This is a genomic window from Streptococcus sp. SN-1 (assembly GCF_041154385.1).
Classification (GTDB): Bacteria; Bacillota; Bacilli; order Lactobacillales; family Streptococcaceae; genus Streptococcus; species Streptococcus mitis_CT.
The window spans coordinates 1,872,501-1,930,004 of record NZ_AP028929.1 but is presented as its reverse complement, the minus strand read 5'-3'; the positions used below and the strand labels follow the sequence as shown (position 1 = coordinate 1,930,004).

Annotated in this window: 53 protein-coding genes, 13 tRNA genes and 4 rRNA genes (2 of these 70 running past the window's edge); 67 read left to right on the top strand and 3 right to left on the bottom strand. The window is 41.0% G+C overall.

Annotated features, from left to right (window positions below):
• From ACAM22_RS09010 to pcp, 21 genes are all read left to right on the top strand, one after another.
• Positions 1–2,101 (top strand): 23S ribosomal RNA (locus ACAM22_RS09010); it begins 800 nt to the left of the window's first position.
• Between the two features lie 76 nt (positions 2,102–2,177).
• Positions 2,178–2,293, top strand: a 5S ribosomal RNA gene (rrf, locus tag ACAM22_RS09005).
• A gap of 4 nt (positions 2,294–2,297) precedes the next feature.
• Positions 2,298–2,370: transfer RNA gene (locus ACAM22_RS09000), tRNA-Val, on the top strand.
• Positions 2,371–2,375: 5 nt separating this feature from the next.
• Positions 2,376–2,446: transfer RNA gene (locus ACAM22_RS08995), tRNA-Gly, on the top strand.
• A gap of 34 nt (positions 2,447–2,480) precedes the next feature.
• Positions 2,481–2,554, top strand: a tRNA-Ile gene (locus ACAM22_RS08990).
• Between the two features lie 82 nt (positions 2,555–2,636).
• Positions 2,637–2,726 (top strand) — tRNA-Ser (locus tag ACAM22_RS08985).
• A 10-nt stretch (positions 2,727–2,736) separates the two neighbouring features.
• A tRNA-Met gene (locus ACAM22_RS08980) sits at positions 2,737–2,810 on the top strand.
• Between the two features lie 3 nt (positions 2,811–2,813).
• Positions 2,814–2,886: transfer RNA gene (locus tag ACAM22_RS08975), tRNA-Phe, on the top strand.
• Between the two features lie 12 nt (positions 2,887–2,898).
• Positions 2,899–2,979 (top strand) — tRNA-Tyr (locus ACAM22_RS08970).
• A gap of 4 nt (positions 2,980–2,983) precedes the next feature.
• Positions 2,984–3,054: transfer RNA gene (locus tag ACAM22_RS08965), tRNA-Trp, on the top strand.
• A gap of 14 nt (positions 3,055–3,068) precedes the next feature.
• A tRNA-His gene (locus ACAM22_RS08960) sits at positions 3,069–3,141 on the top strand.
• 13 nt (positions 3,142–3,154) lie between these two features.
• Positions 3,155–3,226, top strand: a tRNA-Gln gene (locus ACAM22_RS08955).
• 9 nt (positions 3,227–3,235) lie between these two features.
• Positions 3,236–3,319: transfer RNA gene (locus tag ACAM22_RS08950), tRNA-Leu, on the top strand.
• 107 nt (positions 3,320–3,426) lie between these two features.
• Positions 3,427–4,704 (top strand): gamma-glutamylcysteine synthetase, encoded by a 1,278-nt coding sequence (locus ACAM22_RS08945; RefSeq protein WP_369606706.1) that lies wholly within the window; start codon positions 3,427–3,429, stop codon positions 4,702–4,704.
• Positions 4,705–4,779: 75 nt separating this feature from the next.
• Entirely contained in the window at positions 4,780–6,264 is a 1,485-nt protein-coding gene (gene thrC, locus ACAM22_RS08940) for a threonine synthase (protein WP_261053189.1), read from the top strand.
• Between the two features lie 60 nt (positions 6,265–6,324).
• Positions 6,325–7,605 (top strand): MATE family efflux transporter, encoded by a 1,281-nt coding sequence (locus ACAM22_RS08935; RefSeq protein ID WP_261053188.1) that lies wholly within the window; start codon positions 6,325–6,327, stop codon positions 7,603–7,605.
• Between the two features lie 3 nt (positions 7,606–7,608).
• Positions 7,609–8,229 (top strand): HAD family hydrolase, encoded by a 621-nt coding sequence (locus ACAM22_RS08930; protein ID WP_261053187.1) that lies wholly within the window; start codon positions 7,609–7,611, stop codon positions 8,227–8,229.
• Positions 8,230–8,394: 165 nt separating this feature from the next.
• Positions 8,395–9,600 (top strand): LysM peptidoglycan-binding domain-containing protein, encoded by a 1,206-nt coding sequence (locus ACAM22_RS08925; RefSeq protein ID WP_261053184.1) that lies wholly within the window; start codon positions 8,395–8,397, stop codon positions 9,598–9,600.
• A gap of 209 nt (positions 9,601–9,809) precedes the next feature.
• Positions 9,810–10,235, top strand: coding sequence for a MarR family winged helix-turn-helix transcriptional regulator (locus tag ACAM22_RS08920; protein WP_369606705.1), 426 nt, complete (start codon positions 9,810–9,812; stop codon positions 10,233–10,235).
• A gap of 10 nt (positions 10,236–10,245) precedes the next feature.
• Positions 10,246–10,608: a DUF1304 domain-containing protein gene (locus ACAM22_RS08915; protein ID WP_061087522.1), complete on the top strand. Its 363-nt coding sequence runs from the start codon at positions 10,246–10,248 to the stop codon at positions 10,606–10,608.
• 112 nt (positions 10,609–10,720) lie between these two features.
• A complete protein-coding gene (gene pcp / locus ACAM22_RS08910) occupies positions 10,721–11,365 on the top strand; it encodes a pyroglutamyl-peptidase I (RefSeq protein ID WP_000866923.1) in 645 nt (214 codons plus the stop codon).
• A gap of 25 nt (positions 11,366–11,390) precedes the next feature.
• On the opposite strand, the gene ACAM22_RS08905 is transcribed toward pcp, so the two are convergent.
• Complete coding sequence (locus ACAM22_RS08905) at positions 11,391–12,248, bottom strand: DUF975 family protein (RefSeq protein WP_369606704.1); 858 nt, start codon at positions 12,246–12,248, stop codon at positions 11,391–11,393.
• Between the two features lie 116 nt (positions 12,249–12,364).
• Here ACAM22_RS08905 and tgt point away from each other — a divergent pair, with 116 nt between their 5' ends.
• From tgt to gap, 37 genes are all read left to right on the top strand, one after another.
• Positions 12,365–13,507 (top strand): tRNA guanosine(34) transglycosylase Tgt, encoded by a 1,143-nt coding sequence (tgt, locus tag ACAM22_RS08900; protein WP_001285237.1) that lies wholly within the window; start codon positions 12,365–12,367, stop codon positions 13,505–13,507.
• Between the two features lie 100 nt (positions 13,508–13,607).
• Complete coding sequence (locus ACAM22_RS08895; RefSeq protein ID WP_369606703.1) at positions 13,608–15,425, top strand: acyltransferase family protein; 1,818 nt, start codon at positions 13,608–13,610, stop codon at positions 15,423–15,425.
• A gap of 151 nt (positions 15,426–15,576) precedes the next feature.
• Positions 15,577–16,728, top strand: a complete 1,152-nt coding sequence (gene nagA / locus ACAM22_RS08890) for an N-acetylglucosamine-6-phosphate deacetylase (protein WP_101786331.1) — start codon at positions 15,577–15,579, stop codon at positions 16,726–16,728.
• A 160-nt stretch (positions 16,729–16,888) separates the two neighbouring features.
• On the top strand, positions 16,889–17,947 hold the full coding sequence (locus ACAM22_RS08885) for a zinc-dependent alcohol dehydrogenase family protein (RefSeq protein ID WP_369606702.1): 1,059 nt from the start codon (positions 16,889–16,891) through the stop codon (positions 17,945–17,947).
• A gap of 151 nt (positions 17,948–18,098) precedes the next feature.
• Positions 18,099–18,464 (top strand): DUF1033 family protein, encoded by a 366-nt coding sequence (locus ACAM22_RS08880; protein ID WP_045606653.1) that lies wholly within the window; start codon positions 18,099–18,101, stop codon positions 18,462–18,464.
• A gap of 78 nt (positions 18,465–18,542) precedes the next feature.
• Positions 18,543–19,484 carry a competence type IV pilus ATPase ComGA gene (gene comGA, locus ACAM22_RS08875; protein ID WP_265529564.1) on the top strand — a complete coding sequence of 314 codons (942 nt, stop codon included), beginning with the start codon at positions 18,543–18,545 and terminating at the stop codon, positions 19,482–19,484.
• Complete coding sequence (gene comGB, locus ACAM22_RS08870; protein ID WP_265529580.1) at positions 19,432–20,448, top strand: competence type IV pilus assembly protein ComGB; 1,017 nt, start codon at positions 19,432–19,434, stop codon at positions 20,446–20,448. The genes comGA and comGB overlap by 53 nt, the downstream gene beginning before the upstream one ends.
• A gap of 1 nt (position 20,449) precedes the next feature.
• Positions 20,450–20,773: a comG operon protein ComGC gene (gene comGC, locus ACAM22_RS08865; RefSeq protein WP_000738640.1), complete on the top strand. Its 324-nt coding sequence runs from the start codon at positions 20,450–20,452 to the stop codon at positions 20,771–20,773.
• Complete coding sequence (comGD, locus tag ACAM22_RS08860; RefSeq protein WP_369606701.1) at positions 20,736–21,170, top strand: competence type IV pilus minor pilin ComGD; 435 nt, start codon at positions 20,736–20,738, stop codon at positions 21,168–21,170. Before comGC ends, comGD begins: the two co-directional genes overlap by 38 nt.
• A complete protein-coding gene (comGE, locus tag ACAM22_RS08855; RefSeq protein WP_369606700.1) occupies positions 21,133–21,435 on the top strand; it encodes a competence type IV pilus minor pilin ComGE in 303 nt (100 codons plus the stop codon). The genes comGD and comGE overlap by 38 nt, the downstream gene beginning before the upstream one ends.
• Positions 21,398–21,859 (top strand): competence type IV pilus minor pilin ComGF, encoded by a 462-nt coding sequence (gene comGF / locus ACAM22_RS08850; RefSeq protein WP_369606699.1) that lies wholly within the window; start codon positions 21,398–21,400, stop codon positions 21,857–21,859. Before comGE ends, comGF begins: the two co-directional genes overlap by 38 nt.
• Positions 21,837–22,250: a competence type IV pilus minor pilin ComGG gene (comGG, locus tag ACAM22_RS08845; RefSeq protein ID WP_173267826.1), complete on the top strand. Its 414-nt coding sequence runs from the start codon at positions 21,837–21,839 to the stop codon at positions 22,248–22,250. Before comGF ends, comGG begins: the two co-directional genes overlap by 23 nt.
• 32 nt (positions 22,251–22,282) lie before the next feature.
• The gene (locus ACAM22_RS08840) at positions 22,283–22,870 is read left to right on the top strand and encodes a class I SAM-dependent methyltransferase (protein ID WP_261059675.1); all 588 of its coding nucleotides are present in this window, start codon (positions 22,283–22,285) and stop codon (positions 22,868–22,870) included.
• A gap of 60 nt (positions 22,871–22,930) precedes the next feature.
• Positions 22,931–23,884, top strand: a complete 954-nt coding sequence (locus ACAM22_RS08835) for a class I SAM-dependent methyltransferase (protein ID WP_369606698.1) — start codon at positions 22,931–22,933, stop codon at positions 23,882–23,884.
• A gap of 50 nt (positions 23,885–23,934) precedes the next feature.
• Entirely contained in the window at positions 23,935–25,125 is a 1,191-nt protein-coding gene (locus ACAM22_RS08830) for an acetate kinase (RefSeq protein WP_369606697.1), read from the top strand.
• A gap of 149 nt (positions 25,126–25,274) precedes the next feature.
• Positions 25,275–25,646, top strand: a complete 372-nt coding sequence (rnpA, locus tag ACAM22_RS08825) for a ribonuclease P protein component (protein WP_369606696.1) — start codon at positions 25,275–25,277, stop codon at positions 25,644–25,646.
• On the top strand, positions 25,621–26,445 hold the full coding sequence (locus ACAM22_RS08820) for a membrane protein insertase YidC (protein WP_261059677.1): 825 nt from the start codon (positions 25,621–25,623) through the stop codon (positions 26,443–26,445). The genes rnpA and ACAM22_RS08820 overlap by 26 nt, the downstream gene beginning before the upstream one ends.
• Positions 26,446–26,462: 17 nt before the next feature.
• Positions 26,463–27,452 (top strand): RNA-binding cell elongation regulator Jag/EloR, encoded by a 990-nt coding sequence (gene jag, locus ACAM22_RS08815; protein ID WP_261012396.1) that lies wholly within the window; start codon positions 26,463–26,465, stop codon positions 27,450–27,452.
• 50 nt (positions 27,453–27,502) lie between these two features.
• Complete coding sequence (locus tag ACAM22_RS08810; RefSeq protein ID WP_261012397.1) at positions 27,503–28,126, top strand: ribonuclease P; 624 nt, start codon at positions 27,503–27,505, stop codon at positions 28,124–28,126.
• A gap of 130 nt (positions 28,127–28,256) precedes the next feature.
• On the top strand, positions 28,257–29,714 hold the full coding sequence (locus ACAM22_RS08805) for a PTS ascorbate transporter subunit IIC (RefSeq protein ID WP_000452074.1): 1,458 nt from the start codon (positions 28,257–28,259) through the stop codon (positions 29,712–29,714).
• A 22-nt stretch (positions 29,715–29,736) separates the two neighbouring features.
• A complete protein-coding gene (locus ACAM22_RS08800) occupies positions 29,737–30,018 on the top strand; it encodes a PTS sugar transporter subunit IIB (protein WP_000241466.1) in 282 nt (93 codons plus the stop codon).
• Between the two features lie 76 nt (positions 30,019–30,094).
• Positions 30,095–30,580 (top strand): PTS sugar transporter subunit IIA, encoded by a 486-nt coding sequence (locus ACAM22_RS08795; RefSeq protein WP_033679597.1) that lies wholly within the window; start codon positions 30,095–30,097, stop codon positions 30,578–30,580.
• 16 nt (positions 30,581–30,596) lie between these two features.
• Positions 30,597–31,262 (top strand): 3-keto-L-gulonate-6-phosphate decarboxylase UlaD, encoded by a 666-nt coding sequence (locus ACAM22_RS08790; RefSeq protein WP_219967498.1) that lies wholly within the window; start codon positions 30,597–30,599, stop codon positions 31,260–31,262.
• Positions 31,263–31,265: 3 nt separating this feature from the next.
• The gene (locus ACAM22_RS08785; protein WP_000113590.1) at positions 31,266–32,129 is read left to right on the top strand and encodes an L-ribulose-5-phosphate 3-epimerase; all 864 of its coding nucleotides are present in this window, start codon (positions 31,266–31,268) and stop codon (positions 32,127–32,129) included.
• Between the two features lies 1 nt (position 32,130).
• Positions 32,131–32,838: an L-ribulose-5-phosphate 4-epimerase gene (locus ACAM22_RS08780; protein WP_247949636.1), complete on the top strand. Its 708-nt coding sequence runs from the start codon at positions 32,131–32,133 to the stop codon at positions 32,836–32,838.
• 166 nt (positions 32,839–33,004) lie between these two features.
• Positions 33,005–34,678 (top strand): transcription antiterminator, encoded by a 1,674-nt coding sequence (locus tag ACAM22_RS08775; RefSeq protein ID WP_238096592.1) that lies wholly within the window; start codon positions 33,005–33,007, stop codon positions 34,676–34,678.
• A 111-nt stretch (positions 34,679–34,789) separates the two neighbouring features.
• Entirely contained in the window at positions 34,790–35,881 is a 1,092-nt protein-coding gene (gene ulaG, locus ACAM22_RS08770; RefSeq protein WP_001134226.1) for an L-ascorbate 6-phosphate lactonase, read from the top strand.
• A gap of 113 nt (positions 35,882–35,994) precedes the next feature.
• Positions 35,995–37,971 carry a transketolase gene (gene tkt, locus ACAM22_RS08765; protein WP_084925442.1) on the top strand — a complete coding sequence of 659 codons (1,977 nt, stop codon included), beginning with the start codon at positions 35,995–35,997 and terminating at the stop codon, positions 37,969–37,971.
• Positions 37,972–38,087: 116 nt separating this feature from the next.
• Entirely contained in the window at positions 38,088–38,387 is a 300-nt protein-coding gene (gene yajC / locus ACAM22_RS08760; protein WP_084925440.1) for a preprotein translocase subunit YajC, read from the top strand.
• A 46-nt stretch (positions 38,388–38,433) separates the two neighbouring features.
• Positions 38,434–38,877: a low molecular weight protein-tyrosine-phosphatase gene (locus ACAM22_RS08755; protein WP_369606695.1), complete on the top strand. Its 444-nt coding sequence runs from the start codon at positions 38,434–38,436 to the stop codon at positions 38,875–38,877.
• Complete coding sequence (locus ACAM22_RS08750; protein ID WP_369606694.1) at positions 38,864–39,274, top strand: hypothetical protein; 411 nt, start codon at positions 38,864–38,866, stop codon at positions 39,272–39,274. The genes ACAM22_RS08755 and ACAM22_RS08750 overlap by 14 nt, the downstream gene beginning before the upstream one ends.
• A gap of 300 nt (positions 39,275–39,574) precedes the next feature.
• Entirely contained in the window at positions 39,575–42,226 is a 2,652-nt protein-coding gene (gene adhE, locus ACAM22_RS08745; protein ID WP_265531168.1) for a bifunctional acetaldehyde-CoA/alcohol dehydrogenase, read from the top strand.
• Positions 42,227–42,349: 123 nt separating this feature from the next.
• Complete coding sequence (locus tag ACAM22_RS08740; RefSeq protein ID WP_369606693.1) at positions 42,350–43,270, top strand: XRE family transcriptional regulator; 921 nt, start codon at positions 42,350–42,352, stop codon at positions 43,268–43,270.
• Between the two features lie 134 nt (positions 43,271–43,404).
• Positions 43,405–44,316 (top strand): XRE family transcriptional regulator, encoded by a 912-nt coding sequence (locus ACAM22_RS08735; protein ID WP_369606692.1) that lies wholly within the window; start codon positions 43,405–43,407, stop codon positions 44,314–44,316.
• Between the two features lie 313 nt (positions 44,317–44,629).
• Positions 44,630–45,313, top strand: a complete 684-nt coding sequence (locus ACAM22_RS08730) for an ABC transporter ATP-binding protein (RefSeq protein ID WP_369606691.1) — start codon at positions 44,630–44,632, stop codon at positions 45,311–45,313.
• Positions 45,282–46,583, top strand: a complete 1,302-nt coding sequence (locus tag ACAM22_RS08725; protein ID WP_369606690.1) for an ABC transporter permease — start codon at positions 45,282–45,284, stop codon at positions 46,581–46,583. Before ACAM22_RS08730 ends, ACAM22_RS08725 begins: the two co-directional genes overlap by 32 nt.
• Before the next feature lie 176 nt (positions 46,584–46,759).
• A complete protein-coding gene (gene gap, locus ACAM22_RS08720; protein WP_033687386.1) occupies positions 46,760–47,770 on the top strand; it encodes a type I glyceraldehyde-3-phosphate dehydrogenase in 1,011 nt (336 codons plus the stop codon).
• Between the two features lie 71 nt (positions 47,771–47,841).
• On the opposite strand, the gene ACAM22_RS08715 is transcribed toward gap, so the two are convergent.
• Positions 47,842–48,717, bottom strand: coding sequence for an RluA family pseudouridine synthase (locus tag ACAM22_RS08715; RefSeq protein WP_369606689.1), 876 nt, complete (start codon positions 48,715–48,717; stop codon positions 47,842–47,844).
• 86 nt (positions 48,718–48,803) lie between these two features.
• Between ACAM22_RS08715 and pbp2a the strand changes: the two genes are divergently transcribed.
• From pbp2a to ACAM22_RS08690, 5 genes are all read left to right on the top strand, one after another.
• The gene (gene pbp2a / locus ACAM22_RS08710) at positions 48,804–50,999 is read left to right on the top strand and encodes a penicillin-binding protein PBP2A (RefSeq protein ID WP_369606688.1); all 2,196 of its coding nucleotides are present in this window, start codon (positions 48,804–48,806) and stop codon (positions 50,997–50,999) included.
• 52 nt (positions 51,000–51,051) lie between these two features.
• Entirely contained in the window at positions 51,052–51,204 is a 153-nt protein-coding gene (gene rpmG, locus ACAM22_RS08705) for a 50S ribosomal protein L33 (protein ID WP_001809375.1), read from the top strand.
• Positions 51,205–51,213: 9 nt separating this feature from the next.
• Positions 51,214–51,390: a preprotein translocase subunit SecE gene (gene secE / locus ACAM22_RS08700; protein ID WP_001210991.1), complete on the top strand. Its 177-nt coding sequence runs from the start codon at positions 51,214–51,216 to the stop codon at positions 51,388–51,390.
• A 54-nt stretch (positions 51,391–51,444) separates the two neighbouring features.
• Complete coding sequence (gene nusG / locus ACAM22_RS08695) at positions 51,445–51,981, top strand: transcription termination/antitermination protein NusG (protein WP_000376740.1); 537 nt, start codon at positions 51,445–51,447, stop codon at positions 51,979–51,981.
• Between the two features lie 120 nt (positions 51,982–52,101).
• Positions 52,102–52,581, top strand: a complete 480-nt coding sequence (locus ACAM22_RS08690) for a sigma-70 family RNA polymerase sigma factor (protein ID WP_261053121.1) — start codon at positions 52,102–52,104, stop codon at positions 52,579–52,581.
• A gap of 284 nt (positions 52,582–52,865) precedes the next feature.
• Here the strand turns inward: ACAM22_RS08690 and ACAM22_RS08685 are convergent, their stop codons facing one another.
• The gene (locus tag ACAM22_RS08685; RefSeq protein ID WP_369606687.1) at positions 52,866–54,032 is read right to left on the bottom strand and encodes an IS30 family transposase; all 1,167 of its coding nucleotides are present in this window, start codon (positions 54,030–54,032) and stop codon (positions 52,866–52,868) included.
• Between the two features lie 197 nt (positions 54,033–54,229).
• Between ACAM22_RS08685 and ACAM22_RS08680 the strand changes: the two genes are divergently transcribed.
• The 4 genes from ACAM22_RS08680 to ACAM22_RS08665 form a co-directional block, all read left to right on the top strand.
• Positions 54,230–54,301, top strand: a tRNA-Glu gene (locus ACAM22_RS08680).
• A gap of 241 nt (positions 54,302–54,542) precedes the next feature.
• Positions 54,543–56,088, top strand: a 16S ribosomal RNA gene (locus ACAM22_RS08675).
• A gap of 51 nt (positions 56,089–56,139) precedes the next feature.
• Positions 56,140–56,212 (top strand) — tRNA-Ala (locus tag ACAM22_RS08670).
• A 124-nt stretch (positions 56,213–56,336) separates the two neighbouring features.
• A 23S ribosomal RNA gene (locus ACAM22_RS08665) occupies positions 56,337–57,504 on the top strand (it continues 1,733 nt past the right edge of the window).
• Together the 16S and 23S rRNA genes with 2 tRNA genes alongside form the textbook arrangement of a ribosomal RNA operon.

The window sequence follows — 57,504 nt, the reverse complement described above, 5'->3', positions numbered from 1 at the left end:
TGGGTAGCGGAGAAATTCCAAACGAACTTGGAGATAGCTGGTTCTCTCCGAAATAGCTTTAGGGCTAGCGTCGACATTAAGATTCTTGGAGGTAGAGCACTGTTTGGGTGAGGGGTCCATCCCGGATTACCAATCTCAGATAAACTCCGAATGCCAATGAATTATGGTCGGCAGTCAGACTGCGAGTGCTAAGATCCGTAGTCGAAAGGGAAACAGCCCAGACCACCAGCTAAGGTCCCAAAATAATTGTTAAGTGGAAAAGGATGTGGGGTTGCACAGACAACTAGGATGTTAGCTTAGAAGCAGCTATTCATTCAAAGAGTGCGTAATAGCTCACTAGTCGAGTGACCCTGCGCCGAAAATGTACCGGGGCTAAAACAATTTACCGAAGCTGTGGATACCTTTATAGGTATGGTAGGAGAGCGTTCTATGTGTGAAGAAGGTGTACCGTGAGGAGTGCTGGAACGCATAGAAGTGAGAATGCCGGTATGAGTAGCGAAAGACAGGTGAGAATCCTGTCCACCGTAAGACTAAGGTTTCCAGGGGAAGGCTCGTCCGCCCTGGGTTAGTCGGGACCTAAGGAGAGACCGAAAGGTGTATCCGATGGACAACAGGTTGATATTCCTGTACTAGAGTATGTAGTGATGGAGGGACGCAGTAGGCTAACTAAAGCAGACGATTGGAAGTGTCTGTCTAAGCAGTGAGGTGTGATATGAGTCAAATGCTTATATCTGTAACATTGAGCTGTGATGGGGAGCGAAGTTTAGTAGCGAAGTTAGTGACGTCACACTGCCAAGAAAAGCTTCTAGCGTTTAAACATACTCTACCCGTACCGCAAACCGACACAGGTAGTCGAGGCGAGTAGCCTCAGGTGAGCGAGAGAACTCTCGTTAAGGAACTCGGCAAAATGACCCCGTAACTTCGGGAGAAGGGGTGCTGATTTTAAGTCAGCCGCAGTGAATAGGCCCAAGCAACTGTTTATCAAAAACACAGCTCTCTGCTAAATCGTAAGATGATGTATAGGGGGTGACGCCTGCCCGGTGCTGGAAGGTTAAGAGGAGTGCTTAGCGTAAGCGAAGGTATGAATTGAAGCCCCAGTAAACGGCGGCCGTAACTATAACGGTCCTAAGGTAGCGAAATTCCTTGTCGGGTAAGTTCCGACCCGCACGAAAGGCGTAATGATTTGGGCACTGTCTCAACGAGAGACTCGGTGAAATTTTAGTACCTGTGAAGATGCAGGTTACCCGCGACAGGACGGAAAGACCCCATGGAGCTTTACTGCAGTTTGATATTGAGTGTCTGTACCACATGTACAGGATAGGTAGGAGTCTAAGAGATCGGGACGCCAGTTTCGAAGGAGACGTTGTTGGGATACTACCCTTGTGTTATGGCCACTCTAACCCGGATAGGTGATCCCTATCGGAGACAGTGTCTGACGGGCAGTTTGACTGGGGCGGTCGCCTCCTAAAAGGTAACGGAGGCGCCCAAAGGTTCCCTCAGAATGGTTGGAAATCATTCGCAGAGTGTAAAGGTATAAGGGAGCTTGACTGCGAGAGCTACAACTCGAGCAGGGACGAAAGTCGGGCTTAGTGATCCGGTGGTTCCGTATGGAAGGGCCATCGCTCAACGGATAAAAGCTACCCTGGGGATAACAGGCTTATCTCCCCCAAGAGTTCACATCGACGGGGAGGTTTGGCACCTCGATGTCGGCTCGTCGCATCCTGGGGCTGTAGTCGGTCCCAAGGGTTGGGCTGTTCGCCCATTAAAGCGGCACGCGAGCTGGGTTCAGAACGTCGTGAGACAGTTCGGTCCCTATCCGTCGCGGGCGTAGGAAATTTGAGAGGATCTGCTCCTAGTACGAGAGGACCAGAGTGGACTTACCGCTGGTGTACCAGTTGTCTTGCCAAAGGCATCGCTGGGTAGCTATGTAGGGAAGGGATAAACGCTGAAAGCATCTAAGTGTGAAACCCACCTCAAGATGAGATTTCCCATGATTTTATATCAGTAAGAGCCCTGAGAGATGATCAGGTAGATAGGTTAGAAGTGGAAGTGTGGCGACACATGTAGCGGACTAATACTAATAGCTCGAGGACTTATCCAAAGTAACTGAGAATATGAAAGCGTAGTGTTTTCTTGATTTGAATAGATATTCAATTTTGAGTAGGTATTACTCAGAGTTAAGTGACGATAGCCTAGGAGATACACCTGTACCCATGCCGAACACAGTAGTTAAGCCCTAGAACGCCGGAAGTAGTTGGGGGTTGCCCCCTGTGAGATATGGAAGTCGCTTAGCTCTAGGGAGTTTAGCTCAGCTGGGAGAGCATCTGCCTTACAAGCAGAGGGTCAGCGGTTCGATCCCGTTAACTCCCATTTAAGCGGGTGTAGTTTAGTGGTAAAACTACAGCCTTCCAAGCTGTTGTCGCGAGTTCGATTCTCGTCACCCGCTTTGAACTTTGTTCTTTGTACCAAGTTTTTAACTTGGGCGCGTAGCTCAGGTGGTTAGAGCGCACGCCTGATAAGCGTGAGGTCGGTGGTTCGAGTCCACTCGTGCCCATAGTGTTTAGTCCATTACTAGAGGATTGAAATATTATCTTTTTGCTAAGAGGACACGGGTTTATTCCCGTATAAACTATTTTGGAGGATTACCCAAGTCCGGCTGAAGGGAACGGTCTTGAAAACCGTCAGGCGTGTAAAAGCGTGCGTGGGTTCGAATCCCACATCCTCCTTTTGTATTAACGCGGGATGGAGCAGCTCGGTAGCTCGTCGGGCTCATAACCCGAAGGTCGTAGGTTCAAATCCTGCTCCCGCAATAAGGCTCGGTAGCTCAGTTGGTAGAGCAATGGATTGAAGCTCCATGTGTCGGCGGTTCGATTCCGTCTCGCGCCATTTATATATTTTGGAAGGGTAGCGAAGAGGCTAAACGCGGCGGACTGTAAATCCGCTCCTTCGGGTTCGGGGGTTCGAATCCCTCCCCTTCCATTTTACGGGCATAGTTTAAAGGTAGAACTAAGGTCTCCAAAACCTTCAGTGTGGGTTCAATTCCTACTGCCCGTGTTAATAGAATTATGGCGGGTGTGGTGAAGTGGTTAACACACCAGATTGTGGCTCTGGCATGCGTGGGTTCGATCCCCATCACTCGCCTATTTTATATTATTGGGGTATAGCCAAGCGGTAAGGCAAGGGACTTTGACTCCCTCATGCGTTGGTTCGAATCCAGCTACCCCAGTTACTATTTGCCGGCGTGGCGGAATTGGCAGACGCGCTGGACTCAAAATCCAGTGTCCGCAAGGACGTGCCGGTTCGACCCCGGCCGCCGGTATAGTATAGAGTTAAGGAACGTTGTAAATCTTCGTTCCTTTTTTGTATTATTTTTGCTATAATAGTAGTTATTCAAATTTTATTTAGATTATGAAAGTGTAGGAAAGTATGTCTCGTTCTATCGATTTATTAAAACATCGGTATTTGAAAAATATTAAAGAAAATCCTGAATTGTTTGTCGGGATTGAGCTGGAATATCCTGTTACAAATTTAGAAGGGGATGCTACAGATACTGAAGTTATCAAAGGATTATTCCGATATTTAGTTTCTGCTTTGAATTTAGCTGTAGAAAAGGTAGATGATTTTGGGACTCCTATTCAGTTAGTGGAGCCAGTAAGTCAGGATGCTATTTTATTTGAAGTTTCCTATACCACGATAGAGTTTGCATTTGGTAAGGCTGAAACGATTCAAGAGGTAGAAAATCGTTTCAACAATTATATGGATGTAATTCAGAAAAAGTTAGCTGAATCAAATCATGCTATTGTTGGCTGTGGTATTCATCCCAACTGGGATAAAAATGAGAATTGTCCAGTGGCTTATCCACGGTATCGCATGTTGATGGACTATTTGAATTTGAGTAGCAACGTGACTGACTCATACTTACATCAATTCCCTGAATATGGTGCTTTTATCTGTGGGAGCCAGGTTCAGTTGGATGTTTCAAAGTCTAACTACTTACGAGTGATTAATGCTTTTACCCAAATTGAAGGGGCTAAGGCTTATTTATTTGCAAATTCTGAGTTTACAGGTACGGATTGGGATACGAAAATTTCAAGGGATATTTTCTGGGAAGAATCCATGCATGGTATCTATACAGAGAATGTTGGGGTTAATGCTAGACTCTTTAATGATGAAGCTGATTTTTTTGACTATCTAGATCATTCTGCAATTTTTACTGCGGAACGTGATGGACAAACCTATTATTTTTATCCGATTCAGGCTAGGGACTATTTGGCTACATCTGAAATCCAAGCATATGCTCTTAATGGGGATGAGGTTCTTATTTACCCTCAAGAGAAAGACTTTGAAACTCATCGTAGTTATCAGTACCAAGACTTAACGACTCGAGGAACAGTTGAGTTTCGTAGTGTGTGTACACAGCCACTTGATAGGACTTTTGCTTCTGCTGCCTTTCACTTGGGATTGTTGTGTAATTTAGACAAGTTAGAAGCTTACTTAGAAACAGCACCTTTCTTTAAAGAATTTGGTCGTGATTACAAGTTTTTAAGACGACAATTTTCTAAGAAAAAGCTAGCATATGAGGAGAAAACTGCGATTATAGAGTTTTCCAAAGACTTACTACTACTAGCTGAGGAAGGACTGGAGATGAGAAATAAGCAAGAAATGACCTATTTACAGCCTTTGAAAGAAGAATTGAGCATATAATTTCTCTTATAAAGGGAGAATTTTCTGAAAAATCATGATATAATGGAAGAGACTATAGATAAAGGATAGAGAGTAATGACATTAGTTTATCAATCAACGCGTGATGCCAACAATACAGTAACTGCTAGCCAAGCTATTTTGCAAGGTTTGGCGACGGACGGCGGTTTGTTTACACCGCTTACTTATCCAAAGATAGATTTGGACTTTGACAAATTGAAAGATGCTTCTTACCAAGAAGTAGCTAAGTTAGTTTTGTCAGCATTTTTAGATGACTTTACAGCTGAGGAGTTGGACTACTGTATCAACAATGCCTACGATAGCAAATTTGATACTCCAGCTATCGCGCCATTAGTGAAATTAGACGGGCAATATAACTTGGAACTTTTCCATGGTTCAACAATTGCTTTTAAGGATATGGCCTTGTCTATTTTGCCATACTTTATGACAACAGCTGCTAAGAAGCATGGTTTGGAGAACAAGATTGTCATCTTAACAGCAACATCTGGTGATACTGGGAAAGCTGCTATGGCAGGATTTGCAGATGTACCTGGTACTGAGATTATCGTCTTTTATCCAAAGGATGGTGTCAGCAAGGTTCAAGAGTTGCAAATGACCACTCAGACTGGTGATAATACTCATGTTATCGCTATTGATGGTAACTTTGACGATGCGCAAACAAATGTGAAGCATATGTTTAACGATGTGGTTCTTCGTGAAAGATTAGCGGCCAACAAGTTGCAATTTTCATCTGCAAACTCTATGAATATCGGTCGTTTGGTGCCACAGATTGTTTATTATGTTTATGCCTATGCTAAGTTGATTAAGTCTGGTGAGATTGTGGCTGGTGATAAGGTCAACTTCACAGTACCAACTGGAAACTTTGGAAATATCTTGGCTGCCTTTTATGCTAAGCAAATTGGTCTACCAGTTGGCAAATTAATCTGTGCTTCAAATGACAACAATGTTTTGACAGACTTCTTCAAGACACGTGTTTACGACAAGAAGCGTGAGTTTAAGGTAACAACTAGTCCATCTATGGATATTTTGGTATCTTCAAACTTGGAGCGCTTGATTTTCCATCTTTTGGATAATAATGCGGTTAAGACAGCTGAACTTATGAATGCCTTGAACACGCAAGGTCAATATGAGTTGACAGACTTTGATGCAGTGATTTTGGACCTCTTTGCAGCTGAATATGCGACTGAGGAAGAGACGGCAGCAGAAATCAAGCGCGTTTATGAGTCAGATTCTTATATCGAGGATCCACATACGGCGGTTGCCTCAGCAGTTTATAAAAAATACCAAGCTGCTACTGGAGATGTAACTAAGACAGTGATTGCTTCAACAGCTAGTCCATACAAGTTCCCGGTAGTTGCTGTAGAAGCGGTAACAGGGGAATCAGGCTTGACAGACTTTGAAGCCTTGGCTCAATTACATGAAATCTCAGGAGTAGTTGTGCCACCTGCAGTTGATGGGCTTGAGACAGCTCCTGTTCGTCACAAGACAACAGTAGCAGCTGCTGACATGCAAGCAGCGGTTGAGTCTTATCTAGGACTTTAAGACAGAGGGAGTAAACTCGGTTGGGAAACCAACTGAGTTTCTTTTCATCAGGAGGAAGGTTTGTTTAAGAAAAATAAAGACATTCTTAATATTGCCTTGCCAGCTATGGGCGAAAACTTTTTGCAGATGCTCATGGGTATGGTGGACAGTTATCTGGTTGCTCACTTGGGTTTGATAGCTATTTCGGGTGTATCAGTAGCTGGCAATATTATCACGATTTATCAGGCGATTTTCATTGCTCTGGGAGCTGCTATTTCCAGTGTTATTTCAAAAAGTTTAGGGCAGAAGGATCAGTCGAAGTTGGCTTATCACGTGACAGAGGCTCTCAAGATAACCCTATTGCTGAGTACACTGTTAGGCGCCTTATCGCTCTTTGCTGGGCAAGAGATGATAGGACTTTTGGGAACTGAGAAGGAGGTAGCTGAGAGTGGTGGGCTCTACCTATCTTTGGTAGGCGGATCGATTGTTCTCTTGGGCTTGATGACCAGTCTAGGTGCCTTGATTCGTGCAACGCATAATCCGCGTCTACCCCTCTATATTAGTTTTTTATCCAATGCCTTGAATATTCTTTTTTCCAGTCTAGCTATTTTTGTTCTGGATATGGGGATAGCTGGTGTTGCTTGGGGGACTATTCTGTCTCGTTTGGTTGGTCTTGTGATTTTGTGGTTACAATTAAAACTTCCTTATGCGAAGCCAACTTTTGGACTGGATAAAGACTTACTGACTTTGGCAATACCAGCAGCTGGAGAGCGACTCATGATGCGGGCTGGAGATGTCGTGATCATTGCCTTGGTTGTTTCTTTTGGGACGGAGGCAGTTGCTGGGAATGCAGTCGGAGAAGTCTTGACCCAGTTTAACTACATGCCTGCCTTTGGCGTCGCTACGGCAACAGTCATGCAAGTGGCACGAGCGGTTGGAGAAGATGATTGGAAAAGAGTCGCTAGTTTGAGCAAACAAACCTTTTGGCTTTCTCTGGTACTCATGTTACCCTTGACCTTCAGTATCTATGCTTTGGGTATACCACTAACTCATCTCTATACGACTGATTCTCTAGCGGTTGAAGCTAGTGTTTTGGTGGCACTTTTCTCTCTACTAGGAACTCCTATGACGATAGGAACAGTCATCTATACGGCAGTTTGGCAGGGATTGGGAAATGCTCGGCTTCCCTTTTATGCGACAAGTATAGGAATGTGGTGTATCCGCATTGGAACAGGATATCTGATGGGGATTGTGCTTGGTTGGGGCTTGCCTGGTATTTGGGCAGGAACTCTCTTGGATAATGGTTTTCGCTGGTTATTTCTACGCTATCGTTACCAGCGCTATATGAGCTTGAAAGGATAGGAAATGCAAAAAACAGCTTTTATTTGGGATTTAGACGGGACTTTATTGGACTCTTATGAAGCGATTTTATCAGGGATTGAGGAGACTTTTGGTGAGTTTGCTATTCCTTATGATAAGGAGAAGGTGAGAGAGTTTATCCTCAAGTATTCTGTGCAGGATTTGCTTGTGCAGGTGGCAGAAGCGCGAAAGCTGGATGTGGCAGTGTTAAATCAGGTGCGTGCCCAGAGTTTGGCTGAGAAGAATGCCCAGGTAGTTTTGATGCCAGGTGCGCGTGATGTGCTAGCTTGGGCAGACCAAGTAGGAATTCAGCAGTTTGTCTATACTCATAAGGGGGACAACGCTTTTACCATTCTCAGAGATTTGGGGTTGGAGTCCTATTTTACAGAGATTCTAACCAGTCAGAGTGGCTTTACGCGCAAGCCTAATCCGGAAGCGGCTACCTATCTGTTAGACAAGTATCAGTTGGATCCTGAGAAAACCTATTATATAGGGGATCGGACTCTGGATGTGGAATTTGCCCAGAATAGTGGTATTCAGAGCATCAATTTTTTAGAGTCATCTTATGAAGGCAATCACAGGATTCAAGAGTTAGCAGATATTCCTCTTATTTTTAAGGTTAAGTGATAAAAAGATTGTGTCAGTTTTGTGACAGAGACCTAACAAACTATTTCAAGTAATCGAATTTGTTACAAGGGATAGACAGTTCTGTTAAATAGGCCCGAGAGGGCTTTTTTTCAGCATTTTTTGTGTTATCATAGACAGGTACTCATTTGAAAGGAATTTGAAAGAATGAAGAAAAGAATATTATTAGCCTCAACAGTAGCCTTGTCATTTGCCCCAGTATTGGCAACCCAAGCAGAAGAACTTCTTTGGACTGCACGTAGTGTTGAGCAAATCCAAAACGATTTGACTAAAACAGACAACAAAACAAGTTATACCGTTCAGTATGGTGATACTTTAAGCACCATTGCAGAAGCCTTGGGTGTAGATGTCACAGTTCTTGCGAATTTGAATAAAATCACTAATATGGACTTGATTTTCCCAGAAACTGTTTTGACAACGACTGTCAATGAAGCAGAAGAAGTCACAGAAGTTGAAATCAAAACACCTCAAGTAGCTTCTAGTGAAGAAGTGACAACTGCGACAGCAGATTTGACAACCAATCAAGTGACCGTTGATGATCAAACTGTTCAGGTTGCAGACCTTTCTCAACCGATTGTAGAAGCACCAAAAGCAGTAGAAACTACAAGAACAAAAGAAGTGGCAACAAGTTCAGAAGTTGCAGAGACAGTTGCTACTGCAGAAGAAGTGGCACCATCTACAGGAACTTCTGTCCCAGAAGAGCAAACAGCCGAAACAAGCAATGTAGTTGCAGAAGCAGCTCCTCAGGCAACGACTCAAGCTGAGAAGCAAGAAACACAAGCAAGCCCTCAAGTTGAATCAGCAGGGGAAGCAACTACAACGCCAGTAAAAGAAAAAACAACCGAAACACCTGCAACAAGTGCAGAAGAAGCAAAAGAAGTAGCCTCATCAAATGAAGCTACAGCAGCAGTTTCTACTTATCAACCAGAAGAGGCGAAAACAGTTTCAACAACTTACGTGGCTCCAGCTGCGCCCGATTATACTGGACTGGCAGTAGCAAAATCTGAAAATGCAGGCCTTCAACCACAAACAGCTGCCTTTAAAGAAGAAATTGCCAACTTGTTTGGCATCACATCCTTTAGTGGTTACCGTCCAGGAGACAGTGGAGATCACGGAAAAGGTTTGGCTATCGATTTTATGGTGCCAGAAAGCTCAGAACTAGGGGATAAGATTGCGGAATATGCTATTCAAAACATGGCCAGCCGTGGTATTAGTTATATCATCTGGAAACAACGTTTCTATGCTCCATTCGATAGCAAATATGGACCAGCTAATACTTGGAACCCAATGCCAGACCGTGGTAGCGTGACAGAAAACCACTATGACCACGTTCACGTTTCAATGAATGGATAAACCAGGCTTGGTAATATCATTTTGACGAATGAGATCTAGCTTTCGTGATAGGAAGCGAGTCTCGTTTGTTTTTTTGTTTGTCAATTTGAATGGAAAATGGGAAGTTTCTGTCTTGTAATGATTTAAGCAACATTCTTGCAATTTATTTTACTTTGCATTATAATTGATTAGTCAACTATTGATAAATCAATAAAAAGAGAGAGGAAGAAATGATAGAGATTCAAGATCTGCTTTATCAACTCCGCTTGTCTGAGCAAGCGAGCACGCAATTGTTTGAAAAAAGACTTGGGATTAGTTTGACACGGTATCAGATTTTATTATTTTTGTTGAAGCATTCCCCTTGTAATCAAATAGCGGTTCAGGAGCGTTTGAAGATTGATCAGGCCGCCTTGACACGACATTTCAAAATTCTGGAAAAGGAAGGTTTGGTGGAGCGTCATCGTAATCCTGAAAATCAGCGAGAAGTGTTGGTAGAGGCTACGAAGTATGCCAAGGAGCAGTTAGTGGTGAATCCTCCTCTGAAGCATATCAAGGTTAAAGAAGCGATGGAAAGTATCTTAACAGAGTCTGAAAGAACAGAACTCAGCCGTTTATTAAATAAATTGGTTTTGGGTATTGAGAATATAGAGATCTAAGGAGAAATAGATGTCAATTATTACAATCATTTTAGCAACGATCGTTGCTTTGGAGCATTTTTACATTTTTTATTTGGAAAGTATTGCAACGCAATCAGATGCGACTAGTCGTGTCTTTAACATGGACAAGGAAGAACTGGCTCGTCCGTCAGTAAGTTCATTGTTTAAAAATCAAGGGATTTATAATGCTTTGTTAGGAGTCTTTCTCTTGTATGGAATTTATTTCTCACAGAATTTAGAAATTGTGACTATTTTTGTTTTATTTGTGATTGGTGCTGCGGCTTATGGCTCTCTCACAGCAGATAAGAAAATTATTTTGAAGCAAGGTGGACCAGCTATTTTGGCCTTGATTAGTATTTTACTCTTTAAATAAGTTCAAAGGTCAATCTTAGTCTTTCTAGTCCTTTTCACTCCAGAATAAGGAAAATATGTTATACTTGTTTTTAAGAAAAAAGTCTCATTGAATTGGTTTTGAGGAGTTAGAAATGAAAGTATTAGTGACAGGTTTTGAGCCCTTTGGAGGGGAAAAGGTCAATCCAGCTTTGGAGGCCATTAAAGGTTTACCAGCTGAAATCCATGGTGCTGAGGTCCGTTGGTTAGAAGTGCCAACAGTCTTTCACAAATCGGCCCAAGTATTGGAAGAAGAGATGAGTCGTTATCAACCTGACTTTGTCCTTTGTATCGGCCAAGCAGGTGGAAGAACCAGCTTGACACCTGAGCGAGTAGCCATTAATCAAGACGATGCACGCATTCCTGATAACGAAGGTAATCAACCGATTGACCTTCCCATTCGCCCAGACGGTGCTCCGGCCTACTTTAGTAGTCTGCCGATTAAAGCGATGGTTCAAGCTATAAAAAAAGAGGGATTGCCGGCCTCTGTTTCTAATACGGCAGGGACTTTTGTCTGCAATCATTTGATGTATCAGGCCCTCTATTTGGTAGAAAAGAAATTTCCACATGTTAAGGCAGGTTTTATGCATATTCCTTATATGATGGAACAGGTGGTGAATCGACCGACTACCCCAGCTATGAGTTTAGTGGATATTAGGCGAGGGATAGAAGCGGCAATCGGCGCCATTATCGAACATGGAGATCAAGACCTCAAGTTGGTAGGCGGAGAAACTCATTGATAGAAAAAAGCTTGAGGGAAAACCTTCAAGCTTTTGGACGTTTTCGAGCCAATACTGCTCGGTAAAAAATCATTTTATTGATTTGAATGTAGGGTAGGAGTGAGAAACTAGCAATTCCAAAAGTAATCCAATTGAGGAAGTACCAAGGGAGGAGTTGTAGGTCTAGAATAAAGCGCTGAAATTTATAGCCTTTCATCAGGAAACGGCTGGTTTTAAGGATTTGTCCTGGTTTGGCTTGTCCTAAATCTAGGGTGTCACAGAGGAGAAATTCTACCTGCGAATAGGCATAGTATTGTGGAATATAGAGACTATTTCCGACAATCATCAAGAGTATACTTGCTAGAAAGTAAAGACCAAAGGTCATGAGGAAACGCTCGGTTTCAATTGACGTGAGATCCAGATTGGGAAACTCAGGGTGAAGGACAACGAATTTCTTTGCTAGAAAGCTACTGTAAAAGAGGAAGTAAATCCCGAGTAAACTAGGAATGCTCCATAAAAAGAGATAGAAACGTTTGAGAAGTAGAGTCAAAAAGGTTTGTGAAAAGTGTGCTTCGTTAAAGAGAGTAAGACTATTTTTGACGGATAGTTCTGTATCTGGATTCTTGATGAGTTTTAGGGTTGTATAGACTGAACTGGTTAGAAGAATAGCTCCGATAAAGGAGACTAATAGTGGAAAAAGATAGGCTTGGAATACATGGCCAAACACGCTTAAAAAGGGTTGTTCTAAAACACTCTCGTTGATGCGCTCTAAGGGATTGAGGAAGCCAGACAAGATGAGCAGTATGCTAGGTAAGAGATAGACGAGAAAGAGGCGGGGATTTTCAGCCTGAAATTGTCTGGACTGCAGACGAATAGTTTTTAAATCAATTTTTAGGTATTTCATTCTCTCATTATACCATAGTTCGTGACAGTTCCAGCTTTTTTTGATAAAATCATACAGTATGCCATTGGGCACAAAGTATGAACTGGGACTGTCTTTCCCAGCTTCGGAGGTAAAAAATGTCAGATTCACCAATCAAATATCGTTTGATTAAGAAAGAAAAACACACGGGAGCTCGTCTGGGAGAAATCATCACTCCCCACGGTACCTTCCCGACACCTATGTTTATGCCAGTTGGGACACAAGCCACTGTCAAAACTCAGTCACCTGAAGAATTGAAGGAGATGGGTTCGGGAATTATCCTATCAAACACCTATCATCTCTGGCTTCGTCCTGGAGATGAACTCATTGCACGCGCAGGTGGTCTCCACAAGTTCATGAATTGGGACCAGCCTATCTTGACAGATAGTGGTGGTTTCCAGGTTTATTCCCTAGCTGATAGCCGTAATATCACAGAAGAAGGAGTAACCTTTAAAAACCATCTCAATGGTTCTAAGATGTTCTTGTCCCCAGAAAAAGCCATCTCTATTCAGAATAATCTGGGCTCAGACATCATGATGTCCTTTGACGAATGTCCTCAGTTTTATCAACCATATGACTACGTTAAGAAATCAATCGAGCGTACCAGTCGTTGGGCTGAGCGTGGTTTGAAGGCTCACCGTCGTCCGCATGACCAAGGGTTATTTGGGATTGTGCAGGGGGCAGGATTTGAAGACCTGCGTCGCCAATCGGCTCATGATCTTGTCAGCATGGACTTTCCAGGTTACTCTATCGGTGGTTTGGCAGTGGGAGAAACACACGAAGAGATGAATGCGGTCTTGGACTTCACAACCCAACTGCTACCTGAAAATAAACCTCGCTATTTGATGGGGGTGGGAGCGCCAGATAGCTTGATTGATGGAGTGATTCGTGGGGTAGATATGTTTGACTGTGTCTTGCCGACTCGTATCGCTCGTAATGGGACTTGTATGACCAGTCAGGGACGTTTGGTTGTAAAAAATGCCCAGTTTGCTGAGGACTTTACACCACTGGATCCTGAATGTGATTGCTACACATGTAAGAACTACACACGCGCCTACCTTCGTCACCTGCTCAAGGCCGATGAAACCTTTGGTATTCGCTTGACTAGCTACCACAATCTTTACTTCTTGCTTAACCTGATGAAGCAAGTGCGACAAGCCATTATGGATGACAATCTCTTGGAGTTCCGTGAGTATTTTGTTGAAAAATATGGCTATAATAAGTCAGGACGTAATTTCTAAAACGGAATAGATATAAGCTAAAAATCCTAAGTTTTCTCTTAGGATTTTTCTTCTTTTTTTGATAGAATAAAGTGTACAATGAAAGGAAGAATAAACTCGTATGCGCATTAAATGGTTTTCCTTGATTAGGATTACAGGTTTACTTTTGGTACTCTTGTATCACTTCTTTCAGACCATCTTTCCTGGAGGATTTTTCGGGGTAGATGTCTTTTTCACATTTTCAGGTTTCCTGATTACAGCTCTACTCATCGAAGAATTTTCTAAAAATCATGAAATTGATTTGGTTGGATTTTTTAGGAGACGCTTTTATCGTATCGTGCCACCTGTGGTTTTGATGGTCTTGGTAACCATGCCCTTTACCTTTCTAGTTCGCCAAGATTATGTGGCTGGAATTGGGGGCCAGATTGCTGGTGTCTTAGGCTTTATGACTAACTTCTATGAACTTCTAACAGGTGGGAGTTATGAATCACAGTTCATTCCTCATTTGTTTGTTCATAATTGGAGCTTGGCCGTTGAGGTTCACTACTATATTCTTTGGGGATTGGCAGTTTGGTTCTTATCTAAACAGGCTAAATCAAATGGTCAGTTGAAGGGGATGGTCTTTCTTTTATCTGCCACTGTCTTCTTGATCAGCTTCTTCTCCATGTTTATTGGTAGTTTTCTAGTAACCTCTTATTCCTCTGTTTATTTCTCCAGTTTAACTCATGTCTATCCATTCTTTTTGGGAAGTATCCTAGCAACTATCGTAGGCGTTCGTCAGACGACTTCCCTCGTCAAGCAGTTGAATAAAATCTGGGATTTACGCAAGACCCTTTTAGTTTTTGCAGGAGGTTTTGGTTTCTTACTCATTTTGACCTTCTTTGTCAAATTTACCTATCTCTTTGCCTATCTTATGGGCTTCTTGCTTGCCAGCCTTGCAGCCCTTGCTATGATTCTGGCAGCGCGTGTCTTACATGAAAAGACTCCTAACGTGCAGGAGCCAAAGATGATTAGCTTTTTAGCAGATACTAGTTATGCGGTTTATCTCTTCCATTGGCCTTTCTACATTATTTTCTCACAGTTGACATCAAATCTTTTTGCTGTGTTACTGACTTTGATTTTTTCTTATGGATTTGCCAGTCTTTCATTTTATGTATTGGAGCCGTGGATTGCAGGAAAGAGCACACCTATTTTACAAACTCTTCGTCCCCTGCCTTATATTCACACAATCCTTGCAACAAGTACAGGAATCTTGGCCTTCATTGTCTTCTTAGTAACTCTGTTGGCACCACAAGTGGGAGCTTTTGAGACAGACTTAACTGTCAATGGTTTGAAGCAAGCTGCAACAAATATTAGCCAGACCAAGGTGATGGCAGAACGAGCAGAAGCTGATAGTTTAGGAATTGCTGATGGTACTATGTTAATTGGTGACTCGGTGGCCTTAAGGGCAAATACAGCGTTGCAGACAGCCCTTCCTGGAGCACAGATTAACGCGCAGGTCAGCAGAACAACCAAGACTGCCAATGAAATCATGCTAAATAATAGCCAGAATAAATTTTTACCTAAGATGGTGGTCATTGCAACAGGGGTAAATAATCCTGAAAATTACAAGGATGACTGGGATAGTATCGTAAAAAATCTTCCTAAGGGCCACCATATGGTTTTGGTGACTCCTTATGAGGGAGATAAGACAAAAGAGACCTATGCCATCGTTGAGAAGGCTGCTGCCTATATGAGAGAATTGGCAGAGAAGACTCCTTATATCACCATTGCTGATTGGAATCAAGTTGCTAAGGAACATCCAGAGATCTGGACAGGAACAGACCAAGTCCATTTCGGAAGTGACACTAGTAAAATTGAAGCCGGAGCAAAATTGTATGCAGATACCATTGCTACAGCCTTGCAAACAGCTCAAGACAAGCCAGTCAAATCAAAATAACGTGTATTTAAAAGAGAAGAGTTGGAAAAATCCAGCTCTTTTAAAATATCTCTAGAAAATAGGTCTATACCATTTACAAATGCATCAGAAAAGTTTATAATGTAATTGACATAATAAATATCAAAAGTAATCTTTTAAGGAGGTCATTATTATGCCTAATTACGTTAAAGCGGATCAGTTTTTCTATCCATTTGGCATTCGTCGCGGTGGGTACTTAGAACTTGTTGATGGCAAATTTGGGAAACATGTGGATCAAATTCCTGAAGGAGCAGAGGTTCTTGACTATACTGGTTATAGCATTGCACCAGGTCTTGTGGATACTCATATTCATGGATATGCAGGTGTAGATGTGATGGACAACAACATTGAAGGTACATTGCACACTATGAGTGAAGGACTTCTTAGTACCGGTGTTACCAGTTTCTTGCCCACAACTTTAACAGCCACTTATGAGCAATTGCTTGCAGTCACTGAAAATCTTGGAAACCATTATAAAGAAGCAACAGGTGCTAAGATTCGTGGGATTTATTATGAAGGTCCATATTTCACAGAAACTTTTAAGGGGGCACAAAATCCAACTTATATGAGAGACCCGGGTGTTGAGGAGTTTCATTCTTGGCAGGATGCTGCAAAAGGGATGCTAAATAAGATCGCTATTGCACCAGAACGTGATGGGGTGGAAGATTTTGTACGTACTATTACAGGTGAGGGTGTGACAGTTGCACTTGGACACTCAGATGCGACATTTGAACAAGCTAAGAAGGCAGTTGATGCTGGAGCTAGTGTATGGGTACATGCCTATAATGGGATGCGTGGTTTAACACACCGCGAACTCGGTATGGTAGGAGCTATGTATGAGCTCCCACATACTTACGCAGAATTGATTTGTGATGGTCACCACGTAGATCCAAAAGCTTGTGAGATTTTACTTAAGCAAAAGGGGACAGAAAACATCGCTCTTATTACGGACTGTATGACAGCTGGTGGGCTTGAAGATGGTGACTATATGTTGGGAGAATTCCCTGTTGTAGTAGCAAATGGAACTGCACGTCTCAAATCTACTGGTAATTTGGCAGGTTCTATCCTCAAACTTAAAGATGGTATGAGAAATGTAGTCGAGTGGGGTATTGCAAATCCACACGAAGCGGTCATGATGGCCAGCCTTAACCCAGCAAAATCTGTTCATATTGACGATGTCTGTGGCCAAATCCGTGAAGGTTATGATGCGGACTTTATCGTATTAGATAAAGATTTGGAATTGGTAGCAACCTATCTAGACGGTGTGAAACGTTATCAAGCATAAGATATAAAGCAGGGGTTAGAGACTAGCTTCTGCTTTTTATCTATATTTCTTTACCGGTTAATAAAAAAGTTAAAAAAATCACAAAAAAACTTGAAGAAACAAATGAAAAGGCTTACAATTACATTATAAATAGTACAAATAAAAAACGGAGGAGTACTTTATGAAAGCCTATACTTATGTTAAACCAGGACTTGCTTCTTTTGTTGACGTTGACAAACCAGTGATTCGCAAGCCGACAGACGCTATTGTGCGTATCGTAAAAACCACTATTTGTGGAACAGACCTCCATATTATCAAAGGGGATGTTCCTGCTTGCAAAAGTGGTACCATTCTTGGTCACGAAGGGATTGGGATTGTTGAAGAAGTTGGAGAAGGAGTTTCGAATTTCAAAAAAGGCGACAAGGTCTTGATTTCTTGTGTCTGTGCCTGTGGTAAATGCTACTACTGTAAAAAAGGAATTTATGCCCATTGTGAAGACGAAGGGGGCTGGATTTTCGGTCACTTGATTGACGGTATGCAGGCTGAATATTTACGTGTCCCTCATGCAGATAACACTCTTTACCATACTCCAGAAGACTTGTCAGATGAAGCCTTGGTTATGTTATCAGACATTTTGCCTACTGGGTATGAAATTGGTGTCTTGAAAGGGAAAGTAGAACCTGGTTGTAGTGTGGCCATTATTGGTTCAGGTCCAGTTGGATTGGCTGCTCTTTTGACAGCTCAGTTCTACTCACCAGCCAAATTGATTATGGTGGACTTAGACGATAACCGCTTGGAAACTGCTGTATCATTTGGTGCGACTCACAAGGTTAATTCTTCAGACCCTGAAAAAGCCATTAAAGAAATTTATGATTTGACAGATGGTCGTGGTGTAGATGTTGCTATCGAAGCTGTTGGTATTCCTGCAACATTTGATTTCTGTCAAAAGATTATCGGTGTAGACGGAACAGTTGCCAACTGTGGTGTACATGGTAAACCAGTTGAATTCGATTTGGACAAACTTTGGATTCGCAACATCAATGTAACAACTGGTTTGGTATCTACAAATACAACTCCACAATTGTTGAAAGCACTTGAAAGTCATAAGATTGAACCAGAAAAATTGGTAACTCACTATTTCAAACTCAGTGAAATTGAAAAAGCCTACGAAGTCTTCAGTAAGGCAGCAGACCACCATGCAATTAAGGTCATCATTGAAAACGATATTTCAGAATCTTAAGTAGTAAAAACATTTTGGAACATAAGTAAATATAAATTCAGTCATTTATCAGATGGCTGAATTTTTTATCTGAAAAATAAGAAATGAGCATATTTCTTTTCTTGTTTAATGGAATTAGTTATAATATACGATACAAAGGAAATGAATGAATATGTATCGTGTTATAGAAATGTATGGAGATTTTGAACCTTGGTGGTTCTTAGAAGGTTGGGAAGAAGATATTGTAGCTAGTAAGAAATTTGACCAGTATTATGATGCTCTCAAATATTACAAAACTTGCTGGTTTAAATTGGAACAAGAATCCCCTCTTTATAAAAGCAGAAGTGACTTGATGACCATTTTTTGGGATCCAGAAGACCAACGTTGGTGTGATGAATGTGATGAGTATTTACAACAATACCATTCGTTGGCTCTTTTGCAGGATGAGCAGGTTATTCCAGATGAAAAACTACGCCCAGGCTATGAAAAACAAACAGGTAAGGAAAGGCACCGTTCTTGCCGTATGAAATTAAAATAGAGAAAAAGTAACTTTTTTTGGAGTTGCTTTTTTATTTTTTTCTAAATCTTTGCGAATAGTATAGGTGAGGAGGTAAGTATGGTTCAAGAAATTGCACAAGAAATCATTCGTTCGGCCCGGAAAAAAGGGGCGCAGGATATTTATTTTGTCCCTAAGCTCGACGCTTATGAGCTTCATATGAGGGTAGGAGATGAGCGTTGTAAAATTGGTTGTTATGATTTTGAAAAGTTTGCTGCCGTTATCAGCCACTTTAAGTTTGTGGCGGGTATGAATGTGGGAGAAAAGCGACGTAGTCAGCTTGGTTCCTGCGATTATGCTTATGACGATAAGATGGCGTCCTTACGTTTATCTACCGTAGGCGATTATCGAGGGCATGAGAGTTTAGTTATTCGCTTGTTGCATGATGAGGAGCAGGATTTGCATTTTTGGTTTCAGGATATCGAAGAACTGGGCAAGCAGTATAGGCAACGTGGTCTCTATCTTTTTGCTGGTCCGGTCGGCAGTGGCAAGACGACCTTGATGCATGAATTGGCTAAATCTCTCTTTAAAGGACAGCAAGTTATGTCCATTGAAGATCCTGTCGAAATCAAGCAGGACAACATGCTCCAGTTGCAGTTGAATGAGGCGATTGGGCTTACCTATGAAAATCTAATCAAACTTTCCTTGCGCCATCGACCAGATCTCTTGATTATCGGAGAAATTCGGGACAGCGAGACGGCGCGTGCAGTAGTTAGAGCTAGTTTGACAGGGGTAACAGTCTTTTCAACCATTCATGCCAAGAGTATTCGAGGTGTTTATGAGCGCCTGCTGGAGTTGGGTGTGAGTGAGGAGGAATTAGCAGTCGTTCTTCAAGGAGTCTGCTACCAGAGATTAATTGGGGGAGGAGGAATCGTTGACTTTGCAAACAAAGACTATCAAGAACACCAGCCAACTAGCTGGAATGAGCAGATTGACCAGCTTCTTAAAGATGGACATATCACAAGTCTTCAGGCTGAAACGGAAAAAATTAGCTACAGCTAAGCAAAAAAATATCATCACCTTGTTTAACAATCTCTTTTCCAGCGGTTTTCATCTGGTAGAGACTATCTCCTTTTTAGATAGGAGTGCCTTGTTGGACAAGCAGTGTGTGACCCAGATGCGCACGGGCTTGTCTCAGGGGAAATCATTCTCAGAAATGATGGAAAGTTTGGGCTTTTCAAGTGCCATTGTCACTCAGTTATCCCTAGCGGAAGTCCATGGAAATCTCCACCTGAGTTTGGGAAAGATAGAAGAGTATCTAGACAATCTAGCCAAGGTCAAGAAAAAATTAATTGAAGTAGCGACCTATCCCTTGATTTTACTGGGATTTCTTCTCTTAATTATGCTGGGGCTACGTAGCTACCTACTACCACAACTGGATAGTAGTAATATTGCCACCCAAATTATCGGAAATCTGCCACAAATCTTTCTAGGAATGGTAGGATTTGTTTCCATACTTGTCCTTTTAGCACTCACTTTTTATAAAAGAAGTTCTAAGATGCGCGTCTTTTCTATCTTAGCACGCATTCCTTTTCTTGGAATCTTTGTGCAGACTTATCTGACAGCTTATTATGCGCGTGAATGGGGTAATATGATTTCGCAGGGAATGGAGCTGACGCAGATTTTTCAAATCATGCAGGAACAAGGTTCCCAGCTCTTTAAAGAAATCGGTCAAGATTTAGCTCAATCCCTACAAAATGGCCGCGAATTTTCTCAAACCATAGCAACCTATCCTTTCTTTAAAAAAGAGTTGAGTCTCATCATCGAGTATGGTGAAGTCAAGTCCAAGCTGGGGAGTGAGTTGGAAATCTATGCTGAAAAAACTTGGGAAGCCTTTTTTACCCGAGTTAACCGCACCATGAATTTGGTGCAGCCACTGGTTTTTATCTTTGTGGCACTGATTATCGTTTTACTTTATGCGGCAATGCTCATGCCCATGTATCAAAATATGGAGGTAAATTTTTAAAATGAAAAAAATGATGACATTCTTGAAAAAAGCTAAGGTTAAAGCTTTTACACTTGTGGAAATGTTGGTGGTCTTGCTGATTATCAGCGTGCTTCTATTACTCTTTGTACCTAATCTGACCAAGCAAAAAGAAGCAGTCAACGACAAAGGAAAAGCTGCTGTTGTTAAGGTGGTGGAAAGCCAGGCAGAGCTTTATAGCTTGGATAAAAATGAAGATGCTAGCTTAAGTAAGTTACAAGCAGATGGGCGAATCACAGAAGAGCAAGCTAAAGCTTATAAAGAATATCATGCAAAACAAAATAAGACTCAAACGGTCGCGGATTAAGGCCTTTACCATGCTGGAAAGCCTCTTGGTTTTGGGACTTGTGAGTATCCTTGCCTTGGGCTTGTCTGGCTCTGTCCAGTCCACTTTTGCGGCGGTAGAGGAGCAGATTTTCTTTATGGAGTTTGAAGAACTCTATCGGGACACTCAAAAACGCAGTGTAGCTAGTCAGCAAAAGACTAGTCTAAACTTAGATGGGCAGACGATTAGCAATGGCAGTCAAAAGTTGACAGTCCCCAAAGGGATTCAGGCACCATCAGGTCAAAGTATTACATTTGATCGAGCTGGGGGCAATTCGTCCCTGGCTAAGGTTGAATTTCAGACCAGTAAAGGAATGATTCGCTATCAGTTATATCTAGGAAATGGAAAAATTAAACGCATTAAGGAAACAAAAAATTAGGGCAGTGATTTTACTGGAAGCAGTAGTTGCTCTAGCTATCTTTGCCAGCATTGCAACCCTCCTTTTGAGACAAATTCAGAAAAATAGGCAAGAAGAAGCAAAAATCTTGCAAAAGGAAGAAGTCTTGAGGGTAGCTAAGATGACCTTGCAGACAGGTCAAAATCAGGTAAACATAAATGGAGTTGAGATTCAGGTGTTTTCTAGTGAAAAGGGATTGGAGGTCTACCATGGTTCAGAACAGTTGTTGGCTATCAAAGAGCCATAAGGTCAAGGCTTTTACCTTGTTGGAATCCTTGATTGCCCTTATTGTCATCAGTGGGAGCCTACTCCTCTTTCAAGACATGAGTCAGCTCCTCATTTCAGAAGTTCGCTACCAACAACAAAGCGAGCAAAAGGAGTGGCTCTTGTTTGTGCACCAGCTGGAGGCAGAATTAGACCGTTCGCAATTCGAAAAAGTGGAGGGCAATCGCCTCTATATGAAGCAGGATGGCAAGGAAATTGCGATAGGTAAGTCAAAATCGGATGATTTTCGTAAAACCGATGCTAGTGGACGGGGTTATCAGCCTATGGTTTATGGCCTCAAATCCGCTCAGATTACAGAGGACAATCAGTTGGTGCGTTTTCGTTTCCAGTTCCAAAAAGGCTTAGAAAGGGAGTTCATCTATCGTGTGGAAAAAGAAAAAAGTTAAGGCAGGGGTTCTCCTCTATGCAGTGACCATGGCAGCCATCTTTAGTCTTTTGTTACAATTTTACTTGAACCGACAAGTCGCCTACTATCAAGACTATGCTTTAAATAAAGAAAAGTTAATTGCTTTTGCTATGGCCAAGCGAACCAAAGATAAGGTTGAGCAAGAAAGTGGAGAACAGGTTTATAACCTAGGTCAGGTGAGCTATCAAAATAAGAAAACAAGCTTGGTGACGACGGTTCGTACGCCTAAGAGTCAATATGAATTTATCTTTCCTTCCGTCAAAATCAAAGAAGAGAAAAGAGATAAAAAGGAAGAGGTAGCGACCGATTCAAGCGAAAAAGCGGAGAAGAAAAAATCAGAAGAGAAGGTCGAAAAGAAAGATAATTCTTAGCCAATCAAGCTACTTTGTGTTAAACTAAAAGCATGAAACATGATTTTAACCACAAAGCAGAAACTTTCGATTCCCCTAAAAATATTTTCCTTGCAAACTTGGTTTGTCAAGCAGTCGAGAAGCAGCTTAATCTTCTATCAGACAAAGAAATTTTGGATTTCGGTGGAGGGACGGGGCTATTAGCCTTGCCTCTGGCAAAACAAGCCAAATCTGTAATATTGGTGGATATTTCAGAGAAAATGCTGGAGCAAGCTCGTTTGAAAGCGGAGCGACAAGAAATCAAGAATATCCAGTTTTTGGAGCAAGATTTATTGAAAAATCCCTTAGAGCAAGAGTTTGATCTCATTGTTGTTTGTCGGGTTCTTCATCATATGCCTGATTTGGATGCGGCTCTCTCACTGTTTCATCAACATCTGAGAGAAAACGGACAACTTTTACTTGCTGATTTTACCAAGACAGAAGCTAACCATCATGGATTTGAATTGGCTGAACTGGAAACCAAGCTAATTCAGCACGGTTTTTCATCTGTGTATAGTCAGATTCTCTATAGTGCTGAAGACCTGTTTCAAGGAAATTACTCAGAACTCTTTTTAACAGTAGCCCAAAAATCACTCGCCTAGTCAGGGAGTGATTTTTCTATAAGGATGGAAAAAAGAAGGGAAATTTGATAAGATAGGAATATGGATTTTGAAAAAATTGAACAAGCTTATACTTATTTACTAGAGAATGTCCAAGTCATCCAAAGTGATTTGGCGACCAACTTTTATGACGCCTTGGTGGAGCAAAATAGCATCTATCTGGATGGTGAGACTGAGCTAGAGCAGGTCAAGGAGAACAATCAAGTCCTTAAGCGCTTAGCGCTACGCAAAGAAGAATGGCTCAAGACCTACCAGTTTCTCTTGATGAAGGCTGGGCAGACAGAGCCCTTACAGGCCAATCACCAGTTTACACCAGATGCCATTGCTTTACTTTTGGTGTTTATTGTGGAAGAGTTGCTTAAAGAGGAGGAAATTACTATTCTCGAAATGGGGTCTGGGATGGGAATTCTAGGCGCTACTTTCTTGACCTCGCTTGATAAAAAGGTGGATTATTTGGGAATGGAAGTGGATGATTTGCTGATTGATTTGGCAGCTAGCATGGCAGATGTGATTGGTTTGCAGGCTGGTTTTGTCCAAGGAGATGCCGTTCGTCCACAAATGCTCAAAGAAAGCGATGTGGTCATCAGCGACTTGCCTGTCGGTTATTATCCTGATGATGCCGTTGCGTCGCGCCATCAAGTTGCTTCTAGTCAAGAACATACCTACGCTCATCACTTGCTCATGGAACAAGGACTTAAGTACCTCAAGTCAGATGGATACGCTATTTTTCTCGCTCCGAGTGATTTGTTGACCAGCCCTCAAAGTGATTTGTTGAAAGGCTGGTTGAAAGAAGAGGCAAGTCTGACTGCCATGATTAGTTTGCCTGAAAATCTCTTTGCCAATGTCAAACAATCCAAGACAATTTTTATCTTACAGAAGAAAAGTGAAACAGCAGTAGAGCCTTTTGTTTATCCACTTGCTAGCTTGCAAGATGCAAGTATTTTAATGAAATTTAAAGAAAATTTTCAAAAATGGACTCAAGGTACTGAAATATAAAATAGATTTTGTTATAATAGATGAAAACGCTTAAAAAGGGGTATCATGTTATGACAAAAACAATTGCAATCAATGCGGGAAGTTCAAGTTTGAAATGGCAATTATACTTAATGCCAGAAGAAAAAGTATTGGCGAAAGGTTTGATTGAACGTATCGGTTTGAAAGATTCAATTTCAACTGTAAAATTTGATGGTCGTTCTGAACAACAAATTTTGGATATCGAAAATCATACACAAGCTGTAAAAATCTTATTGGATGACTTGATTCGTTTCGATATTATCAAGGCTTATGACGAGATTACAGGTGTTGGCCACCGTGTTGTTGCCGGTGGAGAATATTTCAAAGAATCAACAGTTGTTGAGGGAGATGTTTTAGAAAAAGTTGAAGAGTTGAGTTTGTTGGCTCCTCTCCACAATCCAGCCAATGCTGCAGGTGTTCGTGCCTTCAAGGAATTGTTGCCAGACATTACCAGTGTAGTTGTTTTTGATACTTCATTCCACACAACTATGCCAGAGAAAGCTTATCGCTATCCTCTACCAACAAAATATTACACAGAAAACAAGGTTCGTAAATATGGTGCCCACGGGACAAGTCACCAGTTTGTAGCAGGAGAAGCAGCAAAACTCTTGGGACGTCCATTAGAGGACTTGAAATTGATTACTTGCCACATCGGTAATGGTGCTTCTATTACAGCTGTTAAGGGTGGTCAATCTGTCGATACTTCAATGGGATTCACTCCACTTGGTGGTGTGATGATGGGAACTCGTACAGGGGATATTGACCCAGCTATCATTCCTTACTTAATGCAATATACAGAAGACTTTAACACGCCTGAAGACATTAGTCGCGTCCTTAATCGTGAATCAGGGCTTATGGGGGTTTCAGGTAAATCTAGTGATATGCGTGATGTGATTGCAGCTATGGAAGAAGGGGACCACGATGCCACTTTAGCCTATGAAATGTATGTTGATCGCATTCAAAAACATATCGGTCAATACCTTGCAGTCTTAAATGGAGCAGATGCTATTATCTTTACTGCAGGTATCGGTGAAAATTCTGCAAACGTACGTGAAGATGTTATCTCAGGTATCTCTTGGTTTGGCTGTGATGTTGATCCAGAGAAGAACGTCTTTGGCGTGACAGGAGACATCTCAACAGAGGCAGCGAAGATTCGTGTTTTGGTTATTCCAACAGATGAAGAATTGGTCATTGCCCGTGACGTTGAACGCTTGAAAAAATAAGTAAAACTAGAAAAAATATTTAGTACAAGGAGTTGGGAAAGAGATTTTTCCAGCTTCTTTTTCTGATGAAATTGTGTAAAACCTTGCTATGATTGGCTTTTTTGAAAAATATGGTATAATAGTAGTAATTTAATAGATGGAGTTGAGTTTTGAAGAAAAACTTTCGTGTAAAAAGAGAGAAAGATTTTAAGGCGATTTTCAAGGAGGGGAAAAGTTTTGCCAATCGCAAATTTGTTGTCTACCAATTAGAAAATCAGAAAAACCATTTTCGAGTAGGTCTATCAGTTAGCAAAAAACTAGGGAATGCCGTCACTAGAAATCAAATTAAGCGACGAATTCGACATATTATCCAGAATGCAAAAGGGAGTCTGGTAGAAGATGTCGACTTTGTTGTCATTGCTCGAAAAGGAGTCGAAACCTTGGGATACGCAGAGATGGAGAAAAATCTACTCCACGTATTAAAATTATCAAAGATTTACCAGGAAGGAAATGGGAGTGAAAAAGAAACTACAGTTGACTAGTTTGCTAGGACTGTCCCTATTTATCATGACAGCCTGTGCAACAAATGGGACAACTAGCGATATTACAGCCGAATCGGCTGATTTTTGGAGTAAATTTGTTTACTTCTTTGCGGAAATCATTCGCTTTTTATCGTTTGATATCAGTATCGGAGTGGGGATTATTCTCTTTACGGTCTTGATTCGTACAGTTCTCTTGCCGGTCTTTCAAGTGCAAATGGTGGCTTCTAGAAAAATGCAGGAAGCTCAACCACGCATTAAGGCGCTTCGAGAACAATATCCAGGTCGAGATATGGAAAGCAGAACCAAGCTAGAGCAAGAAATGCGTAAAGTCTTTAAAGAAATGGGTGTCAGACAGTCAGATTCTCTTTGGCCGATTTTGATTCAGATGCCGGTTATCTTGGCCTTGTTCCAAGCTCTATCAAGAGTTGACTTTTTAAAGACAGGTCATTTCTTATGGATTAACCTTGGTGGTGTGGATACAACCCTTGTTCTTCCGATTTTAGCAGCTGTATTTACCTTTTTAAGTACTTGGTTGTCCAACAAAGCCTTGTCTGAGCGTAATGGCGCTACGACTGCGATGATGTATGGGATTCCAGTCTTGATCTTTATCTTTGCAGTTTATGCACCAGGTGGAGTCGCCCTATACTGGACAGTGTCCAATGCTTATCAAGTCTTGCAAACCTATTTCTTGAACAATCCATTCAAGATTATCGCAGAGCGCGAGGCGGTAGTTCAGGCACAGAAAGATTTGGAAAATAGAAAAAGAAAAGCCAAGAAAAAGGCTCAGAAAACGAAATAATAAGGAGGAATCTGGTAATGGTAGTATTTACAGGTTCAACTGTTGAAGAAGCAATCCAGAAAGGATTGAAAGAATTAGATATCCCAAGACTGAAGGCTCATATCAAAGTCATTTCTCGTGAAAAAAATGGATTTCTTGGTTTGTTTGGTAAAAAACCAGCTCAAGTTGATATTGAAGCTATTAGTGAAACAACGGTCATTAAAGCTAATCAGCAGGCTGTCAAGGGTGTTCCCAAAGAAATTAATGAACAAAATGAACCGGTCAAAACAGTCAGTGAAGCAACCGTTGATTTGGGGCATGTTGTAGAAGCAATTAAAAAGATTGAAGAGGAAGGTCAAGGGGTTTCTGATGAAGTCAAGGCTGAAATCTTGAAAAATGAAAAACATGCCAGCACTATTTTGGAAGAAACTGGACATATTGAGATTTTAAATGAATTACAGCTTGAAGAAGCTGGTTTCGGAGAAGAAGTAGAAACTCCTATTGCTGAGACTCAAGCGGAACAAACTGAAAGTCAAGAATTAGAAGATTTGGGCTTAAAGGTGGAACCGAGCTTTGATATTGAACAAGTAGCTACGGAAGTAACGACTTATGTTCAAACGATTATTGATGATATGGACGTTGAGGCGACGATTTCAAATGACTATAACCGTCGTAGCATCAATCTACAAATTGATACTAATGAGCCAGGTCGTATCATCGGTTATCATGGTAAAGTCTTGAAGGCCTTGCAACTGTTGGCTCAAAATTATCTTTATAACCGCTATTCAAGAACTTTCTACATTACTATTAATGTTAATGATTACGTTGAACACCGTGCAGAAGTCTTGCAGACCTATGCGCAAAAATTGGCGACTCGTGTTTTAGAAGAAGGTCGTAGCCATCAGACAGATCCTATGTCAAATAGTGAACGCAAGATTATCCACCGTATTATTTCACGTATGGATGGCGTGACTAGTTACTCTGAAGGTGATGAGCCAAATCGCTATGTCGTTGTAGATACAGAATAAGTAAAATCAGGTTTATCCTGATTTTTTGCTAGCTAGAGGAGGTTAAACGGATGTTGAATAAGATAAGAGACTATCTAGACTTTGCAGGTTTGCAGTACCGTAATCCAGATAAAGCTGGGGAAGAACGAGAGAAAATGCTGGAATTCCGCCATAAAGGTCAAGAGGCTCGAAAAGCCTTTACAGAACTGGCTAAAGCATTTCAGATAAGTCATCCAGAATGGCAACTCCAACAGACAAGTCAGTGGATGAACCAAGCGCAGCGTTTGAGACCACACTTATGGGTTTATCTACAGCGTGAGGGGAAAGTGACAGAACCTATGATGGCTCTTCGTTTGTATGGAACACCTGCTGACTTTGGAATTTCCTTAGAGGTCAGTTTCATCGAGCGTAAGAAAGATGAGCGAACTCTAGGCAAGCAGGCCAAAGTTTTAAAAGTTCCAACCGTTGAAGGTGTTTATTATCTAGTCTACTCTGATGGTCAAAGTCAACGGTGGGAGGCGAACGAAGAAAATCGTCAAATTTTAAGAAATAAACTATCCAATCAGGAAGTCCGAAAAGTGTTAGTTAAAATAGATGTCCCTATAACAGAGAATTCATCTGAAGAAGAAATCGTAGAAGCCCTACTGAAATCTTATGATAAAATTCTTCCATTTTATCTAGCTACGAGAAACTAAGCTAATCATTAAAATATCATAAATCATACAGTCCAAGAGTGAACAGTCCGCTGTGTAATTCTTGGTCTTTTTGTTTACGCTTTCAAATTATATAATAAACCTACAAAAACAATTCAAAAGGAGAACAATTATGGAAGTCATTTCAAGTGTTCTAAATTGGTTTTCTAGCAATATTTTGCAGAATCCCGCATTTTTCGTAGGTTTATTGGTGTTGATAGGATACGCACTTTTGAAAAAACCTGCCCACGACGTTTTCTCAGGGTTTGTTAAAGCAACAGTAGGGTATATGTTGCTCAATGTGGGTGCAGGTGGTTTGGTTACAACCTTCCGTCCGATCTTAGCAGCCCTTAACTACAAATTCCAAATTGGTGCAGCGGTTATCGACCCTTACTTTGGACTTGCTGCAGCAAACAACAAAATTGCAGCAGAGTTTCCAGATTTTGTTGGAACTGCAACTACAGCTCTATTGATTGGTTTCGGAATAAATATCTTGCTCGTAGCTCTTCGCAAGATCACGAAGGTAAGAACCCTCTTTATTACTGGTCACATCATGGTACAACAAGCTGCAACAGTATCTCTTATGGTTCTATTCTTAGTACCACAATTGCGCAATGCTTACGGTACAGCAGCGATTGGTATCATCTGTGGACTTTACTGGGCAGTTAGTTCAAATATGACTGTTGAGGCAACTCAACGCTTGACTGGTGGTGGCGGATTTGCGATTGGTCACCAACAGCAATTTGCAATCTGGTTTGTAGATAAAGTAGCAGGACGCTTTGGTAAGAAAGAAGAAAGTTTAGACAATCTTAAATTACCTAAGTTCCTCTCAATCTTCCACGATACAGTTGTTGCATCTGCTACCTTGATGCTCGTATTCTTCGGAGCCATTCTTTTAATCTTGGGTCCAGACATTATGTCTAATAAAGAAGTCATCACTTCAGGAACTCTATTCAATCCTGCTAAACAAGATTTCTTTATGTACATTATTCAAACAGCCTTTACCTTCTCAGTTTACTTGTTCGTTTTGATGCAAGGTGTCCGCATGTTCGTATCTGAGTTGACAAACGCCTTCCAAGGTATTTCAAACAAATTGTTGCCAGGCTCATTCCCAGCGGTTGACGTTGCAGCTTCTTATGGATTTGGTTCTCCAAACGCTGTCTTGTCAGGATTTGCCTTTGGTTTGATTGGTCAATTGATCACAATTGTCTTGCTCATCGTCTTTAAAAATCCGATTCTTATTATTACAGGATTTGTACCAGTGTTCTTTGACAATGCAGCCATTGCGGTCTACGCTGATAAACGCGGTGGATGGAAAGCGGCTGTTATCCTATCCTTCATCTCAGGTGTTCTCCAAGTTGCTTTAGGAGCTCTCTGTGTAGCTCTTCTTGATTTAGCATCTTATGGTGGTTACCATGGAAATATCGACTTTGAATTCCCATGGCTTGGATTTGGATATATCTTCAAATACCTTGGTATTGTTGGTTATGTACTTGTGTGTCTCTTCTTGCTTGTTATTCCTCAACTTCAATTTGCCAAAGCAAAAGATAAAGAGAAATATTACAACGGTGCAGTTCAAGAAGAAGCTTAGTATCTAGAAAAGGAGAAATAAAATGGTTAAAGTATTAGCAGCGTGCGGAAATGGAATGGGTTCATCAATGGTTATCAAGATGAAGGTTGAAAATGCTCTCCGTAAGCTTAATCAAACAGATTTTACAGTCAATTCATGCAGTGTCGGTGAAGCTAAAGGTTTAGCAGCAGGATATGACATCGTAATCGCTTCTCTTCATTTGATCCAAGAATTGGAAGGGCGAACTAATGGGAAGTTAATTGGGCTTGACAACTTGATGGATGATAAAGAAATCACTGAAAAACTCAGTCAAGCACTACAGTAAAAGGTTGGAGGGGGCTGGATAGAAACTGAGAGTCATCGTTTCTGTCCTTCTCCCTCTTTAAATAAAGGAGGCAGATATGAATTTAAAACAAGCTTTAATTGACAATGACTCGATCCGACTAGGTTTAGAAGCTAAAGACTGGAAAGAAGCAGTCAAGGTAGCAGTAGATCCCTTGATTGAAAGTGGAGCAATTTTGCCAGAGTATTACGATGCTATCATTGAATCGACTGAAGAGTATGGCCCATACTATATCTTAATGCCAGGTATGGCTATGCCCCATGCTAGACCTGAAGCTGGAGTGCAAAGAGATGCCTTTTCATTGATCACCTTACAAAATCCTGTTGTATTTTCAGATGGGAAAGAAGTTTCAGTTTTGTTGGCACTAGCAGCAACAAGCTCAAAAATTCACACAAGTGTAGCCATTCCACAGATTATTGCCTTGTTTGAATTAGAAGATTCTATCGCACGTTTACAGGTTTGCCAGACTAAGGAAGATGTCTTGACGATGATTGAAGAATCTAAGGATAGCCCTTATCTCGAGGGATTGGATTTGGAAAGTTAGAAAGAGGAATAAAGAGATGACAAAAAGAATACCTAATTTACAAGTTGCATTAGATCATTCAGACTTGCAAGGAGCGATTAAAGCAGCTGTTTCTGTTGGTCAGGAAGTAGATATTATCGAAGCTGGAACTGTTTGCTTATTACAAGTTGGAAGTGAACTGGTTGAAGTCTTGCGAAGCCTTTTTCCAGATAAGATTATTGTGGCAGACACAAAATGTGCCGATGCTGGTGGAACAGTTGCCAAAAATAATGCCGTTCGTGGTGCCGATTGGATGACTTGTATCTGTTGTGCAACTATCCCTACTATGGAAGCGGCTCTAAAGGCTATCACGGCTGAACGTGGAGACCGAGGCGAAATCCAGATTGAACTTTATGGCGATTGGACTTTTGAACAAGCTCAGCTTTGGCTAGATGCTGGTATCTCACAAGCTATTTATCACCAATCTCGTGATGCACTTCTTGCTGGTGAGACTTGGGGTGAAAAAGACCTTAATAAGGTTAAAAAACTCATCGACATGGGCTTCCGTGTGTCTGTAACAGGTGGTCTAGATGTAGATACTCTCAAACTATTTGAAGGCGTTGATGTCTTTACCTTCATCGCAGGTCGTGGAATTACAGAAGCTGCGGATCCAGCAGGAGCAGCGCGTGCCTTCAAGGATGAAATCAGACGAATTTGGAGGTAAACCATGGCACGTCCAATTGGAATTTATGAAAAGGCAACCCCGACACACTTTACTTGGCTAGAACGTTTAAATTTTGCCAAGGAGTTAGGCTTTGATTTTGTCGAGATGTCTATTGATGAACGTGACGAGCGTTTAGCAAGACTGGACTGGAGCAAGGACGAGCGTTTGGAAGTTGTCAAAGCAATCTATAAAACTGGTGTTCGTATTCCTTCTATCTGTTTTTCAGGCCATCGTCGCTACCCATTGGGATCAAATGATCCAGTTCTAGAGGAAAAATCTCTAGAACTCATGAAAAAATGTATTGAATTAGCCCAAGACTTGGGAGTTCGTACTATTCAATTAGCTGGTTACGACGTTTATTATGAGGAAAAGTCACCCCAGACACGCCAACGTTTTATCAAAAATTTGAGAAAAGCTTGTGACTGGGCTGAAGAGGCTCAGGTGGTGCTTGCTATTGAAATTATGGATGATCCTTTCATCAATAGCATCGAAAAATACTTGGCTGTAGAAAAAGAGATTGACTCTCCCTACCTCTTTGTATACCCAGATATTGGTAATGTATCTGCATGGCATAATGATGTCTACAGTGAATTTTATCTTGGGCATCATGCCATCGCAGCTCTCCATCTCAAGGATACTTATGCAGTGACAGAAAGTTCAAAGGGCCAGTTCCGAGATGTAACTTTTGGGCAAGGTTGTGTCAAATGGGAAGAAGCTTTCGATATTTTAAAACAAACCAATTATAATGGACCTTTCCTAATCGAAATGTGGTCTGAAAATTGTGAAACTGTAGAAGAAACACGCGCAGCCATTCAAGAGGCGCAAGCTTTTCTCTATCCACTAATTAAGAAAGCAGGTTTGATGTAAGATGAATCAAGTAATAAACGATATGCGTAAACGAGTCTGTAATGCCAATCAATCATTACCAAAACATGGACTTGTTAAATTTACCTGGGGAAATGTATCGGAAGTCAATCGCGAACTAGGTGTCATTGTTATTAAACCATCAGGCGTAGATTATGACGAATTGACACCTGAAAACATGGTGGTGACGGACTTGGATGGCCAAGTTCTAGAAGGAGATTTAAGACCATCTTCTGACCTCCCAACTCATGTGCAGTTATATAAGGCATGGCAAGAGATTGGTAGTGTGGTACACACCCATTCGACAGAAGCAGTTGGTTGGGCACAGGCTGGACGTGATATTCCTTTCTATGGAACAACCCATGCAGATTATTTCTACGGTTCAATCCCTTGCGCTCGTAGTTTGACCAAAGATGAAGTAGAAGTAGCCTATGAAAAAGATACTGGCTTGGTTATCGTAGAAGAATTTGAGCGTCGTGGTCTCAATCCTGTTGAAGTACCAGGTATTGTTGTACGCAATCACGGTCCATTCACCTGGGGAAAAAATCCAGAGAATGCTGTTTATCACTCTGTCGTACTAGAGGAAGTATCAAGGATGAATCGCTTTACAGAACAAATCAATCCAAGAGTTGAACCTGCTCCTCAGTACATTCTAGAAAAACACTACCAACGTAAGCATGGACCAAATGCTTATTACGGTCAAAAGAAATAAGAAATTGAATTGAAAAGAGGCTAGGACCTTTCGATCCAAGCCTCGCTTTTGTAATTGTAAGTATTCGTTATTAAGAGACTACTGTTGATAATTGAAATGCGTTAGTGAATGTGATACTATTATAAAGTTGTTTTCAAGGCAGTTGATTGATAGAGGAGTATGAAATATGGTACTGGATAAGGCAAGTTGTGATTTACTTCAATATTTGATGGATCAAGAAACGTCCAAAACGATTATGGCGATTTCGAAAGATTTGAAAGAGTCAAGAAGGAAAATTTATTATCACATTGACAAAATCAATGCTGCTTTGGGTGACGAGGCGCTTCACATCATTAGTATTCCACGAATTGGTATTCACTTAACGGAAGAGCAGAGAGATGCTTGTTGTGAACTATTATCAGAAGTAGATTCGTACGATTATATCATGAGTGCGCATGAACGTATGATGATAATGTTACTATGGATAGGTATTTCTAAAGAACGTATTACGATTGAAAAATTGATGGAGTTAACAGAGGTGTCTAGGAATACTGTTCTCAATGATTTGAATAGTATTCGTTATCAACTAACTTTGGAACAATATCAGGTGACCTTGCAAGTGAGCAAGTCACAGGGATACCATCTTCATGCCCACCCTCTTAATAAAATTCAGTATCTTCAATCGCTTCTATATCATATTTTTATGGAAGAAAATGCCACTTTTGTATCTATTTTAGAAGATAAGATGAAAGAGAGGTTAGATGGTGAGTGTTTGCTTTCTGTTGAAATGAACCAATTTTTTAAGGAACAGGTTCCTTTAGTTGAACAAGATTTAGGGAAGAAAATAAATCATCATGAAGTAACTTTTATGTTGCAGGTTCTACCTTATTTGCTGTTAAGCTGTCATAATGTTGAACAGTATCAAGAAAGACATCAGGATATAGAGAAAGAATTTTCTTTGATAAGAAAAAGAATAGAGTATCAGGTGTCTAAGAAATTAGGAGAACGGTTGTTTCAAAAGTTTGAAATTTCTTTGTCAGAACTTGAAGTTTCTCTTGTAGCTGTTCTTCTCCTCTCCTATCGTAAAGATTTGGATATTCATGCAGAAAGTGATGATTTTCGGCAATTAAAACTTGCTTTAGAAGAATTTATCTGGTATTTTGAATCACAAATCCGAATGGAGATTGAGAACAAGGATGATTTGTTAAGAAATTTGATGATCCACTGTAAAGCCTTGTTATTTAGAAAGACTTACGGTATTTTTTCTAAAAATCCTCTAACAAAACAAATTCGATCCAAGTATGGAGAATTATTTTTAGTCACTAGAAAATCTGCGGAAATTTTAGAAGGAGCATGGTTTATTCGGCTAACAGACGATGATATTGCCTATTTGACGATTCATATTGGAGGATTTTTAAAGTATACACCATCGTCTCAAAAAAATATGAAAAAAGTTTATCTCGTTTGTGATGAAGGTGTTGCGGTTTCGAGACTTTTGCTGAAACAATGCAAACTTTATTTTCCAAATGAGCAAATTGGCACTGTATTTACAACAGAACAATTTAAGAGTGTGGAAGATATTGCACAAGTTGATGTAGTGATTACTACTAATGATGATTTGGATAGCAGATTTCCGATTTTAAGGGTTAATCCTATCCTTGAAGCAGAAGATATTTTGAAAATGCTAGACTATCTTAAACACAATATATTTCGTAATGAGAGCAAAAGTTTCAGAGAAAATCTTTCTAGTCTTATTTCGTCTTATATTGTAGACAGCAAGTTGGCTAGTAAGTTCCAAGAAGAGGTTCAAACACTTATAAATCAAGAAATAGTAGTTCAAGCTTTTTTGGAAGATATTTGAAGGACAGTCCAATGATGAACACAAACCTGTGTTTTTCTTGGTCTTTTTTAGTGTTTTGAAGGGTGGTATACTAGTTTCAAAGATAACAATTATATCCAAAGGAGGCAACATATGCCAAACGTCAAAGAAATTACAAGAGAGTCATGGATTTTAGCTACTTTCCCAGAGTGGGGAACATGGTTGAACGAAGAAATCGAAGAAGAAGTCGTACCTGAAGGCAATTTTGCCATGTGGTGGCTAGGCAACTGTGGTACTTGGATTAAGACACCAGGTGGTGCTAACGTTGTCATGGACCTTTGGTCAAACCGTGGAAAATCAACCAAAAAAGTGAAAGATATGGTTCGTGGGCACCAAATGGCAAATATGGCAGGTGTTCGTAAGTTGCAACCAAACTTGCGTGTTCAGCCAATGGTTATCGATCCATTTGCTATCAACGAACTAGACTATTACTTAGTTTCACACTTCCATAGTGATCATATCGACCCATACACAGCTGCAGCAATTCTCAACAATCCTAAGTTAGAGCATGTTAAGTTTATCGGTCCTTACCACTGTGGACGAATCTGGGAAGGATGGGGTGTTCCAAAAGAACGTATCATCGTTGTTAAACCAGGTGACACTATCGAATTAAAAGATATGAAGATTCATGCAGTAGAATCATTTGACCGTACTTGCTTGGTAACTCTCCCAGTGAACGGTGCTGATGAGACAGGCGGTGAACTTGCTGGCTTAGCTGTTACAGATGAAGAAATGGCTCAAAAGGCTGTTAACTATATCTTTGAAACACCAGGTGGAACCATCTATCATGGTGCAGATTCTCACTTCTCAAACTATTTTGCAAAACATGGTAAAGACTTTAAAATTGATGTTGCTTTGAATAACTATGGTGAAAATCCGGTAGGTATCCAAGATAAAATGACATCTATCGACCTTCTTCGTATGGCAGAAAATCTGCGTACCAAAGTCATTATCCCAGTTCACTATGATATCTGGTCTAACTTCATGGCTTCTACTAATGAGATTCTAGAACTTTGGAAAATGAGAAAAGATCGCTTGCAATACGATTTCCATCCATTTATCTGGGAAGTTGGCGGTAAGTACACTTATCCTCAAGATCAACACTTAGTAGAATACCATCATCCACGTGGTTTTGATGATTGTTTTGAACAAGACTCTAACATTCAATTTAAAGCTTTGCTATAATATAAAAATATTCTTTGGAGGTTATCCGTATGTTGCATGATACGGATAATTTTCATATAATAGTAAAATAGAATGTGTGATACAATAATCACTTCAAATAGAAAGGAAATTCTATGTCAAATCTATCTGTTAATGCAATTCGTTTCCTAGGTATTGACGCTATCAACAAAGCCAACTCAGGTCACCCAGGTGTGGTTATGGGAGCGGCTCCGATGGCTTACAGCCTCTTTACAAAACAACTTCGTATCAATCCAGCTCAACCAAACTGGATCAACCGCGACCGCTTTATTCTTTCAGCAGGTCATGGTTCAATGCTTCTTTATGCCCTTCTTCACCTTTCTGGTTTTGAAGATGTTAGCATGGATGAGATTAAGAGCTTCCGTCAGTGGGGTTCAAAAACACCAGGTCACCCAGAATTTGGACATACAGCAGGGATTGATGCTACAACAGGTCCTCTAGGGCAAGGTATTTCAACTGCCACTGGTTTTGCCCAGGCAGAACGTTTCTTGGCAGCCAAATATAACCGCGAAGGTTACAATATCTTTGACCACTATACTTATGTTATTTGTGGAGACGGAGATTTGATGGAAGGTGTTTCAAGTGAGGCGGCTTCATACGCAGGTTTGCAAAAACTAGATAAGTTGGTTGTCCTTTATGATTCAAATGACATCAACTTGGATGGTGAGACAAAGGATTCCTTTACAGAAAGTGTTCGTGACCGTTACAACGCCTACGGTTGGCATACTGCCTTGGTTGAAGATGGAACAGACTTGGAAGCAATCCATGCTGCTATCGAAACAGCTAAAGCTTCAGGCAAACCATCTTTGATTGAAGTGAAGACGGTTATTGGATACGGTTCTCCAAACAAACAAGGAACTAATGCCGTACATGGGGCTCCTCTTGGAGCAGATGAAACTGCAGCAACTCGTCAGGCTCTTGGTTGGGACTACGAACCATTTGAAATTCCAGAACAAGTTTACGCTGATTTCAAAGAACATGTTGCAGACCGTGGTGCATCAGCTTATGAAGCTTGGACAAAATTAGTTGCAGATTATAAAGAAGCTCACCCAGAACTAGCTGCAGAAGTAGAAGCCATCATCGACGGACGCGATCCAGTTGAAGTGACTCCAGCAGACTTCCCAGCTTTAGAAAATGGCTTCTCTCAAGCAACTCGTAATTCAAGCCAAGATGCCTTGAACGTTGTGGCGGCTAAGTTGCCAACCTTCTTGGGTGGATCAGCTGACTTAGCTCACTCAAACATGACTTATATCAAGACTGACGGACTTCAAGACGACGCCAATCGCTTGAACCGTAACATTCAGTTTGGTGTTCGTGAATTTGCAATGGGAACTATCTTGAACGGGATGGCCCTTCACGGTGGACTTCGTGTATACGGTGGAACTTTCTTCGTCTTCTCTGACTATGTGAAGGCAGCTGTCCGTTTGTCAGCCTTGCAAGGACTTCCTGTGACCTATGTCTTTACCCATGATTCTATTGCAGTTGGGGAAGATGGGCCAACACACGAACCAGTTGAACACTTAGCAGGTCTCCGTGCTATGCCAAATCTAAATGTTTTCCGTCCAGCAGATGCGCGTGAAACTCAAGCAGCTTGGTACCTTGCAGTGACAAGTGAGAAAACACCAACTGCTCTTGTCTTGACACGTCAAAACTTGACTGTTGAAGAGGGAACAGACTTCGACAAGGTTGCTAAAGGTGCTTATGTTGTCTATGAAAATGAAGCAGACTTTGATACCATCTTGATTGCGACAGGTTCAGAAGTCAATCTAGCTGTCTCAGCTGCTAAAGAATTGGCTAGTCAAGGCGAAAAAGTCCGCGTAGTCAGCATGCCATCTACAGATGTCTTTGATAAACAAGATGCAGCATACAAGGAAGAAATTCTTCCAAATGCAGTTCGCCGTCGTGTTGCAGTCGAAATGGGTGCAACTCAAAACTGGTACAAATATGTTGGTCTCGATGGTGTTGTTCTCGGTATTGATACCTTCGGAGCCTCTGCACCAGCACCAAAAGTATTGGCAGAATATGGCTTTACTGTAGAAAATCTTGTAAAAGTCGTTCAAAATTTGAAATAATTCTAAAAATCAGGGCGCGAGCTCTGGTTTTTCTTACTAGAAAAGCAAGGTACAATCTTGTAAAAGTAGCTGAAATTTGATATAGTAGTCCTATGTAAAAGACAAAGGAGAAGAAAATGAATCCAAATTATACATTTTTAATTATGCTTGTAGCGATGTTGGGCTTGATGTTCTTTATGCAACGCTCTCAAAAGAAACAAGCACAAAAACGTATGGAAAGCTTAAATAAACTACAAAAAGGCTATGAAGTGATTACAATCGGTGGACTTTACGGAACAGTCGATGAAGTAGATACTGAGAAGAGAACGATCGTTCTTGATGTAGATGGAGTTTACTTGACTTTTGAACTAGCTGCTATCAAGACAGTATTACCGATGAAAGAAACAACTTCACTAGAAGGCGCAATTGAAAAATAAGACGGGACTACTAACTCCCGTTTTTCTATAAAAGAAAGGAAATGGGATGAAAAAACTAGTCTTTGTCTGCCTGGGAAATATTTGTCGCAGTCCTATGGCTGAGTTTGTTATGAAATCAATGACAGATAATTACGAAATCCAAAGTCGAGCGACTTCCTCTTGGGAACATGGTAATCCGATTCATAAGGGAACTCAAGGAATTTTTCAACAATATGAGATTCCCTATGACAAAGCCAAAACGTCGCTTCAGATTAGTAAGGAAGATTTTGAAGTTTTTGATTATATTATCGGAATGGATGCTTCAAATGTTTCTGACTTACGTCAGATGTGTCCAGCAGACTGTCAAGATAAGATTTACTCATTTGCATCTGAAAGTGTTCCAGATCCTTGGTATACAGGAGATTTTGAGGAAACCTATCAGCGTGTTCAAGAGGGTTGTCAAGCATGGTTAGAACGTTTAGAGAAGGAGAGTGAGGATGGAAAATCTTAAGAATTTTTACGAAAAGTATCGTGTCTATCTGACTCGTCAACGTTTAGAGCTTTTGGCAGTAGTTACGATTGTTTTTTGTGCTGTACTCGTCTTTTTTCTAAATATTCCCGGAAAAGGCATCTTAAAACTCGATAATGGAACGATTGTTTATGACGGCAGTCTTGTCCGAGGTAAAATGAATGGTCAAGGAACCATTACCTTCCAAAATGGAGACCAATATACAGGTGGTTTCAGCAATGGAGCCTTCAACGGAAAAGGTACCTTTCAATCCAAAGAAGGCTGGACCTACGAAGGGGATTTTGTAAATGGTCAAGCTGAAGGAAAAGGAAAACTAACAACAGAACAAGAAGTTGTTTATGAAGGGACTTTTAAACAAGGCGTTTTTCAACAAAAATAAAGCCTCCTTATCAAAGGAGGTATTGTTAGTACCTAAAAGTAAGCGCTTACTAGAAAATCTATCTCTTTCCAAGCTCCTCTTCCAATCAAGCTTGTGAAATAAAAAAATATTTAAAATTAATTTCACAAACTCTAAAGAAAAAACTCGATAAGTAAAGAAAATGGGAAAAAATTCACAAACAATAAAAAATTCTTTGTGAAATGTTTATGAAACTGTTTACAAAGTTGAAATAATGCGTTATAATAAACTTGTGAAAAAATTAACAAAGGATATCAATCCTTGAAAGCTATGGAGGAAAATATGGCTGATAAAAAAACTGTGACACCAGAAGAAAAGAAACTCGCTGCTGAAAAGCATGTCGATGGTTTGGTGCAAAAAGCTCTAGTTGCTCTTGAGGAAATGCGTAAACTCGACCAAGAACAGGTTGACTACATCGTAGCTAAAGCGTCAGTGGCAGCTTTGGATGCCCACGGAGAATTGGCTTTACATGCCTTTGAAGAAACAGGACGTGGTGTATTTGAAGATAAAGCGACTAAGAACTTGTTTGCTTGTGAACATGTAGTAAACAACATGCGTCACACTAAGACAGTTGGCGTTATCGAAGAAGACGATGTAACAGGATTGACTCTCATCGCTGAACCGGTTGGTGTTGTCTGTGGTATTACTCCTACAACAAACCCAACATCAACAGCGATCTTTAAGGCATTGATTTCATTGAAGACTCGTAATCCAATCGTCTTTGCATTCCACCCATCAGCTCAAGAATCATCAGCTCACGCAGCTCAAATCGTTCGTGATGCTGCGATTAAAGCAGGAGCTCCTGAAAACTGTGTACAGTGGATCACTGAACCATCTATGGAAGCAACAAGTGCCCTTATGAACCACGAAGGTGTTGCAACAATCCTTGCAACAGGTGGTAATGCCATGGTTAAAGCTGCATACTCATGTGGTAAACCAGCTCTTGGGGTAGGTGCCGGAAACGTTCCAGCTTATGTTGAAAAATCAGCAAACATCCGTCAAGCAGCACACGATATCGTTATGTCTAAATCATTTGATAATGGTATGGTCTGTGCATCTGAACAAGCGGTTATCATTGATAAAGAAATTTATGATGAATTTGTAGCAGAGTTCAAATCATATCACACTTACTTTGTAAACAAAAAAGAAAAAGCACTTCTTGAAGAATTCTGCTTCGGCGTGAAAGCAAATAGCAAAAACTGTGCTGGTGCAAAATTGAACGCTGACATCGTTGGTAAACCAGCAACCTGGATTGCAGAACAAGCAGGATTTACAGTTCCAGAAGGAACAAACATTCTTGCTGCAGAATGTAAAGAAGTTGGCGAAAATGAGCCATTGACTCGTGAAAAATTATCACCAGTTATCGCAGTTTTGAAATCTGAAAGCCGTGAAGATGGTATTACTAAGGCTCGTCAAATGGTTGAATTTAACGGTCTTGGCCACTCAGCAGCTATCCACACAGCTGATGAAGAATTGACTAAAGAATTTGGTAAAGCTGTTAAAGCTATTCGTGTTATCTGTAACTCACCTTCTACTTTCGGTGGTATCGGGGACGTTTACAATGCCTTCTTGCCATCATTGACACTTGGATGTGGTTCTTACGGACGCAACTCAGTTGGGGATAACGTTAGTGCCATTAACCTCTTGAATATCAAAAAAGTCGGAAGACGGAGAAATAACATGCAATGGATGAAACTTCCTTCAAAAACATACTTTGAACGTGATTCAATTCAATACCTTCAAAAATGTCGTGACGTTGAACGTGTCATGATCGTTACTGACCATGCCATGGTAGAGCTTGGTTTCCTTGATCGTATCATCGAGCAACTTGATCTTCGTCGCAATAAGGTTGTTTACCAAATCTTTGCTGATGTAGAACCAGATCCAGATATCACAACTGTAAACCGTGGTACTGAGATTATGCGTGCCTTCAAACCAGATACAATCATTGCTCTTGGTGGTGGATCTCCAATGGATGCTGCTAAAGTAATGTGGCTCTTCTACGAACAACCAGAAGTGGACTTCCGTGACCTTGTTCAAAAATTCATGGATATCCGTAAACGTGCCTTCAAATTCCCATTACTTGGTAAGAAGACTAAATTCATCGCAATCCCAACAACATCTGGTACAGGATCTGAAGTAACACCATTTGCCGTTATCTCTGATAAAGCAAACAACCGCAAATACCCAATCGCTGACTACTCATTGACACCAACTGTGGCAATCGTAGACCCTGCCTTGGTATTGACAGTTCCTGGAGTTGTTGCTGCGGACACTGGTATGGACGTATTGACTCACGCGACTGAAGCTTACGTATCACAAATGGCTAGCGACTACACTGACGGACTTGCACTTCAAGCCATCAAGCTTGTATTCGAAAACCTTGAAAGCTCAGTTAAGAATGCAGACTTCCACTCACGCGAGAAAATGCATAACGCTTCAACAATCGCTGGTATGGCCTTTGCCAATGCCTTCCTAGGTATTTCTCACTCAATGGCTCATAAGATTGGTGCGCAATTCCACACAATTCACGGTCGTACAAATGCTATCTTGCTTCCATACGTCATCCGCTACAACGGTACACGTCCAGCTAAGACAGCAACATGGCCTAAGTACAACTACTACCGTGCAGATGAAAAATACCAAGATATCGCACGCATGCTTGGACTTCCAGCTTCTACTCCAGAAGAAGGTGTGGAGTCTTACGCAAAAGCTGTCTACGAACTTGGTGAGCGCGTAGGTATCCAAATGAACTTCAAAGCACAAGGTATCGACGAAAAAGAATGGAAAGAACATTCACGTGAATTAGCCTTCCTTGCTTACGAAGACCAATGTTCACCAGCTAACCCACGCCTTCCAATGGTTGACCATATGCAAGAAATCATCGAAGATTCTTACTATGGCTACAAAGAAAGACCAGGACGCCGTAAATAATTGTTTATCAGCCTAGAGGCAGGGAATCCCTGTCTCTTTTTTTGTAATTCTATTTGAAAAATGGTATAATCATCGCATATATTTATTTGAAAATCAAATCTTTTATAATCATGCGAGGGGCAAATGAACAAGATAAATGAGTTAGGGGATAAAGTGCGACTTTTAAGAGAGGAGAAAGGACTTAGTCGTCCAGTTTTTTGTGGGGATGAGTCTGAATTATCAGTGCGTCAGTTGGTGAGAATCGAAAAAGGAGAATTTCGACCGACTATAAAAACACTAGAATATATTGCAGATAGATTAGAAATTCCATCCTACGTCTTGATGCCAGATTATAAGGAACTGCCTAAACGCTACCAAGAATTAAAGTACTTTCTTTTACATCACCCTGACTATGGAGACAAGGAGTTGCAAGAACAAAAGGAAGAATATTTTGATGAGATTTTCGAGTGTTTTTATGATGACCTGCCCCGTGATGAGAAGATGATAGTGGACTGCCTTCAGGCAATAGATGCAGTGAGAGCGACTAGTAATTCTTTATACGGAAGTGGTGTGATTGAGGACAGTCTTCAAGACTTACTATCCAGAGATGTATATAAGGCTGAGGAATTGTTGAAATTGAGACTGTATTTTCTTTGTCAGTTAATGGATGGTTTAAACGAGGGTGAGATAAAAAAGTCTGAGCATGAAACCATTCTTTGTTTTCATGACAAACTAAGTTCTCAGGTTGATAAGATAGAGTTCGATTGTTTGGACTTGCTTAGAGATTCCTTGTTAGCTTCTTTAGCTTGTATAGAAATTATGGGGCTGTTTCGTTATTTTAAGAGAGCAGTTGAGACCTTAAATAAAATAGGACAGAAAACACGAGATTTTCAAAAGCAACCGATTGTCTTGATGGTGGAGTGGAAATATTATCTTCAGACTGATTATGATACGGCAAAACAAAAGTATGAAGAAGCAAAAATGATGGCGAGGATGTTTGGTAATGAGCAGTTAATTGTTAGTTTAGATAATGAATGGAGCGAAGACTTAGAAAGGTATTGTTAAATGCTTTATAGGAGTGACATTTCTGTCATTGGAGAAATGTCGCTTTTTGTACATTTTTTGATAAAATGTTATAATAAATGCATATATTTATTTGGTTATCAAAGTTTTTGGAATTATCCTAGAGGTAAAGAGAAGTGAATGAATTAGGAGAGAAGGTACGAATCCTTAGAGAGGAAAAAGGGCTTAGTCGCCCAGTATTTTGTGGGGATGAATCCGAATTATCAGTGCGTCAGTTGGTGCGGATAGAAAAAGGAGAATTTCGACCGACTATAAAAACACTAGAATATATTGCAGATAGATTAGAAATTCCGTCCTATGTCTTGATGCCAGATTATAAGGAATTGCCTAAACGCTACCAAGAATTAAAGTACTTTCTTTTACATCACCCTGACTACGGAGACAAGGAGTTGCAGGAACAAAAGAAAGAATATTTTGATGAGATTTTTGAGTGTTTTTATGATGATTTGCCACGTGATGAGAAGATGATAGTGGATTGTCTTCAAGCAATAGATGAGGTGAGGGCGACGGATAATGAACAGTATGGAATAGCGCTTTTAGATGAATCTTTTGAGGAACTATGGAATCAAAGAGAGTTTTCCTTTTCAGATCTTTTAAAAATTAGATTGTATTTTTTGTGTAGTTATTTAGAAAATATAAAAAAAGGACAGTTATCTATTAGCGAACAGCAGAAACTTCAATTAATGTTTCAAAAAGTGTGTAATAACGTAGAAAATAGTGGTACAGACGATTTATTTCTTGTTCGTGATGTGTTATTTGCAGGGCTGGGAAGTTGTGAATTATTGAATGATTTAGAGTTATTTAAGTTAGCTGTGGAAAAACTTAATTGGATTTCTGAAAAAACACGAGATTTTCAAAAGCAACCGATTGTCTTGATGGTCGAATGGAAATATTATATTCAGACAGATTATGAAACAGCCAAACAAAAGTATGAAGAAGCAAAAATGATGGCAAGGATGTTTGGCAATGAGAAGTTACTCGTTAGTTTAGATAATGAATGGGCCGAGGATCTAGAAAGATATCGTTAAAGAGTTTATAGGAGTGACATTTCTGTTATAGGGAATGTCGCTTTTTTGTTACAATGAATTTTATACTCAATGAAAATCAAAGAGCAAACTAGGAAACTAGCCGCAGGCTGTACTTGAGTACGGCAAGGCGACGTTGACGTGGTTTGAAGAGATTTTCGAAGAGTGTTACTTGATATACATCCAGAAGCAAACTAGGCAATAGAGAGAAAATTCTAAGTAGTAGCCCCATAGGGTAAATCAGTGCTGAAGTAGCTTGAAGGATTTTCTATAAGTAGGATGTATGACGATAACGGTTTTAAACAAGGGGGAAAGAATGTCTATTTTATCCATTAAAAATATTTCAAAGTTTTACACTTTGGACGGTAAACATCAAGAGCAGGCTCTAAGAAATATTAACCTGCAGATTGCAAAAGGTAAAATTACAGCGATTTACGGTCCGTCAGGCTGTGGCAAAACTAGCTTGCTAAACATTATCAGTGGTCTAGATAGACAATATGAAGGAGTTTTAGAATTTAAAGGGGGATCCCTCCGTGACTTATCAGAGATTGAACTAACTCAATTTCGTAAAGATAAGATTGGATTTGTGTTTCAAAACTTTAACCTCATTCCTCATCAGTCTGTCTTGGACAATGTCAAGCTCCCTCTCTATGTCAAAGATTTATCTGACAGGGAGATGACAATGATTGCAAAGGAGCAATTAAGTAACTTGGGCATGGAACCTTTTATAGCTAAAAATGTTAAACAGCTTTCTGGCGGGCAAAAGCAACGCGTAGCAATCGCGCGTGCACTGGTAAATCAGCCTGATATGATTGTAGCAGACGAGCCAACGGGTTCGCTGGATTCTCAATCCCAAGAAATGGTATTGGAAGTATTTAAAAATTTAGCCCAAACAGGGAAAACAGTACTGATTGTAACCCATAATCCAGAGGTTGCTGAATATGCAGATGTGATTATCAAAATGAAGGATGGTGAAGTCGTTGAAGAAGTCAAAAAATAAAGGATTATCATTGAAAAATAAATTCAAACTTTCTTTAAATAACTTTCTGGAAAGAAAGTGGCGTAACCTATTGATTGCGCTAGCAACCTCAATCGGTTTTGTAGGAGTCTTAATTTCTTTCGGCTTGGGAAATGCATTGATTTCGATGATTGATGAAAATACGAATGGAGGTCAAATTCCTTCTCAAGTTCAGATTGCTTTAAACACAAAAAATGTTGGACGAGGCTTTTTGAACCAAGATGATAAGAACTATATCACGGATACAGTTGGAAAAGAAGTTATTAAATATTTGGAGAGTCCTTTTGGGATGACCATGTCAAATATTACTATAGATGGGCAAGAAATGGATCTGAGTCAAACTATGCCTTCTTATGCTCAAGTAGTGAGTCTCTATGAGGATACAAGTATCTCTGTTAGTAGTAATGAGACGGACAAAGTGTTGGCTGGATCCCTCTATACTGATACAAATGAACAGGGATTAACGATTCCAATCAGCTTACTAAAAAATTGGAATGAACAGACAGGAAACAATCTGACAGCTACTGATCTTATTGGCAAATCAGTCTCAGCAAGTATTGTAGAAAATGCTTCCGAAGCTAGCAAGACTGCTCAATTTCAAACGAAGATTGTACGTGTAATCAATGATGAAGATGACATGGAGGACAGCAACAGTTTCATGTCGGCTCATCAAATGGAAACGATTTTGAAAGAAGCTGGATTTACAAAAGCTGTATCTTATTTTATCTTGGAACTCAAAGATCCATCACAGACAAAAGTGGTAACAGAAGAACTACAGAAAAATAAGAAGTATACTGTGCTTTCTCAACAGAAGGTTCTTGATATTGTGATTACCTTTATTCGTGTCATTCAGGGATTATTGATTGTACTTTCATCACAAGCTATTGTGGTAGCAGCGGTCATGATTGGTATCATTATTTACATCAATATCATGCAACGTTCTAAGGAAATAGGTGTCATGAAGGCAGTTGGTTATCAAAATCGTGATGTCAAAGGAATTTTTATTTACGAGGCTATCTGGATTGTAGGAATCGCCTTGCTGCTGGCCTTTTTGGTCGCACAAGGGGTGGGAAGTTTGGCGAATGCGATTGTAAATCACTTTTACCCATCCATCACTAAGGTTTTTGAATTAAATTTGTTATCTGTTTTAGGAACCCTCGCTTTCGCTCTCTTGCTTGGTTATGTCTCAGCCTACTTCCCAGCACGTAAAATTAGTAAAATGGATCCTGTAGAATCGCTACGATATGAATAGTAAGGGAGTTCTTGATTTACAGTTTAAAAAAGAAACAAACATAGAAAAACAATGCCCGTACTTGCAATTAAACTTAAATAGTTATATAATAGGTTTGTTGAAAGGTGATTTGTAGTGATTCAAGTTACTCTTTTCACAATAAAAATTTCATGATTTTCATAAGGAGGAAATCACTAATGGTAGTTAAAGTTGGTATTAACGGTTTCGGACGTATCGGTCGTCTTGCTTTCCGTCGTATCCAAAACGTAGAAGGTGTTGAAGTTACTCGTATCAACGACCTTACAGATCCAGTTATGCTTGCACACTTGTTGAAATACGACACAACTCAAGGTCGTTTCGACGGTACTGTTGAAGTTAAAGAAGGTGGATTTGAAGTTAACGGTAAATTCATCAAAGTTTCTGCTGAACGTGATCCAGAACAAATCGACTGGGCTAACGACGGTGTAGAAATCGTTCTTGAAGCTACTGGTTTCTTTGCTAAGAAAGCAGCTGCTGAAAAACACTTGCACGCTGGTGGAGCTAAAAAAGTTGTTATCACTGCTCCTGGTGGAAACGACGTTAAAACAGTTGTATTCAACACTAACCACGACGTTCTTGACGGTACTGAAACTGTTATCTCAGGTGCTTCATGTACTACAAACTGCTTGGCTCCTATGGCTAAAGCTCTTCAAGATAACTTTGGTGTTGTTGAAGGATTGATGACTACTATCCACGCTTACACTGGTGACCAAATGATCCTTGACGGACCACACCGTGGTGGTGACCTTCGCCGTGCTCGCGCTGGTGCTGCAAACATCGTTCCTAACTCAACTGGTGCTGCAAAAGCTATCGGTCTTGTAATCCCAGAATTGAACGGTAAACTTGACGGATCTGCACAACGCGTTCCAACTCCAACTGGATCAGTTACTGAATTGGTAGCAGTTCTTGAAAAGAACGTTACTGTTGATGAAGTGAACGCAGCTATGAAAGCAGCTTCAAACGAATCATACGGTTACACAGAAGATCCAATCGTATCTTCAGATATCGTAGGTATGTCTTACGGTTCATTGTTTGACGCAACTCAAACTAAAGTTCTTGACGTTGACGGTAAACAATTGGTTAAAGTTGTATCATGGTACGACAACGAAATGTCATACACTGCACAACTTGTTCGTACTCTTGAATACTTCGCAAAAATCGCTAAATAATTCATGAGTCGATAAAAAGCAAGGCCTCTTGGTCTTGCTTTTCTTATATGGAAAAATGGATGACACAACAATCATCCATTCTTTTTTAATTCTTTTTCAAAAGTATCGGAAAGGGCAGTGAAGCTTAAATTCTCTAAAGTAAGTGGATGGGTAAAGGACAGACGAAAGGCGTGGAGCATAAGCCGACTTATCTTTGATTTGCTATTATAGAGAGGATCGCCCAAAATAGGGAAGTTATGATGCGAAAGGTGCACACGAATCTGATGAGTTCGGCCTGTCTTTAGTTTGCAACGAACCAAGGAAGTCTTGTTTGAGAATTGCTTTAATCTGCTTACATGAGTTTCAGCGTATTGACCGTTTTTTGTATCAACTATTCTTTTTCTGCGGTCATGACGATCACGTCCGATTTTGTCTTTGAAGACAAGTTCTTTCTTGTTGATATTTCCATCAACTAGTGCCCAATATTCCCTAGAAATCTCTTTTTTCTCCAATAAGCGGTTGAGAATGGGCAAGATAAAAGGATTTTTGGCAAAGAGAACCAAACCACTGGTTTCCATGTCTAGACGATGAACAACATAGCAGGTTTGGTCAACATAGGCACTGACATGGTTAAGAAGGGCGATTTCGTTTGGCTGATTACCATGCGTTTTCATCCCCTCGGGTTTGTTTACAATAATCAAGTGTTGATCTTGATAAACTTCCTGAATGAGGTTTGGGTTGCCCCAAGGAATTTCTTTTTCGGGATAATCTTCCTCGTCAAAAGTCAATTGGCAAACATCTCCAGGATTTACCGTCTCGTTCCAATGAACTTCTCGCTGATTAATCAAAATGTGTTTCTTGATTCTCAAAAAATGACGGATTTTTCTAGGGATGAGGAGTTGTTCCTCAAGTAATTGCTTTACCGTCATTTGAGGTAGAGAGTCTGGTAATGTAAATGTGAATTTCATACAGATATTGTAACAAAAAAAGCCCTATTTGGATAGGAAATAGCTAAATTCTTGTCTTCCTATGATGAAGATGATAAAATAAACGCATGAAATTAGATAAATTATTTGAGAAATTTCTTTCTCTTTTTAAAAAAGAAACAAGTGAATCGGAGGATTCTGGTTCTACTAGCTTGCGCCGTTCTCGCAGTGATAGGAAAAAATTAGCCCAAGTAGGTCCAATTCGAAAATTCTGGCGTCGCTATCATCTAACAAAGATTGTCCTTATACTAGGTTTGAGTGCAGGTTTGCTAGTTGGAACCTATTTGTTTGCTGTAGCTAAGTCAACCAATGTCAATGATTTGCAAAACGCCTTGAAAACTCGGACTATCATTTTTGACCGTGAAGAAAAAGAGGCCGGTGCCTTGTCTGGTCAAAAGGGAACCTACGTTGAACTGACTGATATCAGTAAAAATTTGCAGAATGCCGTTATTGCGACAGAAGACCGTTCCTTCTATAAAAATGACGGGATTAACTATGGTCGTTTTTTCTTGGCGATTGTCACTGCTGGTCGTTCAGGTGGTGGTTCTACTATTACCCAACAGCTAGCTAAAAACGCTTATTTGTCACAGGATCAAACTGTTGAGAGAAAAGCGAAAGAATTTTTCCTTGCCTTAGAATTAACCAAAAAATATAGTAAGGATCAAATTCTAACTATGTACCTTAACAACGCCTATTTTGGAAATGGTGTATGGGGTGTAGAAGATGCGAGTAAGAAATACTTTGGAGTTTCTGCATCAGAAGTGAGTCTGGATCAAGCTGCGACTCTGGCAGGGATGCTCAAAGGACCGGAACTGTATAACCCCTTGAATTCTGTAGAAGATTCTACCAATCGGCGCGACACTGTCTTACAAAATATGGTTGCAGCAGGTTACATTGATAAAAACCAAGAAACCGAAGCTGCAGAAGTTGATATGACTTCGCAATTGCACGATAAGTATGAAGGGAAAATTTCAGATTACCGCTATCCTTCTTATTTTGACGCGGTGGTTAATGAAGCCGTTTCTAAGTATAATCTAACAGAGGAAGAAATCGTAAATAATGGCTACCGCATTTATACAGAGTTGGATCAAAACTACCAAGCAAATATGCAGGTTGTCTATGAAAATACATCGCTATTTCCGAGAGCAGAGGATGGAACATTTGCACAATCAGGAAGTGTCGCTCTTGAACCGAAAACAGGAGGAGTTCGTGGAGTTGTCGGTCAAGTTGCTGACAATGATAAAATTGGATTCCGGAATTTCAACTATGCAACTCAATCAAAACGTAGCCCTGGCTCTACAATTAAGCCTTTAGTTGTTTATACGCCAGCAGTTGAGGCAGGTTGGGCTTTGAACAAGCAGTTGGATAACCATACCATGAAGTATGACAACTATAAGGTAGATAACTATGCAGGAATCAAAAAGAGTCGAGAAGTTCCCATGTATCAAGCCTTGGCAGAATCGCTTAATCTACCTGCTGTTGCTACTGTTAATGATTTGGGTGTTGATAAGGCTTTTGAGGCAGGCGAAAAATTTGGACTCAACATGGAAAAGGTAGACCGTGTTCTTGGTGTCGCTTTAGGAAGCGGTGTCGAAACCAATCCTCTTCAAATGGCTCAAGCATATGCTGCCTTTGCAAATGAAGGTTTAATGCCGGAAGCTCATTTTATTAGTAGAATTGAAAATGCTAGTGGTCAGGTCATTGCGAGTCATAAAAATTCACAAAAACGAGTGATTGATAAAGCTGTAGCTGACAAGATGACTAGTATGATGTTGGGGACATTCACCAATGGTACCGGTATTAGTTCATCGCCTGCAGACTATGTCATGGCAGGGAAAACTGGAACAACTGAAGCAGTTTTCAATCCGGAGTACACAAGTGACCAGTGGGTAATTGGTTATACTCCGGATGTAGTGATTAGCCACTGGCTTGGCTTTCCGACCACTGATGAAAATCACTATCTAGCTGGCTCTACTTCAAACGGTGCAGCCCATATCTTTAGAAACATTGCCAATACCATTTTACCTTATACGCCAGGAAGTACCTTTACGGTTGAAAATGCTTATAAGCAAAATGGAATTGCACCAGCCAATACAAAAAGACAAGTACAAACCAATGATAATAGCCAGACAGATGATAATTTGTCTGATATTCGAGGACGTGCGCAAAGTCTAGTAGATGAGGCTAGTCGGGCTATCTCGGATGCTAAGATTAAGGAAAAAGCTCAAACAATATGGGATTCGGTAGTCAATCTATTTCGCTAAGATGCTTGTCAAAGCCTAGCTTTCTTGTTATAATAGATAAGATGGAGGCGTTATGGCACTAAAAAAAGCAAGCCTAGCTTGTGCGGTTTGTGGTTCTAGAAACTATTCAATCAAGATTAGTGGAAACCCCAAGCCTACACGACTAGAAGTAAATAAATTTTGTAAGCATTGTGGCAAGTACACTACACACAGAGAAACGAGATAGGAGAGAGCGATGCGTTTTATTGGAGATATTTTTAGACTTCTTAAAGACACAACATGGCCAACTCGCAAGGAAAGCTGGAGAGATTTTCGTTCTATTATGGAATACACAGCTTTCTTTGTAGTAATTATTTACATTTTTGACCAGTTGATTGTTTCAGGTTTGATTCGATTTATTAACATTTTTTAGAAGGTTAGTGGAGTTAATTACACTAGAAATCTTCTATTTATGAAAGGAAATATCATGGATAGTTTTGATAAAGGGTGGTTTGTTTTACAAACTTATTCTGGTTATGAAAATAAGGTAAAAGAAAATCTATTACAACGTGCACAAACCTACAATATGTTGGATAATATTCTACGTGTTGAAATTCCAACACAAACAGTGCAAGTTGAAAAAAATGGAAAGAGAAAAGAAGTAGAAGAAAATCGCTTTCCAGGTTATGTTCTTGTAGAAATGGTCATGACAGATGAAGCTTGGTTTGTTGTTCGAAATACACCAAATGTTACAGGATTCGTCGGATCTCACGGAAATAGATCAAAACCAACTCCATTATTGGAACAAGAAATTCGTGATATCTTGGTTTCTATGGGACAAACTGTACAAGAGTTTGATATCGATGTTGAAGTTGGTCAAACTGTACGTATTATTGATGGTGCTTTTGCAGATTACACTGGTAAGATTACAGAGATTGATAACAATAAAGTGAAAATGATTATCTCTATGTTTGGTAATGACACAGTTGCAGAAGTAAACCTAAACCAAATCGCAGAATTATAACCCTGAGAGAGGCATGTCCTCTCTTTTTTGTGCAGTTGAGGAGCTAAAGGGTGCAGAATGGATGAAATGTGCCAAAAGTGTTTCTGAATCTGTTAGACTGTATCTAGAAAGGGGAAGATTATGCTTAAAAAAATGTATGAAGAAGTCCAAGGAATTGTATACAAGTGTAGAAATGAATATTACCTTCATTTGTGGGAGTTATCGGACTGGGATCAAGAGGGAATGATATGTCTACATGAATTGATTAGTAAAGAAGAAGGATTAGTAGAAGATATCCCTCGTTTAAGGAAATATTTCAAAACAAAATTCCGGAATCGAATTCTAGATTATCTCCGTAAACAAGAAAGTCAAAAACGGAGATATGATAAAGAGCTTTATGAAGAAGTGGGTGAGATAAGTCATCGTATAAGTGAGGGAGGCCTGTGGCTAGACGATTATTATCTCTTTCATGAAACACTAAGAGATTATAGAAACAAACAAAATAAAGAGCAACGAGCAGAGTTAGAACGCGTCTTAAGAAATGAACGTTTCCGAGGGCGTCAAAGAGTGTTAAGAGACTTACGTATTGTGTTTAAAGAGTTTGATATCCGTACTCATTAGGAATTCATGCAAAAAGGTAACTTCTAAAACTAACTTCCAGTTTCCCACAACCTAGCCTTTAGTATGATAAAAATCGTAAAAACCAGTGGAAATTCTTCTTAGACTAACGTCCGCTGGTTTTCTTTTTCTTGATATATAAGGGTTCAAAAGCGAAAAGACTCAGAAAAAAGTGTACGACAAATAGCCTTAAAACAGAGTCGTCTTAGAGTAACTTCCAGTTGCTAGCGTTTAGTGTGAGACTTTTCGATGGTGATAAGATGTGTAGTTAGAGGGGAAAATTCCCTTTATTTCAATAAATCAGGTGATAAGTGTGTGTCTTCTGGTTTGACAAATTGGCAACCCAGAAGAGCGGCGATGTCCTCGCCAAAGGTGAAGGTGAAGACGTCGTAAGCAGATTTTCCTTGAAACTCTTCTCGTTTCAAGGAATTGACATGGGAAATGACTAGATTGACGTCTTTCTGAGTCAGCTGGTCAAAGGAAGTGCTCTTGGGAAGAATGGCTCGCAAAACTGTATGGTTCTTCTCAATTCGCCCCTTCTGGTCAGGACGGCTAGGGTCGCAGAAGTAGAGGTGAGACTTCCCATCAATGTCTCGCTCAAGCTCCTCCACATAGGAGAACTCAGATCCGTTGTCCGTGAGAATGACAGGGAACAGCTGATGGAACGCAACCCCTCCGTCCATGACTCTTTCTTTCAAAGCTGCGAATTTAGTGGTGACCTCCAGAGCGGTCTTGTTGTCCAAAAGCAAGGCGAAGAGGAAGTTGCAGAAGGAAACGTTGAAGGTGAGCAGTAGCTTTCCACCAGGTCTGCCGATGACCGTGTCCATTTCCAACCATTTGAAGAAATCATCTGTTTCTCGTAACTCTTGGAAATCTTGGTAGGTCCGCCCAATTTTTAGCTCTTTGGGAATAGCTACTTTTCTGGATTTTCTGCGTTCCTTGAACTTGACCATCCGAGGAAAATCAATGGGCTTGGCTGTCAGATATCCCAGCTTGGTATGCCGATACACCGTAGCTTTCGACACAGGTAGGTTATGTGTCTGAATGATATGGTAGATGCTTTGTTTCTTCTGGATGCCTTGGGTTAAGACCTTATCCATCTGATAAAAACTTTCCTTGTTTAGGGGGATGCCCTGTCTGGATTCCCTCAACATAGTCTCGTACTGTTCCTGCGCCTTTTTCGCGTAGTAAAGATAGCGGTTAAACCCACAATCCGTCCTCTTTTTTTGACAGTTGTTACAGACATAAGGAGCTTTTTTGAGAAGAGGGCAATCCGTGCAATCAGATTTGACGGATGTTGGATGCGTGATGCGATTGCGCTTGATTTCCTTTGAAATCGTTGATGGGTCTTTTCCCATCTTCTCAGCGATGGAACGGAAAGTCTCTTGTTGGCTGATTCCGGTTTGGATGTCAATCCGGTCTTCTAGAGTGAGATGTTTTTGTTTTTTCGGCATGAGGTACCTCCTCACGAAAAGTCTCAGACTTAATTCTAGCATAATTCGTCGTCTGAGAGTAACTTCCAGTTTTGGGAGAGAGATGGAAGTTACTTTGAGAAGTTACGTTTCATGCAAAAAAGTAAAAAAAGTTTTAAAAAGGTGTTGACAAAAAATAAAAAGCCGGTATAATAGTAAGAGTTGAAAATAACAACTCAGGTCCGTTGGTCAAGGGGTTAAGACACCGCCTTTTCACGGCGGTAACACGGGTTCGAATCCCGTACGGACTATGGTATGTTGCAGTTGAAACACTTGATGAAAAAAGTTTTAAAAAAAATTCAAAAAAGTGTTGACAAGCGAAAGCGACTGTGATATACTAATATAGTTGTCACTTGAGAGAAGCGAGTGACAAAGACCTTTGAAAACTGAACAAGACGAACCAATGTGCAGGGCACTACAACTAAGGTTGTAGTACTGAACAATAAAAAACAATAAATCTGTCAGTGACAGAAATGAGTGAGAACTCAAACTTTTAATGAGAGTTTGATCCTGGCTCAGGACGAACGCTGGCGGCGTGCCTAATACATGCAAGTAGAACGCTGAAGGAGGAGCTTACTTCTCCGGATGAGTTGCGAACGGGTGAGTAACGCGTAGGTAACCTGCCTGGTAGCGGGGGATAACTATTGGAAACGATAGCTAATACCGCATAAGAGTAGATGTTGCATGACATTTGCTTAAAAGGTGCAATTGCATCACTACCAGATGGACCTGCGTTGTATTAGCTGGTTGGTGGGGTAACGGCTCACCAAGGCGACGATACATAGCCGACCTGAGAGGGTGATCGGCCACACTGGGACTGAGACACGGCCCAGACTCCTACGGGAGGCAGCAGTAGGGAATCTTCGGCAATGGACGGAAGTCTGACCGAGCAACGCCGCGTGAGTGAAGAAGGTTTTCGGATCGTAAAGCTCTGTTGTAAGAGAAGAACGAGTGTGAGAGTGGAAAGTTCACACTGTGACGGTATCTTACCAGAAAGGGACGGCTAACTACGTGCCAGCAGCCGCGGTAATACGTAGGTCCCGAGCGTTGTCCGGATTTATTGGGCGTAAAGCGAGCGCAGGCGGTTAGATAAGTCTGAAGTTAAAGGCTGTGGCTTAACCATAGTACGCTTTGGAAACTGTTTAACTTGAGTGCAAGAGGGGAGAGTGGAATTCCATGTGTAGCGGTGAAATGCGTAGATATATGGAGGAACACCGGTGGCGAAAGCGGCTCTCTGGCTTGTAACTGACGCTGAGGCTCGAAAGCGTGGGGAGCAAACAGGATTAGATACCCTGGTAGTCCACGCCGTAAACGATGAGTGCTAGGTGTTAGACCCTTTCCGGGGTTTAGTGCCGCAGCTAACGCATTAAGCACTCCGCCTGGGGAGTACGACCGCAAGGTTGAAACTCAAAGGAATTGACGGGGGCCCGCACAAGCGGTGGAGCATGTGGTTTAATTCGAAGCAACGCGAAGAACCTTACCAGGTCTTGACATCCCTCTGACCGCTCTAGAGATAGAGTTTTCCTTCGGGACAGAGGTGACAGGTGGTGCATGGTTGTCGTCAGCTCGTGTCGTGAGATGTTGGGTTAAGTCCCGCAACGAGCGCAACCCCTATTGTTAGTTGCCATCATTCAGTTGGGCACTCTAGCGAGACTGCCGGTAATAAACCGGAGGAAGGTGGGGATGACGTCAAATCATCATGCCCCTTATGACCTGGGCTACACACGTGCTACAATGGCTGGTACAACGAGTCGCAAGCCGGTGACGGCAAGCTAATCTCTTAAAGCCAGTCTCAGTTCGGATTGTAGGCTGCAACTCGCCTACATGAAGTCGGAATCGCTAGTAATCGCGGATCAGCACGCCGCGGTGAATACGTTCCCGGGCCTTGTACACACCGCCCGTCACACCACGAGAGTTTGTAACACCCGAAGTCGGTGAGGTAACCGTAAGGAGCCAGCCGCCTAAGGTGGGATAGATGATTGGGGTGAAGTCGTAACAAGGTAGCCGTATCGGAAGGTGCGGCTGGATCACCTCCTTTCTAAGGATAAGGAACTGCGCATTGGTCTTGTTTAGTCTTGAGAGGTCTTGTGGGGCCTTAGCTCAGCTGGGAGAGCGCCTGCTTTGCACGCAGGAGGTCAGCGGTTCGATCCCGCTAGGCTCCATTGGTGAGAGATCACCAAGTAATGCACATTGAAAATTGAATATCTATATCAAATAGTAACAAGAAAATAAACCGAAAACGCTGTAGTATTAATAAGAGTTTATGACTGAAAGGTCAAAAAATAAGGTTAAGTTAATAAGGGCGCACGGTGGATGCCTTGGCACTAGGAGCCGAAGAAGGACGTGACAAACGACGATATGCCTTGGGTAGCTGTAAGTAAGCGATGATCCAGGGATTTCCGAATGGGGGAACCCAACAGGTACTACCTGTTACCCGCATCTGTTAAGGATGTGAGGAGGAAGACGCAGTGAACTGAAACATCTAAGTAGCTGCAGGAAGAGAAAGCAAAAGCGATTGCCTTAGTAGCGGCGAGCGAAACGGCAGGAGGGCAAACCGAAGAGTTTACTCTTCGGGGTTGTAGGACTGCAATGTGGACTCAAAGATTATAGAAGAATGATTTGGGAAGATCAGCCAAAGAGAGTAATAGCCTCGTATTTAAAATAGTCTTTGTACCTAGCAGTATCCTGAGTACGGCGGGACACGCGAAATCCCGTCGGAATCTGGGAGGACCATCTCCCAACCCTAAATACTCCCTAGTGACCGATAGTGAACCAGTACCGTGAGGGAAAGGTGAAAAGCACCCCGGGAGGGGAGTGAAATAGAACCTGAAACCGTGTGCCTACAACAAGTTCGAGCCCGTTAATGGGTGAGAGCGTGCCTTTTGTAGAATGAACCGGCGAGTTACGTTATGATGCGAGGTTAAGTTGAAGAGACGGAGCCGTAGGGAAACCGAGTCTGAACAGGGCGAATTAGTATCATGACGTAGACCCGAAACCATGTGACCTACCCATGAGCAGGTTGAAGGTGCGGTAAGACGCACTGGAGGACCGAACCAGGGCACGTTGAAAAGTGCTTGGATGACTTGTGGGTAGCGGAGAAATTCCAAACGAACTTGGAGATAGCTGGTTCTCTCCGAAATAGCTTTAGGGCTAGCGTCGACATTAAGATTCTTGGAGGTAGAGCACTGTTTGGGTGAGGGGTCCATCCCGGATTACCAATCTCAGATAAACTCCGAATGCCAATGAATTATGGTCGGCAGTCAGACTGCGAGTGCTAAGATCCGTAGTCGAAAGGGAAACAGCCCAGACCACCAGCTAAGGTCCCAAAATAATTGTTAAGTGGAAAAGGATGTGGGGTTGCACAGACAACTAGGATGTTAGCTTAGAAGCAGCTATTCATTCAAAGAGTGCGTAATAGCTCACTAGTCGAGTGACCCTGCGCCGAAAATGTACC

Excerpts from the sequence above, each read along its gene's own strand:
- ACAM22_RS08945 (WP_369606706.1), top strand. The coding sequence starts at position 3,427 with ATGTCTCGTTCTATCGATTTATTAAAACATCGGTATTTGAAAAATATT.
- thrC (WP_261053189.1), top strand. The coding sequence starts at position 4,780 with ATGACATTAGTTTATCAATCAACGCGTGATGCCAACAATACAGTAACT.
- ACAM22_RS08930 (WP_261053187.1), top strand. The coding sequence starts at position 7,609 with ATGCAAAAAACAGCTTTTATTTGGGATTTAGACGGGACTTTATTGGAC.
- ACAM22_RS08925 (WP_261053184.1), top strand. The coding sequence starts at position 8,395 with ATGAAGAAAAGAATATTATTAGCCTCAACAGTAGCCTTGTCATTTGCC.
- ACAM22_RS08920 (WP_369606705.1), top strand. The coding sequence starts at position 9,810 with ATGATAGAGATTCAAGATCTGCTTTATCAACTCCGCTTGTCTGAGCAA.
- ACAM22_RS08915 (WP_061087522.1), top strand. The coding sequence starts at position 10,246 with ATGTCAATTATTACAATCATTTTAGCAACGATCGTTGCTTTGGAGCAT.
- pcp (WP_000866923.1), top strand. The coding sequence starts at position 10,721 with ATGAAAGTATTAGTGACAGGTTTTGAGCCCTTTGGAGGGGAAAAGGTC.
- ACAM22_RS08905 (WP_369606704.1), bottom strand. The coding sequence starts at position 12,248 with ATGAAATACCTAAAAATTGATTTAAAAACTATTCGTCTGCAGTCCAGA.
- tgt (WP_001285237.1), top strand. The coding sequence starts at position 12,365 with ATGTCAGATTCACCAATCAAATATCGTTTGATTAAGAAAGAAAAACAC.
- ACAM22_RS08895 (WP_369606703.1), top strand. The coding sequence starts at position 13,608 with ATGCGCATTAAATGGTTTTCCTTGATTAGGATTACAGGTTTACTTTTG.
- nagA (WP_101786331.1), top strand. The coding sequence starts at position 15,577 with ATGCCTAATTACGTTAAAGCGGATCAGTTTTTCTATCCATTTGGCATT.
- ACAM22_RS08885 (WP_369606702.1), top strand. The coding sequence starts at position 16,889 with ATGAAAGCCTATACTTATGTTAAACCAGGACTTGCTTCTTTTGTTGAC.
- ACAM22_RS08880 (WP_045606653.1), top strand. The coding sequence starts at position 18,099 with ATGTATCGTGTTATAGAAATGTATGGAGATTTTGAACCTTGGTGGTTC.
- comGA (WP_265529564.1), top strand. The coding sequence starts at position 18,543 with ATGGTTCAAGAAATTGCACAAGAAATCATTCGTTCGGCCCGGAAAAAA.
- comGB (WP_265529580.1), top strand. The coding sequence starts at position 19,432 with ATGGACATATCACAAGTCTTCAGGCTGAAACGGAAAAAATTAGCTACA.
- comGC (WP_000738640.1), top strand. The coding sequence starts at position 20,450 with ATGAAAAAAATGATGACATTCTTGAAAAAAGCTAAGGTTAAAGCTTTT.
- comGD (WP_369606701.1), top strand. The coding sequence starts at position 20,736 with ATGCAAAACAAAATAAGACTCAAACGGTCGCGGATTAAGGCCTTTACC.
- comGE (WP_369606700.1), top strand. The coding sequence starts at position 21,133 with ATGGAAAAATTAAACGCATTAAGGAAACAAAAAATTAGGGCAGTGATT.
- comGF (WP_369606699.1), top strand. The coding sequence starts at position 21,398 with ATGGTTCAGAACAGTTGTTGGCTATCAAAGAGCCATAAGGTCAAGGCT.
- ACAM22_RS08840 (WP_261059675.1), top strand. The coding sequence starts at position 22,283 with ATGAAACATGATTTTAACCACAAAGCAGAAACTTTCGATTCCCCTAAA.
- ACAM22_RS08835 (WP_369606698.1), top strand. The coding sequence starts at position 22,931 with ATGGATTTTGAAAAAATTGAACAAGCTTATACTTATTTACTAGAGAAT.
- ACAM22_RS08830 (WP_369606697.1), top strand. The coding sequence starts at position 23,935 with ATGACAAAAACAATTGCAATCAATGCGGGAAGTTCAAGTTTGAAATGG.
- jag (WP_261012396.1), top strand. The coding sequence starts at position 26,463 with ATGGTAGTATTTACAGGTTCAACTGTTGAAGAAGCAATCCAGAAAGGA.
- ACAM22_RS08810 (WP_261012397.1), top strand. The coding sequence starts at position 27,503 with ATGTTGAATAAGATAAGAGACTATCTAGACTTTGCAGGTTTGCAGTAC.
- ACAM22_RS08805 (WP_000452074.1), top strand. The coding sequence starts at position 28,257 with ATGGAAGTCATTTCAAGTGTTCTAAATTGGTTTTCTAGCAATATTTTG.
- ACAM22_RS08800 (WP_000241466.1), top strand. The coding sequence starts at position 29,737 with ATGGTTAAAGTATTAGCAGCGTGCGGAAATGGAATGGGTTCATCAATG.
- ACAM22_RS08795 (WP_033679597.1), top strand. The coding sequence starts at position 30,095 with ATGAATTTAAAACAAGCTTTAATTGACAATGACTCGATCCGACTAGGT.
- ACAM22_RS08790 (WP_219967498.1), top strand. The coding sequence starts at position 30,597 with ATGACAAAAAGAATACCTAATTTACAAGTTGCATTAGATCATTCAGAC.
- ACAM22_RS08785 (WP_000113590.1), top strand. The coding sequence starts at position 31,266 with ATGGCACGTCCAATTGGAATTTATGAAAAGGCAACCCCGACACACTTT.
- ACAM22_RS08780 (WP_247949636.1), top strand. The coding sequence starts at position 32,131 with ATGAATCAAGTAATAAACGATATGCGTAAACGAGTCTGTAATGCCAAT.
- ACAM22_RS08775 (WP_238096592.1), top strand. The coding sequence starts at position 33,005 with ATGGTACTGGATAAGGCAAGTTGTGATTTACTTCAATATTTGATGGAT.
- ulaG (WP_001134226.1), top strand. The coding sequence starts at position 34,790 with ATGCCAAACGTCAAAGAAATTACAAGAGAGTCATGGATTTTAGCTACT.
- tkt (WP_084925442.1), top strand. The coding sequence starts at position 35,995 with ATGTCAAATCTATCTGTTAATGCAATTCGTTTCCTAGGTATTGACGCT.
- yajC (WP_084925440.1), top strand. The coding sequence starts at position 38,088 with ATGAATCCAAATTATACATTTTTAATTATGCTTGTAGCGATGTTGGGC.
- ACAM22_RS08755 (WP_369606695.1), top strand. The coding sequence starts at position 38,434 with ATGAAAAAACTAGTCTTTGTCTGCCTGGGAAATATTTGTCGCAGTCCT.
- ACAM22_RS08750 (WP_369606694.1), top strand. The coding sequence starts at position 38,864 with ATGGAAAATCTTAAGAATTTTTACGAAAAGTATCGTGTCTATCTGACT.
- adhE (WP_265531168.1), top strand. The coding sequence starts at position 39,575 with ATGGCTGATAAAAAAACTGTGACACCAGAAGAAAAGAAACTCGCTGCT.
- ACAM22_RS08740 (WP_369606693.1), top strand. The coding sequence starts at position 42,350 with ATGAACAAGATAAATGAGTTAGGGGATAAAGTGCGACTTTTAAGAGAG.
- ACAM22_RS08730 (WP_369606691.1), top strand. The coding sequence starts at position 44,630 with ATGTCTATTTTATCCATTAAAAATATTTCAAAGTTTTACACTTTGGAC.
- ACAM22_RS08725 (WP_369606690.1), top strand. The coding sequence starts at position 45,282 with ATGGTGAAGTCGTTGAAGAAGTCAAAAAATAAAGGATTATCATTGAAA.
- gap (WP_033687386.1), top strand. The coding sequence starts at position 46,760 with ATGGTAGTTAAAGTTGGTATTAACGGTTTCGGACGTATCGGTCGTCTT.
- ACAM22_RS08715 (WP_369606689.1), bottom strand. The coding sequence starts at position 48,717 with ATGAAATTCACATTTACATTACCAGACTCTCTACCTCAAATGACGGTA.
- pbp2a (WP_369606688.1), top strand. The coding sequence starts at position 48,804 with ATGAAATTAGATAAATTATTTGAGAAATTTCTTTCTCTTTTTAAAAAA.
- rpmG (WP_001809375.1), top strand. The coding sequence starts at position 51,052 with ATGGCACTAAAAAAAGCAAGCCTAGCTTGTGCGGTTTGTGGTTCTAGA.
- secE (WP_001210991.1), top strand. The coding sequence starts at position 51,214 with ATGCGTTTTATTGGAGATATTTTTAGACTTCTTAAAGACACAACATGG.
- nusG (WP_000376740.1), top strand. The coding sequence starts at position 51,445 with ATGGATAGTTTTGATAAAGGGTGGTTTGTTTTACAAACTTATTCTGGT.
- ACAM22_RS08690 (WP_261053121.1), top strand. The coding sequence starts at position 52,102 with ATGCTTAAAAAAATGTATGAAGAAGTCCAAGGAATTGTATACAAGTGT.
- ACAM22_RS08685 (WP_369606687.1), bottom strand. The coding sequence starts at position 54,032 with ATGCCGAAAAAACAAAAACATCTCACTCTAGAAGACCGGATTGACATC.